51 protein-coding genes and 1 pseudogene (1 of these 52 only partly in view) are annotated in these 55329 nt (G+C 68.7%); 26 read left to right on the top strand and 26 right to left on the bottom strand.

Annotated elements, in window-relative coordinates; translation table 11 throughout:
* Positions 1-176: 176 nt before the first annotated feature.
* Positions 177-1832 (bottom strand): cytochrome-c oxidase, cbb3-type subunit I, encoded by a 1656-nt coding sequence (gene ccoN / locus BLW27_RS05985; RefSeq protein ID WP_089880844.1) that lies wholly within the window; start codon positions 1830-1832, stop codon positions 177-179.
* 342 nt (positions 1833-2174) lie between these two features.
* Between ccoN and BLW27_RS05990 the strand changes: the two genes are divergently transcribed.
* Positions 2175-3155, top strand: coding sequence for an LLM class flavin-dependent oxidoreductase (locus BLW27_RS05990; RefSeq protein ID WP_089880847.1), 981 nt, complete (start codon positions 2175-2177; stop codon positions 3153-3155).
* Positions 3156-3158: 3 nt separating this feature from the next.
* Here BLW27_RS05990 and def (BLW27_RS05995) read toward each other — a convergent pair.
* From def (BLW27_RS05995) to def (BLW27_RS06005), 3 genes and pseudogenes are all read right to left on the bottom strand, one after another.
* A pseudogene (def, locus tag BLW27_RS05995) lies at positions 3159-3661 on the bottom strand (peptide deformylase).
* Positions 3662-3665: 4 nt separating this feature from the next.
* Entirely contained in the window at positions 3666-4166 is a 501-nt protein-coding gene (gene def / locus BLW27_RS06000; RefSeq protein ID WP_089880851.1) for a peptide deformylase, read from the bottom strand.
* On the bottom strand, positions 4163-4681 hold the full coding sequence (gene def / locus BLW27_RS06005; RefSeq protein WP_089880854.1) for a peptide deformylase: 519 nt from the start codon (positions 4679-4681) through the stop codon (positions 4163-4165). The genes def (BLW27_RS06000) and def (BLW27_RS06005) overlap by 4 nt, the downstream gene beginning before the upstream one ends.
* A gap of 102 nt (positions 4682-4783) precedes the next feature.
* On the opposite strand from def (BLW27_RS06005), the gene BLW27_RS06010 reads away from it, so the two are divergent.
* From BLW27_RS06010 to BLW27_RS06020, 3 genes are all read left to right on the top strand, one after another.
* Positions 4784-5959: a MalY/PatB family protein gene (locus BLW27_RS06010; RefSeq protein ID WP_089880858.1), complete on the top strand. Its 1176-nt coding sequence runs from the start codon at positions 4784-4786 to the stop codon at positions 5957-5959.
* 10 nt (positions 5960-5969) lie between these two features.
* Positions 5970-6875, top strand: coding sequence for a methionyl-tRNA formyltransferase (gene fmt, locus BLW27_RS06015; RefSeq protein ID WP_089880861.1), 906 nt, complete (start codon positions 5970-5972; stop codon positions 6873-6875).
* Positions 6876-6973: 98 nt separating this feature from the next.
* Positions 6974-7963, top strand: a complete 990-nt coding sequence (locus BLW27_RS06020; protein WP_089880865.1) for a glutathione S-transferase family protein — start codon at positions 6974-6976, stop codon at positions 7961-7963.
* Between the two features lie 21 nt (positions 7964-7984).
* On the opposite strand, the gene BLW27_RS06025 is transcribed toward BLW27_RS06020, so the two are convergent.
* Complete coding sequence (locus BLW27_RS06025; protein WP_089880868.1) at positions 7985-8362, bottom strand: response regulator; 378 nt, start codon at positions 8360-8362, stop codon at positions 7985-7987.
* 221 nt (positions 8363-8583) lie between these two features.
* Here BLW27_RS06025 and BLW27_RS06030 point away from each other — a divergent pair, with 221 nt between their 5' ends.
* The gene (locus BLW27_RS06030; protein ID WP_089880871.1) at positions 8584-9765 is read left to right on the top strand and encodes a lytic murein transglycosylase; all 1182 of its coding nucleotides are present in this window, start codon (positions 8584-8586) and stop codon (positions 9763-9765) included.
* 111 nt (positions 9766-9876) lie between these two features.
* Here the strand turns inward: BLW27_RS06030 and ade are convergent, their stop codons facing one another.
* Positions 9877-11577 carry an adenine deaminase gene (gene ade, locus BLW27_RS06035; protein WP_089880874.1) on the bottom strand — a complete coding sequence of 567 codons (1701 nt, stop codon included), beginning with the start codon at positions 11575-11577 and terminating at the stop codon, positions 9877-9879.
* A gap of 138 nt (positions 11578-11715) precedes the next feature.
* On the opposite strand from ade, the gene choX reads away from it, so the two are divergent.
* The 3 genes from choX to choV all read left to right on the top strand — a co-directional run bounded on the left by choX (position 11716) and on the right by choV (position 14642).
* Positions 11716-12642: a choline ABC transporter substrate-binding protein gene (gene choX / locus BLW27_RS06040; protein WP_089880877.1), complete on the top strand. Its 927-nt coding sequence runs from the start codon at positions 11716-11718 to the stop codon at positions 12640-12642.
* A 144-nt stretch (positions 12643-12786) separates the two neighbouring features.
* Entirely contained in the window at positions 12787-13620 is an 834-nt protein-coding gene (gene choW, locus BLW27_RS06045) for a choline ABC transporter permease subunit (protein WP_089880881.1), read from the top strand.
* Positions 13617-14642, top strand: coding sequence for a choline ABC transporter ATP-binding protein (gene choV / locus BLW27_RS06050; protein ID WP_089880884.1), 1026 nt, complete (start codon positions 13617-13619; stop codon positions 14640-14642). Before choW ends, choV begins: the two co-directional genes overlap by 4 nt.
* A gap of 41 nt (positions 14643-14683) precedes the next feature.
* Here the strand turns inward: choV and BLW27_RS06055 are convergent, their stop codons facing one another.
* Both BLW27_RS06055 and BLW27_RS06060 read right to left on the bottom strand, forming a co-directional pair.
* Positions 14684-15298: an enoyl-CoA hydratase/isomerase family protein gene (locus tag BLW27_RS06055; RefSeq protein ID WP_089880887.1), complete on the bottom strand. Its 615-nt coding sequence runs from the start codon at positions 15296-15298 to the stop codon at positions 14684-14686.
* Entirely contained in the window at positions 15295-16044 is a 750-nt protein-coding gene (locus tag BLW27_RS06060) for an SDR family oxidoreductase (protein ID WP_089881878.1), read from the bottom strand. The genes BLW27_RS06055 and BLW27_RS06060 overlap by 4 nt, the downstream gene beginning before the upstream one ends.
* Positions 16045-16168: 124 nt before the next feature.
* On the opposite strand from BLW27_RS06060, the gene BLW27_RS06065 reads away from it, so the two are divergent.
* A complete protein-coding gene (locus BLW27_RS06065) occupies positions 16169-17704 on the top strand; it encodes a DUF2125 domain-containing protein (protein WP_177177837.1) in 1536 nt (511 codons plus the stop codon).
* A 48-nt stretch (positions 17705-17752) separates the two neighbouring features.
* On the opposite strand, the gene BLW27_RS06070 is transcribed toward BLW27_RS06065, so the two are convergent.
* Positions 17753-18505 (bottom strand): SDR family NAD(P)-dependent oxidoreductase, encoded by a 753-nt coding sequence (locus BLW27_RS06070; RefSeq protein ID WP_089880894.1) that lies wholly within the window; start codon positions 18503-18505, stop codon positions 17753-17755.
* A 62-nt stretch (positions 18506-18567) separates the two neighbouring features.
* Positions 18568-19815, bottom strand: a complete 1248-nt coding sequence (locus BLW27_RS06075) for a UbiH/UbiF/VisC/COQ6 family ubiquinone biosynthesis hydroxylase (RefSeq protein WP_089880897.1) — start codon at positions 19813-19815, stop codon at positions 18568-18570.
* A gap of 43 nt (positions 19816-19858) precedes the next feature.
* On the opposite strand from BLW27_RS06075, the gene BLW27_RS06080 reads away from it, so the two are divergent.
* The 3 genes from BLW27_RS06080 (at position 19859) to BLW27_RS06090 (ending at position 25448) form a co-directional block, all read left to right on the top strand.
* Positions 19859-21190, top strand: coding sequence for an amidase (locus BLW27_RS06080; RefSeq protein ID WP_089880901.1), 1332 nt, complete (start codon positions 19859-19861; stop codon positions 21188-21190).
* 180 nt (positions 21191-21370) lie between these two features.
* Positions 21371-22552 carry an aminotransferase class I/II-fold pyridoxal phosphate-dependent enzyme gene (locus BLW27_RS06085; protein ID WP_089880905.1) on the top strand — a complete coding sequence of 394 codons (1182 nt, stop codon included), beginning with the start codon at positions 21371-21373 and terminating at the stop codon, positions 22550-22552.
* Positions 22553-22580: 28 nt separating this feature from the next.
* Positions 22581-25448: a DNA translocase FtsK gene (locus tag BLW27_RS06090; RefSeq protein ID WP_089880908.1), complete on the top strand. Its 2868-nt coding sequence runs from the start codon at positions 22581-22583 to the stop codon at positions 25446-25448.
* Positions 25449-25548: 100 nt separating this feature from the next.
* On the opposite strand, the gene hspQ is transcribed toward BLW27_RS06090, so the two are convergent.
* Positions 25549-25875, bottom strand: a complete 327-nt coding sequence (hspQ, locus tag BLW27_RS06095; protein ID WP_089880910.1) for a heat shock protein HspQ — start codon at positions 25873-25875, stop codon at positions 25549-25551.
* A gap of 223 nt (positions 25876-26098) precedes the next feature.
* Between hspQ and BLW27_RS06100 the strand changes: the two genes are divergently transcribed.
* Positions 26099-26689 carry a transglycosylase SLT domain-containing protein gene (locus BLW27_RS06100; RefSeq protein WP_089880913.1) on the top strand — a complete coding sequence of 197 codons (591 nt, stop codon included), beginning with the start codon at positions 26099-26101 and terminating at the stop codon, positions 26687-26689.
* A 3-nt stretch (positions 26690-26692) separates the two neighbouring features.
* On the opposite strand, the gene BLW27_RS06105 is transcribed toward BLW27_RS06100, so the two are convergent.
* From BLW27_RS06105 to BLW27_RS06135, 7 genes are all read right to left on the bottom strand, one after another.
* The gene (locus tag BLW27_RS06105; RefSeq protein ID WP_089880917.1) at positions 26693-27274 is read right to left on the bottom strand and encodes a LolA family protein; all 582 of its coding nucleotides are present in this window, start codon (positions 27272-27274) and stop codon (positions 26693-26695) included.
* A gap of 227 nt (positions 27275-27501) precedes the next feature.
* Positions 27502-28533, bottom strand: coding sequence for a threonine aldolase family protein (locus BLW27_RS06110; RefSeq protein ID WP_089880921.1), 1032 nt, complete (start codon positions 28531-28533; stop codon positions 27502-27504).
* 13 nt (positions 28534-28546) lie between these two features.
* Complete coding sequence (locus tag BLW27_RS06115; protein ID WP_281242722.1) at positions 28547-28999, bottom strand: YcgN family cysteine cluster protein; 453 nt, start codon at positions 28997-28999, stop codon at positions 28547-28549.
* The gene (locus tag BLW27_RS06120; protein ID WP_089880925.1) at positions 28996-29928 is read right to left on the bottom strand and encodes a bifunctional riboflavin kinase/FAD synthetase; all 933 of its coding nucleotides are present in this window, start codon (positions 29926-29928) and stop codon (positions 28996-28998) included. The genes BLW27_RS06115 and BLW27_RS06120 overlap by 4 nt, the downstream gene beginning before the upstream one ends.
* Positions 29929-30006: 78 nt before the next feature.
* Positions 30007-30660 (bottom strand): YggS family pyridoxal phosphate-dependent enzyme, encoded by a 654-nt coding sequence (locus BLW27_RS06125; protein ID WP_089880928.1) that lies wholly within the window; start codon positions 30658-30660, stop codon positions 30007-30009.
* Positions 30651-32135 (bottom strand): tetratricopeptide repeat-containing sulfotransferase family protein, encoded by a 1485-nt coding sequence (locus BLW27_RS06130; protein ID WP_089880931.1) that lies wholly within the window; start codon positions 32133-32135, stop codon positions 30651-30653. The genes BLW27_RS06125 and BLW27_RS06130 overlap by 10 nt, the downstream gene beginning before the upstream one ends.
* Before the next feature lie 100 nt (positions 32136-32235).
* Entirely contained in the window at positions 32236-33249 is a 1014-nt protein-coding gene (locus BLW27_RS06135; protein ID WP_089880933.1) for a porin, read from the bottom strand.
* A 332-nt stretch (positions 33250-33581) separates the two neighbouring features.
* Between BLW27_RS06135 and BLW27_RS06140 the strand changes: the two genes are divergently transcribed.
* Positions 33582-34019, top strand: coding sequence for a DUF3576 domain-containing protein (locus BLW27_RS06140; protein ID WP_089881882.1), 438 nt, complete (start codon positions 33582-33584; stop codon positions 34017-34019).
* A gap of 92 nt (positions 34020-34111) precedes the next feature.
* Here BLW27_RS06140 and BLW27_RS06145 read toward each other — a convergent pair whose 3' ends face one another.
* Positions 34112-35371, bottom strand: a complete 1260-nt coding sequence (locus tag BLW27_RS06145; RefSeq protein WP_089881883.1) for a glycosyltransferase — start codon at positions 35369-35371, stop codon at positions 34112-34114.
* A gap of 170 nt (positions 35372-35541) precedes the next feature.
* Here BLW27_RS06145 and leuS point away from each other — a divergent pair, with 170 nt between their 5' ends.
* From leuS to BLW27_RS06185, 8 genes are all read left to right on the top strand, one after another.
* Positions 35542-38130, top strand: coding sequence for a leucine--tRNA ligase (leuS, locus tag BLW27_RS06150; RefSeq protein ID WP_089880936.1), 2589 nt, complete (start codon positions 35542-35544; stop codon positions 38128-38130).
* Positions 38131-38200: 70 nt separating this feature from the next.
* Positions 38201-38674, top strand: coding sequence for an LPS assembly lipoprotein LptE (gene lptE / locus BLW27_RS06155; protein WP_089880941.1), 474 nt, complete (start codon positions 38201-38203; stop codon positions 38672-38674).
* A gap of 19 nt (positions 38675-38693) precedes the next feature.
* Entirely contained in the window at positions 38694-39719 is a 1026-nt protein-coding gene (holA, locus tag BLW27_RS06160) for a DNA polymerase III subunit delta (protein ID WP_089880944.1), read from the top strand.
* Positions 39720-39803: 84 nt separating this feature from the next.
* A complete protein-coding gene (gene proC, locus BLW27_RS06165; RefSeq protein ID WP_089880947.1) occupies positions 39804-40619 on the top strand; it encodes a pyrroline-5-carboxylate reductase in 816 nt (271 codons plus the stop codon).
* Positions 40612-40962 carry a tRNA-binding protein gene (locus BLW27_RS06170; protein WP_089880949.1) on the top strand — a complete coding sequence of 117 codons (351 nt, stop codon included), beginning with the start codon at positions 40612-40614 and terminating at the stop codon, positions 40960-40962. Before proC ends, BLW27_RS06170 begins: the two co-directional genes overlap by 8 nt.
* Before the next feature lie 29 nt (positions 40963-40991).
* Positions 40992-41942: a 2-hydroxyacid dehydrogenase gene (locus tag BLW27_RS06175; protein WP_089880952.1), complete on the top strand. Its 951-nt coding sequence runs from the start codon at positions 40992-40994 to the stop codon at positions 41940-41942.
* Positions 41943-42043: 101 nt separating this feature from the next.
* A complete protein-coding gene (locus tag BLW27_RS06180) occupies positions 42044-43162 on the top strand; it encodes a beta-ketoacyl-ACP synthase III (protein WP_089881885.1) in 1119 nt (372 codons plus the stop codon).
* Positions 43163-43233: 71 nt separating this feature from the next.
* Complete coding sequence (locus BLW27_RS06185) at positions 43234-43515, top strand: sll1863 family stress response protein (protein WP_089880955.1); 282 nt, start codon at positions 43234-43236, stop codon at positions 43513-43515.
* 9 nt (positions 43516-43524) lie between these two features.
* On the opposite strand, the gene BLW27_RS06190 is transcribed toward BLW27_RS06185, so the two are convergent.
* The 4 genes from BLW27_RS06190 to BLW27_RS06205 are packed head-to-tail and all read right to left on the bottom strand — an operon-like array spanning position 43525 to position 47998.
* Positions 43525-44124, bottom strand: a complete 600-nt coding sequence (locus BLW27_RS06190) for a thymidine kinase (protein ID WP_089880958.1) — start codon at positions 44122-44124, stop codon at positions 43525-43527.
* A gap of 40 nt (positions 44125-44164) precedes the next feature.
* Positions 44165-45061, bottom strand: a complete 897-nt coding sequence (locus tag BLW27_RS06195) for a hypothetical protein (protein WP_143042212.1) — start codon at positions 45059-45061, stop codon at positions 44165-44167.
* Positions 45048-46433 (bottom strand): 30S ribosomal protein S12 methylthiotransferase RimO, encoded by a 1386-nt coding sequence (gene rimO / locus BLW27_RS06200; protein ID WP_089880965.1) that lies wholly within the window; start codon positions 46431-46433, stop codon positions 45048-45050. The genes BLW27_RS06195 and rimO overlap by 14 nt, the downstream gene beginning before the upstream one ends.
* Positions 46434-46483: 50 nt before the next feature.
* Positions 46484-47998 carry a sodium-dependent transporter gene (locus tag BLW27_RS06205; RefSeq protein ID WP_089880968.1) on the bottom strand — a complete coding sequence of 505 codons (1515 nt, stop codon included), beginning with the start codon at positions 47996-47998 and terminating at the stop codon, positions 46484-46486.
* Positions 47999-48282: 284 nt separating this feature from the next.
* Between BLW27_RS06205 and BLW27_RS06210 the strand changes: the two genes are divergently transcribed.
* Genes BLW27_RS06210 through BLW27_RS06220 form a run of 3 tightly spaced genes read left to right on the top strand, consistent with a single transcriptional unit; the run spans position 48283 to position 51718 of the window.
* Positions 48283-49227 (top strand): ABC transporter permease, encoded by a 945-nt coding sequence (locus BLW27_RS06210; RefSeq protein WP_089880971.1) that lies wholly within the window; start codon positions 48283-48285, stop codon positions 49225-49227.
* The gene (locus tag BLW27_RS06215; RefSeq protein WP_089880974.1) at positions 49224-50039 is read left to right on the top strand and encodes an ABC transporter permease; all 816 of its coding nucleotides are present in this window, start codon (positions 49224-49226) and stop codon (positions 50037-50039) included. Before BLW27_RS06210 ends, BLW27_RS06215 begins: the two co-directional genes overlap by 4 nt.
* Positions 50036-51718, top strand: coding sequence for an ABC transporter ATP-binding protein (locus BLW27_RS06220; RefSeq protein WP_089880977.1), 1683 nt, complete (start codon positions 50036-50038; stop codon positions 51716-51718). The genes BLW27_RS06215 and BLW27_RS06220 overlap by 4 nt, the downstream gene beginning before the upstream one ends.
* Positions 51719-51778: 60 nt before the next feature.
* On the opposite strand, the gene BLW27_RS06225 is transcribed toward BLW27_RS06220, so the two are convergent.
* The 3 genes from BLW27_RS06225 to BLW27_RS06235 all read right to left on the bottom strand — a co-directional run bounded on the left by BLW27_RS06225 (position 51779) and on the right by BLW27_RS06235 (position 54643).
* On the bottom strand, positions 51779-52279 hold the full coding sequence (locus tag BLW27_RS06225; RefSeq protein WP_089880980.1) for a type III secretion system chaperone family protein: 501 nt from the start codon (positions 52277-52279) through the stop codon (positions 51779-51781).
* Positions 52280-52496: 217 nt separating this feature from the next.
* The gene (locus BLW27_RS06230; RefSeq protein ID WP_089880983.1) at positions 52497-53045 is read right to left on the bottom strand and encodes a DUF3859 domain-containing protein; all 549 of its coding nucleotides are present in this window, start codon (positions 53043-53045) and stop codon (positions 52497-52499) included.
* Entirely contained in the window at positions 53045-54643 is a 1599-nt protein-coding gene (locus BLW27_RS06235) for a phosphoenolpyruvate carboxykinase (RefSeq protein ID WP_089880986.1), read from the bottom strand. The genes BLW27_RS06230 and BLW27_RS06235 overlap by 1 nt, the downstream gene beginning before the upstream one ends.
* 341 nt (positions 54644-54984) lie before the next feature.
* Between BLW27_RS06235 and BLW27_RS06240 the strand changes: the two genes are divergently transcribed.
* A protein-coding gene (locus tag BLW27_RS06240; protein ID WP_089880989.1) for a response regulator transcription factor crosses the window boundary here: on the top strand, positions 54985-55329 show its 5' portion. It continues 357 nt past the right edge of the window; only the first 345 of its 702 coding nucleotides appear in the window; its start codon is at positions 54985-54987; its stop codon lies off the right edge, out of view.

Below are 55329 nucleotides of genomic sequence, written 5' to 3' on the forward strand. Positions count from 1 at the left end.
TCCTCGACCGTCTCGTCGATGGTGAACAGCGGCGCGATCTCGACCGCGCCGCCGATGCTGCCGGCGACGATGATCGCGCCGGCCAGGCCCAGCGAATAGCGCTCGAGCTTGTATTGGCCGGCAAAGAGCCCGTGGAAGAACTTGCGGAACGGGGCGAGGAGGGTTCTGAACATCGCTTATTCCCCCGGAACCGCGGCATCGCCGGCCGCGCCGTCGGCCGACACGGGATGATCCTGAACCATCGTGGTTCCGGGCGCCTGCCGGATCGTCATCCACAGGTTGTAACAGCCCAGCGCCGTGCCCACGAAGAACATCGTCCCACCGACCGCGCGGGCCACGTAGTAGGGGTTCATCGCCAGAACGGTGGTGATGAACGGGTATTGCAGCGTGCCGGCGTCGGTGTAGGTGCGCCACATCAGGCCCTGCAGGATGCCCGAGTTCCACATCGCCAGCACGTAGACCACCGTGCCCAGCACGGCGAGCCAGAAGTGCCACTCGATCAGCCTGTTGGACCACATCCGCTCGACCCGCCAGATCACCGGGACGGCGGCGTAGACCACGCCGAAGATCAGGATCGCGTTCCAGCCCAGTGCGCCGGCATGGACGTGGGCGACGGTCCAGTCGGTGTAATGCGACAGCGCGTTGACGCCGCGGATCGCCAGGAACGAGCCTTCGAAGGTGGTCAGGCCGTAGAAGATCGCCGCCACCATCATGAAGCGCAGCGTCGCGTCGTCGCGCACCTTGTGCCACGCGCCGTTCAACGTCAGCAGCGCGTTCGCGGCCGTGGCCCAGGACGGCACCAGAAGCATCACCGAGAAGGTCATGCCCAGCGTCTGCACCCAGTGCGGCAGGGCGGTGTAGTGCAGGTGGTGCGAGCCCGCCCAGACGTAGAAGAACACGATGCCCCAGAAGGACAGGATCGACAGCCGGTAGGAATAGATCGGCCGCTCGGCCCGCTTGGGCAGGTAGTAGTAGAGCATCCCCAGGAAGCCCGCGGTCAGGAAGAAGGCGACCGCGTTGTGGCCGTACCACCACTGCATCATCGCGTCCTGCACGCCCGACCAGACGATGTAGCTGCGCGAGCCCGTCCACGACACCGGGAGCGCCACGTTGTTGAAGATGTGCAGGATGGCCACGATCAGGATGAAGGCCATGTAGTACCAGTTCGCCACGTAGATGTGCGGCTCGTTCCGGCGTGCGAGGGTGCGCATGTAGAGCACGAAATACGTGATCCAGACGACGACCAGCCACAGGTCGGCGTACCACTCGGCCTCGGCGTACTCCTTCGACTGGTTGATGCCCATCAGGTAGCCGCTGACCGCGAGGATCACGAAAAGCTGGTAGCCGAACAGCACGAACCACGGGCTGAACTGCCCGGCCAGCCGCGCCCGGCTGGTGCGCTGCATGACGTGGAAGGACGTGGCGATCAGCGCGGTGCCGCCGAAGCCGAAGATCACGCCGGTGGTGTGCGCGGGGCGCAGGCGGCCGAAGCTGGCCCAGGGCGCGTCGAAGGTCAGGTCGGGCCAGGCCAGCAGGTAGGCAACCCACAGGCCGAAAAACATCCCTATGATGGCCCATACCATCGCCAGGATGATCCCGACCTTGATCGGGTCGTCGTAATAGCTGCGGTGGGCATCGGGCGACGGCTGCGGATCGTCGAGGTGCTGCAGCACCAGAACGAAGAGAGCCGCGCAGAACAGCAGCACGATGACGCCGTGCGACGCGAAGGCCTCGTCCGCCCCTGTGGCGGCCATCAGCAGGCCGACCAGCCCGCCGATGCCCAGCAGGATAAGCGCCGCCTGACGCTCGCCCACGGTCAGATTGGCAATCATAAATTCCCCCGAACCGCCTGTGCTTTGCAATTCAGCTTGGCAGATCGCGGCCCGGTTGTGAACCGGGCGCGGAAATGATCTCGCCCCGCGCTCGAAACCGCGTGTTGCGGCGGCGTTCGCCGGCGGCGCATCTTGCATCCGGGCCCGTGGCGCCGCCGGGAACGGTGGTTGATGTGCCGCGTCGCAGGCCCGATGTAAGGGACGAAACGGCGTCGACGCGGCGAGGGCCGGCAGCAACCGAAGAGCGTGCTTCCCGCACGGCGGCGCTTGCCGGGATCTCGGCGCAGCTCGGCCGGGTGGCCGCTGCCCGCGGCGACGCGAACGAACAGGACGGATGGAACAATGGCATCTCTATCGATTCTCGAGCTGGGCAGGGTACGGCAGGGCAGCGACCGGCGCACCGCGCTGGACGAGGCGCGCGCGCTGGCCCGCCACGCCGAAGGCCTGGGCTACCAGCGGTTCTGGGTCGCCGAGCATCACAACATGCCCACCGTCACCACGGCCGCGACCGCGCTGGTGATCCAGCATATCGCCGCGGGAACGACTTCGATCCGTGTCGGCGCGGGCGGCATCATGCTGCCCAACCACGCGCCGTACATCATCGCCGAGCAGTTCGGCACGCTGGCCACCCTGTTTCCGGGGCGCATCGACCTGGGGCTGGGGCGGGCGCCGGGCACCGACCAGATGACCTTGCAGGCGCTGCGTCGCGATCCGCGGAACGCGCACAATTTCCCGCAGGACGTGCTCGAGCTGCAGGCCTACCTGCGCCCTGTCCAGCCCGGCCAGGCGATCGAGGCCGTTCCCGGCTCGGGCACTAACGTGCCGCTGTGGATTCTGGGGTCGAGCACCTTCGGCGCGCAGCTGGCCGCCGAGTTGGGCCTGCCCTACGGGTTCGCCTCGCATTTCGCGCCGCAGGCGCTGGACGTGGCGCTGGAAATATACCGCGAGCGGTTCAAGCCGTCCGAGCAACTGGACGCACCGCACGCGCTGGTGGGCGTGAACGTGATCGCAGCCGACACGGACGAGGAGGCGCGCCGGCTGGCGACCTCGCAGCAGATGTCCTTCGTGGGCATGGTGCGCGGCAAGCGCGAGCTGATGCAGCCGCCGATCGACGACATAGACAGCTATTGGACCCCGCACGAGAAGGCGCAGGCGTCGCAGATGCTGGCCTGCAGCGTCGTTGGCAGCCCGGAAACGGTGCGCGCGGGCCTGCGCGACCTGGTGGACAGGACGCAGGCGGACGAGCTGATGATCGTGTCGGACGTGTTCGACCCGGAGAAGCGGCGGAGATCCTTCGAGATCATCGTCGACGTCGCGTCCTGAACCTCAGTCGGCGCGCGCGGCCTTCTTCGCCCGGCGCAGCAGCATGTCACGCTTCACCTTTCCCAGCCGGTCGAAATACATCCGGCCGTCCAGGTGGTCGATCTGGTGCTGCACGCTGGTCGCCCACAACCCGACGAAGTCCTTCTCGACCTCGGCGCCGTGTTCGTCGAGATAGGTGACCGTCACGGCGCCGGGCCGCTCGATCACCGCCGACACGCCCGGCAGGTTGGGCGAGGCTTCCTCGTGGCTGCGGGGCTGCACGCTGGCATGCAGCACGTGCGGATTGGCCATGCGGATCGCCTGGCCGCGCGTGTCGGACGCATCGACCACGGCCAGCCGCAGCGCCACGCCGATCTGCGGTGCGGCAAGGCCGACACCCGGCATCGCCTCCATCGTGTCGATCATGTCGTCCCAGATCGCGCGGATCTCGTCGGTGATCGTATGAACCGGCGTGGCTGGCGTGCGCAGGCGCCTGTCGGGCCGGGGATGCAGCGTCGGACGGTCATGGCCCTACCGGCGCGCGGATTCGTATTCCGACAGCAGCCCGTCGCGCGCCTGCGGCGACAGGTGGTCGAAATGCATCCGCCCGTCGAGATGATCCATCTCGTGAAGGGCGACGCGCGCCTCGGCACCCGTCAGGGCGACGCGCTGGTTCTGCCCGTTCTCGTCGGCATAGCCGATATTCACGCTCGTGGGGCGCGACACGCGCGCCTCGACGCCGGGTACGGACAGGCAGCCTTCGGCGCCGGTGGCCTGCGTGTCGGCGGTCGACAAGATGTGCGGATTGATACAGGCGCGCGGCGTGGGCGTGCCGTCCTTCCAGCCCGCATCCATCACGAAGACGCGCTTCAGCGCTCCGACCTGAGGACCGGCAAGACCGCGGCCCGGCGCATCGTACATCGTGTCGAACATGTCGGCGATCAGCGCGCGCAGGTCCTCGTCGTCCTTCACCGGAGCGCAGGGTTGCGACAGACGCGGGTCGGGCCACAGGAGGATCGGCAGAATGCTCATGCGCGGGCCATTTCCTTCTTCAGCTTGACCATCTTGCGGGTGATCATCTGGCGCTTCATCGGCTTGAGGTAGTCGATGAACAGCTTGCCGTCGAGGTGGTCGATCTCGTGCTGGACGCAGGTCGCCCACAGCCCGCCGAAGCCCTCGCGCTGCAGATTTCCGTTCCGGTCCAGCCACTCGACTTCGACCTCGGCGGGGCGTTCGACATCGGCGTACTGCTCGGGGATCGACAGGCAGCCTTCCTCGTAGACGTTGCGCTCGTCGGAAGCGGACAGGATGCGCGGGTTGACCATGACCAGCGGGCGCGGCTCGGCCGCGCCGTCCTTGACGCAATCCAGCACGATCATGCGGGTCATCATGCCCACCTGCGGCGCGGCCAGCCCGATGCCCGGCGCGTCGTACATGGTTTCCAGCATGTCGTCGGCCAGCACGCGCAGGTCGTCCGTCACGTCGCTCACGGGCGGGCAGACCTTCTTGAGCCGCGGATCGGGGTGGATGAGAATGGGCCTGATCATGCGGTGTCACTTAGGCGAAGCCATGCGCCCGCGCAAGTTCGCGGGCTTGCACCTGACGGTCAGCCGGTTAGCCTGCGCGCGCAGGCAGCGCACGAGGACCCCATGAGCCCCTTCGACGAAGAAATCGACCGCCACGGCACGCATTCCATGAAGTGGGACATGATGGAGCCGATCTACGGCGTGCCCGCCGATGACGGGTTGTCGATGTGGGTCGCGGACATGGATTTCCGCCCGCCCGATTGCGTGCAGGACGCGCTGGAGCGGATGGTCGCGCACGGCGTCTACGGCTATTTCGGCGACGACGCCGCCTACAAGGACGCGATCCGCTGGTGGATGGCCGAGCGCCACGGCTGGAAGGTCGAGGCCGACTGGATCCTGACCACCAACGGGCTGGTCAACGGCACCGGGCTGTGCGTCGACGCGTTCACGGAGCCCGGTGATGGCGTGGTGCTGATGACGCCGGTCTACCACGCCTTCGCGCGCGTCATCGAGGCGGCGGGCCGGCAGGTGATTGAATGCCCGCTGGCGCTGGAGGACGGCCGCTACGCGATGGATTTCGACGCGTGGGAGACGATGCTGCCCGAGAGCGCGAAGATGCTGATCCTGTGTTCGCCGCACAACCCCGGTGGCCGGGTCTGGAGTGCGGACGAGTTGCGCGGCGTCGCCGAGTTCTGCCGCCGCCACGACATGATCCTGGTCTCGGACGAGATCCACCACGACCTGGTGATGCCGGGCCGCAGCCATGTGCCGATGCCGCTTGCCGCGCCTGACATTACCGACCGGCTGGTGATGATGACCGCCACGACCAAGACCTTCAACATCGCCGGCGCGCATGTGGGCAACGTGATCATTCCCGACGAGGCCCTGCGCAAACGGTTCGCTCGGCGCATGATGGCGCTGGGCATCTCGCCAAACGCGTTCGGGCTGCACATGGCCGGCGCCGCCTATTCGCCCGAGGGCGCGGCCTGGGTCGACGACCTGTGCACCTATCTTGACGGCAATCGGAAGGTCTTCGACGCAGCGATCGATTCCGTGCCGGGGCTGCGGTCGATGCCGCTCGAGGCGACTTATCTGGCATGGGTCGATTTCTCGGGCACCGGGATGGAACCGCAGGAATTCACCCGCCGCGTCGAGCGTGACGCGCGAATCGCGGTCAACCACGGCGAGACCTTCGGCAAGGGCGGCGAAAGCTTCCTTCGGTTCAATCTCGCCACCCCGCGCGCCAAGGTCGAGGAGGCGGCGCGTCGCGTCCAGAACGCCTTCAGGGACCTGCAATAGGGCCGCCGCCATGCGCGTGATCTTCATGGGCAGCCCGGATTTCTCGGTCCCGGTGCTCGATGCGCTGGTCGAGGCGGGGCACCACATCGCCTGCGTCTATTGCCAGCCGCCCCGTCCGGCCGGGCGCGGCAAGAAGGAGCGGCCGACCCCCGTGCAGGCGCAAGCCGAGGCGCTTGGGCTTCCGGTTCGCCACCCCCGGTCGCTGAAAGGCATCGGCGAACAGGCCGAATTCATCGCGCTGGAGGCAGACGTGGCAGTGGTCGTGGCCTACGGGCTGATCCTGCCGCAGGCGGTTCTGGACGCGCCGCGCCACGGCTGCCTGAACATCCACGCCTCGCTGCTGCCGCGCTGGCGCGGGGCGGCGCCGATCCATCGCGCGGTAATGGCCGGCGACGCGGAAACCGGAATCTGCATCATGCGGATGGAGGCTGGGCTGGACACCGGCCCGGTCCTGCTGCGCGAGGCGACGCCGATTACCGAGGCCGACACCACCGGCGCGCTGCACGACCGCCTGTCGCAGATGGGCGCTCGGCTGATCGTCGACGCGCTGGACCGGCTGGAGAACCTGCACCCCGAACCGCAGCCGGACGAGGGCGTGCTTTACGCGGACAAGATCGACAAGGCCGAGGCCGCGATCGACTGGACATGCCCCGCGACCCGGATCGCCCGCCAGATCCGCGGATTGTCGCCCTTTCCCGGCGCGTGGACCACGCATGGCGTGACTCGGATCAAGCTTCTCGACGCCCGCGCGGTCGAGGGGCAGGGCGCGCCGGGCACAGTGCTCGACGGCCTGACCGTCGCCTGCGACGATGGCGCCGTCCGGGTGCTGCGCGCGCAGCGCGCCGGCAAGGGTCCCCAGGACGCGGAAACCTTTCTTCTGGGCTACCCGTTAACGGCCGGAGAGAAGCTGGGCTGACCTCACGTGCAGGAATGCACATGAGCCGCGCGACCGGCGGCATTTTCTGCATCCACGCAGAAGGCTATGTCAGGTCCAGCAAGCGCAGGAGGCACCCAATGGGCCAGCTCATCGACGGCATCTGGCACGACCAGTGGTACGACACCAAGTCGACCGGCGGCAAATTCGTCCGCTCGACCTCGAAATTCCGCAACTGGATCACCGCCGACGGCGCGCCGGGCCCCACGGGCGAGGGCGGGTTCGAGGCCGAGCCGGGCCGCTACCATCTTTACGTGGCGCTCGCCTGCCCTTGGGCGCACCGCACGCTGGTCTTCCGCGCGCTCAAGGGGCTGGAGGACATGATCGACGTCAGCGTCGTGCATCCCGACATGCTGGGCGACGGCTGGACCTTCGCGACCGACTACCCCGGCGCCACGGGCGACCGGCTGTACGACCTGCCGTTCCTGCGCGACATCTACACCAAGGCCGATCCGCAGGTCTCGGGCCGGGTCACGGTGCCGGTGCTGTGGGACAAGCAGCGCGAGACCATCGTCAGCAACGAAAGCGCCGAGATCATCCGCATGTTCAACGGCGCCTTCGACCACCTGACCGGGAACAGGGCCGACTACTGGCCAAAAGCGCTGCGCGACGCGATCGAGCCGGTGAACGTTCGGATCTACGACACGGTGAACAACGGCGTCTACAAGGCCGGTTTCGCCACATCGCAAAAGGCATACGACGAGGCGGTGGTCCCGCTGTTCGACACGCTCGACTGGATCGAGGACCGGCTGGCCACCCGGCGCTACCTAATGGGCGATACGCTGGCCGAGGCCGACTGGCGCCTGTTCACCACGCTGATCCGGTTCGACAAGGTCTATCACGGGCACTTCAAGTGCAACCGCGCGCGGATCGTCGACTACCCGAACATGTGGGGATACCTGCGCGAACTCTACCAGCGGCCGGGCGTGGCCGGGACGGTGAACTTCGACCATATCGTCCGGCACTACCACTACAGCCACGAGACGGTGAACCCGCACCGCATCATCCCCATCGGCCCCGAGCTTGACCTCAACGCACCGCACGGGCGCGAGAGGCTGCGGGCGGCCTGACTTTTCAGGCTGCCGCGAGGGTCAGGTGGGCGCGCCGTGGCGCTGGCCGTAATGATCGACCATCGCCGCAAGGTCTTCGGGCTCGGTGCCGCTGGGCAGGAAAGCGCAGGCATTCGCGCTCATCCGGAAGATCGAGCCATCCGAAAAGAAGCTCGAGCTCGTGACGAAGATGACCCGCGCCTCCGGCCGGCGCACCGCGGCGTAGTCGGAAACCGACATGGCGCCACCGTCGTCGAGTTCGAGGTCCAGCACGATCACGCGCACGTCGCAGACGCTGATGACGTCGATCGCCTGTTCGCCGGTTTGGGCGATGCGTACCTCGAATCCCATGCGTTCCATGTGGCGGCGCCACAGATCCGCCAGCCTGCGGTCACTCTCGGCAATCAGAACCGTGTGCATCGTACCCCCCGCCCGACTGCACTGCGCTTCAGGCAAGCCTGCAAGACGCTGCGCTGTGACCGGACCAACATAGTCGGATTTGCTTCATGTTCGTGAACAAATGATTAAGCCACCGCCCCACGGGCCGGAATAGCGGCGGGGTTCCGCCGGCGTCGGCTTGCAACGGAATGCCCGGTTGATACGGTGCGCCGACGCCAGACTTAATCCTGATCGGAGATGCCATGCGGTACCTGACTTGCGCCTTCGCGGCGATGACGATGATGGTCAACGGCGCGAACGCGCAGTCCGTTCCCTGCGGAGGGGAATTCGATACCTTCGTCAGCGAACTCCGGGCCGAGGCCGAGCGCCAAGGTTTCGCGCCGCAGGTCGCGGCCGATTTTCTTTCCGGCGTCAGGCAGGACCCGGACGTGCTGGCGGCCGACCGCAGACAGGGCATCTTTCAGGATCCGTTCATCACCTTCTCGCGCAAGCTGATCAGCCAGTCGCGGCTGGATCGGGGTCGCGAGATGGCCGACCGCTACGATGCGGTCTTCGACGAGATCGAGCGCCGCTACGGAATCTCGCGCGGCGTGCTGCTGGCCTTCTGGGCGTTCGAGACCGATTTCGGCGCGGTGCAGGGCGACTACAACACGCTGAACGCGCTGGTCACGATGGCGCATGATTGCCGCCGCCCCGAGATATTCCGCCCGCAGATCTTTGCCGCGCTGGCGCTTCACGAACGCGGCGATTTCGATCCCGATACCACGACCGGCGCCTGGGCGGGCGAGATCGGGCAGGTTCAGATGCTGCCGAAGGACATCCTCGAAAACGGGCAGGACGCGGACGGCGACGGGCGCGTCACGCTCAAGACCTCGGCCCCCGACGCGCTCATGTCGGGCGCGGCGATGCTGTCCGACCTCGGGTGGCGTCACGGCGAGCCTTGGCTGCAGGAAGTCGTCCTTCCCGAGGATTTCAACTGGTACGACACCGGCGTGCATACCACCAAGACGGTGGCCGAGTGGGAGCGGTTGGGCGTGCGCGCGCGCAACGGGCGGCTGGATGACGGACGGCTGGAGGCCTCGATCGTCATTCCGCAAGGCAGGAACGGGCCGGCCTTCATCGCCTATCCGAACTTCAAGGTGTTCTTCGAGTGGAACGAAAGCTTCACCTACGTGCTGACCGCCGCCTACTTCGCCACGCGACTCGAGGGGGCGCCGGTCTACGACGCGGGGGACCCGGCGCCGGGCCTGTCTGGCGAGCAGATGAAGGCGTTGCAGAGCAAGCTGGCCGACCGCGGCTACGACGTGGGCGGGATCGATGGCATCCTCGGCGCCGGTACCCGCAACTCGGTGCGCGAGGTGCAGCGCGAGCTGGGCCTGCCGGCCGACGCATGGCCGACGCCGGACCTGCTGAACCGTCTTTGACGCGGCGGTTTCCAAAAGGAGCGCCTGCGGCGCGCAGATGCCTCGTCGCCCGCCTCCGGCAGGCGGCTCAGGCGCGCCCGGCCGCAGGCGCAGCGCGCCGCACGGCCCGGGTCACCCGCCGCCGATGATCTCGAACCGGGTCACGTCGACCATGCCGCGGTCGGTGATCTTCAGCGCGGGGATCACCGGCAGGGCCAGGAAGGCGAGCTGAAGGAACGGCTCGTCCAGCGTCACCCCCAGCGATCGGGCGGCGGCGCGCAGGTCGACGAGCGCGTCGCGCACAACCTCGAACGGCTCGAGGCTCATAAGGCCCGCGACCGGCAGGGCAAGCTCGGCCAGCACCGTTCCGTCGCGCACCACGACGAAGCCGCCCTCGATCTGGCCCAGCCGGGTCGCGGCCAGCGCCATGTCGGCGTAGTCGACGCCGACGCAGGCGATATTGTGGTGGTCGTGGCAGACGGTCGAGGCGATGGCGCCCGCCTTCAGGCCGAAGCCTCGCACGAAGCCGCAGGCGATGTTGCCGTTCTTCCCGTGCCGCTCGATCACGGCGATGCGAGCGAGGTCGCGCGCCGAGTCCGGGCGCTTGTCACCGTCCTCGATGGCGATGTCCTCGTGTAGGTGGTCCGTCAGGATCTGGCCGGGTCGGATGCCGATCACGTCGGTCTGGGTCCGGTTGCCGGCGGCGCGGAAGGTCTCGGCCGTCACCGTGGGTGCATGAACGGAGGAGCGCGCGACCGGCTCCACGTGCCCGCGCGCGGCGAAGGCCGCTTCGTCGACCACGCGCCCGCCGGCGATGACCAGCTGCGCGTCGCACTCGTCCAGGCTGCCGAGCGCGACGATGTCGGCGCGCAACCCCGGCGCGATCAGCCCGCGATCCTTCAGGCCGAAGGCCTCGGCCGCGGACAGGCTCGCCGCGCGGTAGGCAGCCAGCGGCGGCGTGCCCAGCGCGATTAGCGTGCGGATCATGTAGTCGAGATGCCCGTGCTCGGCGATGTCGAGCGGGTTCCGGTCGTCGGTGCAGAGCGCCATGTAGGGCGCGGTCGTGTCGGTCAGCAGCGGGGCGAGCGCGTGCATGTCCTTGCTGACCGAACCTTCGCGGATCATCACGCGCATACCTTTCTGCAGCTTCTCGCGGGCCTCGGCCTCGGAGGTCGCCTCGTGCTCGGTTCGTATCCCGGCGGCGATGTAGGCGTTGAGGTCGCGCCCCGACAGAAGCGGCGCGTGGCCGTCGATGTGGCCGCCCTCGAACAGCCGCAGCTTGGCCATGGCGCCGGGATCGCGGTGGATCACGCCGGGGTAGTTCATGAACTCGGCCAGCCCCAGCCCCGACGGATCGTCCATCAGGCCGGCCAGGTCCTCGGCCGACAGGGCCGCGCCGGCGGTCTCCATGTCCGTCGACGGCACGCAGGACGACAGCTGCACCCTGATGTCCATCAGCGTGTGCGCGGCCGCCCGCTGGAAGTAGCGGATGCCTTCGGCGCCCACGACGTTTGCGATCTCGTGCGGGTCGCAGATCGCGGTGGTGACGCCGCGCGGAGTGACGCAGCGGTCGAATTCGAACGGGGTGATCAGCGACGATTCGATGTGCAAATGCGTGTCGATGAAACCCGGCACCAGCACCAGCCCGGTCACGTCGATCACCTGCGCGGCCTCGTACGAATCGCAGGTGCCGACGATGCGATCGCCGGCGATGGCGACGTCGCCGTCCAGCATGGCGCCGGTCATCAGGTCGAACACCCGCCCGCCGCGCAGCACGATGTCGGCGGGCGCCTCTCCGCGCGCCAGCGCAATGCGTTTCTCCAAGGAGTCCATAAGCTTTGCCCCGTCCTGTGTGGCGCGCAGCATGGCACGGCGCGCCGCCCGCCGCGAGGGGGCGCACGGGCTTTGGTTGCAAAAGGGCCCGCAGGGGCAATAGTTACCCCAACCATAACCGACACGGGAGACGACACGATGCTGCGACTGACCACTTCCGCCTGCGCGCTGGGCCTGTCCGCGACCGCCGCAATGGCCGATTGCGAGACCATCACCTTCGCCGACGTGGGCTGGACCGACATCACCGCGACGACCGCCACGACGACGCTGGTGCTCGAGGCGCTGGGCTACGACACCGAGACCAAGGTGCTGTCTGTGCCGGTGACCTACACCTCGCTCGCCGCGGGCGACATCGACGTGTTCCTGGGCAACTGGATGCCCACGATGGAGGCCGACATCGCCCCCTACACCGAGGCCGGCACCGTCGACACCGTGCGCGCGAACCTCGAGGGCGCGAAATACACGCTGGCCACCAACGCCGCCGGCGCCGAGCTGGGCATCGAAAGCTTCGAGGACATCTCGGAGCACGCCGAGGCGCTGGACGAGACCATCTACGGCATCGAGCCGGGCAATGACGGCAACCGACTGATCCTCGACATGATCGAGGCCGACGCCTTCGGTCTGGGCGATTTCGACATCCGCGAAAGCTCTGAACAGGGGATGCTGGCGCAGGTCGGACGCGCCTCGAACCGCGACGAGCCGATCGTGTTCCTCGCGTGGGAGCCGCACCCGATGAACGCGAATTACGACCTGACCTACCTGACCGGCGGCGACGACTGGTTCGGCCCGGACCTGGGCGGTGCGACGGTCTACACCAACACCTCGGCCGGCTTCGTCGAGGAGTGCCCCAACGTCGGCCAGCTGCTGCAGAACCTCGAATTCAGCCTCGAGATGGAGAACCAGATCATGGCGTCGATCCTCGACGACGGCATGGAGCCCCGGGCCGCGGCGCGGGACTGGCTGGCGGACAACCAAGGCGTGCTGGAAACCTGGCTCGACGGCGTGACCGCGAAGGATGGCGGCGACGCGATGCAAGCGGTCACTTCCGCGATCAAGAGCGAGTGACGACAAACCCGTCAACAGCGAACGCGCCCCGGCGGGCGCGATAACGCCTGCGGCGCGGCCTTGCGGGGCCGCGCCTTCGTTTGGCGCCTTGCGGCCGCGCCCGCGACGGGCTTGCCCGCAGCAGAATGAAAGGTCCTTGCCCGCATGAACTGGCTGACGGACAACAAGATACCCGTGGACGACGTGGCCGAGGCGGTCTTCGGCTGGCTGCAGATCAACGCGGCTTGGTTCTTCGACGGGCTCGCGGTTGCAATGGAATGGCTGATCGAGGCCGTGCTGTGGCTGCTGCAGACGCCGCACCCGCTGATCGTGGTGGCGATCCTGACGGCGGCAGTCTGGGCGTTGCACCGGTCGTGGAAAGTGCCGGCCTTCGTGGCCGTGGGCTTTCTGTTCATCCTCAACCAGGGCTACTGGGAAGAGACGACGGAAAGCCTGACGCTGGTGCTGGCAGCCTGCGTGGTCTGCATGGGCCTGGGTGTCCCCATCGGCATCGCCGCCGCGCACCGGCCGCGCCTCTACGCATGGTTGCGCCCGGTGCTGGACCTGATGCAGACGCTGCCGACCTTCGTCTACCTGATCCCGGCGATCGTCTTCTTCGGCATCGGCATGGTGCCCGGCCTGATCGCCACGGTGATCTTCGTGGTCCCGGCGCCGATCCGCCTGACGCATCTGGGCATCGCGTCCACACCCACCGCGCTGGTCGAGGCGGCGGATGCCTTTGGTGCGACGCCGCGCCAGAAGCTGTGGAAGGTCGAGCTTCCATCGGCCCTGCCGCAGATCATGGCGGGGCTGAACCAGACGATCATGCTGTCGCTGTCGATGGTGGTGATCGCGGCGCTGGTGGGCGCCGACGGCCTAGGCGTGCCCGTGGTGCGCGCGCTCAACCGGGTGGATACGGGCCTCGGGTTCGAGGCCGGGCTGATCATCGTCGTGGTGGCGATCATGCTGGACCGTGCGCTGAGGGTGGACCTGAAATGAGCGAGCGCAACACAGTCGTCGCCTTCGACAACGTCTCGATCGTGTTCGGGGACGATCCGCAAAAGGCGTTGCCGCTGGCCGACGATGGGCAGCAGCGAGGCGAGATCCAGGAAACCACCGGACAGGTGCTGGGTGTGCACGACGCCAGCATCGACGTGAAGGCGGGCGAGATCCTGGTGCTGATGGGTCTGTCGGGCTCGGGCAAGTCGACGCTGCTGCGCGCGGTCAACGGGCTGAACCCGGTGGCACGTGGTTCGGTCCGCGTCAGCGACGGCGAAAGCATGATCGACGTCACGACCTGCGACGCCAAGACCCTGCGCGACCTGCGCCAGCGCCGCGTCGCGATGGTGTTCCAGCAATTCGGGCTGCTGCCCTGGCGCAGCGTGGCCGAGAACGTGGGCCTGGGCCTGGAGCTCGCGGGCGAGCCGGCGGCGAAGCGGCGCGAGATCGTCACGCGCCAGCTGGAGCTGGTGGGCCTGGACGCTTGGGCCGACCACCGGGTGGCCGAGCTTTCGGGCGGGATGCAGCAGCGCGTGGGCTTGGCCCGCGCCTTCGCCACCGACGCGCCGATCCTTCTGATGGACGAGCCCTTCAGCGCACTCGACCCGCTGATCCGGTCGCGGTTGCAGGACGAACTGCTGGAGCTGCAGCGCGACCTGCAGCGCACCATCATCTTCGTCAGTCACGATCTCGACGAGGCGTTCAAGATCGGCAACCGCATCGCCATCATGGAAGGCGGGCGCATCGTGCAGCTCGGCACCCCGCGCGAGATCTTCTCGAACCCGGCATCCGAGTACGTCGCCGATTTCGTCGCCAACATGAACCCGTTGGGCGTGCTGACCGCGCGCGACGTGATGAAGCCGGCCGCCGGCGGTTCCGCCAGCGAAGAGACGATCGACGTCGAGACACCCATCCGGGACATCCTGCCGCTTCTGCGCAACGGTCCGTTGACGGTGACCGAAGACGGCGCCCCGCTGGGCAGCGTCAGCGCGGAAAGCGTCGTGGCTCGGTTGTCGGCGTAACCGCCTAACCGCCGTGCCCGCAAGGGGCGGCGCCTTGTCCCTCAGGTCAGGCGTCGGTGGATCAGTGCCTTGATCGCCTGCGCGTGGGCGCCGTCGGCGCGCAGCACGTCGGCGGCAAGGCCGCGCGCGGCGTCCAGCACGTCACCCTCGACGATACGGTCGATCAGGCCCCAGAACAGCGCCTCGTCGGTGGCGATCTTCTGGCCGGCCATCAGGATCATCTTGGCCCGCGCCGACCCGACGAGCGCGGCCAAGCGGGCAGGGTCGGAAGGTTGCGGCAGGTAGCCGAGCTTCATGACCGGGTAGAACAGCTTTGCCCCGGGAACGGCGATCCGCAGGTCGCAGGCCAGCGCCATGCCCATCGCGCCGCCCGCCACCGTGCCGTTGAGCGCGCAGATCGTCAGCGCGGGATGGCGGACGATGGCGCCAGAGAGCCGCTCCCACAGGGGCGTCTTCGCCAGCCCGGCCTTCGCGGCCTCCAGGTCGGCCCCGGCCGAGAAGACCTTGCCCGTCCCGGTCAGCACGAGCGCGCGGACGCCCTGCGCCGCCTCGGCGGCCTCGCACAGCGCGCGCAGCATGTCTTCGGTCAGCGCATTGGCCTTGTCCGGACGGTCGATGCGGATGACGCGCAGCGCGTCGCCTTCGACGTGGATCATCCCAGGCCGATCCGGGCGCGCAGATCGTCGTCGCGCAGCGACACCTCGTCGCCCAGGTAATCGTCGGCATCCGTGCCGCACATCCAGACCAGCGCGCGGGCCGGCCAGTCGGGCGGAATATGCGCCGACCAGTCCAGCCGGCTGATCTCGTTGATGCCGCTGGCTTTGATGTCGCGCTGCATCTGCGTCGCCACGGTGCCGGGTGACAGCGACAGCGCACGGATGCCGGCCGCGCGGTATTCGAGGTCCAGCATCCGCGTCAGCATGAAGGCCCCGGCCTTGGACGCACAATAGGCCGACCATGCCTCGGTCGGGCGGTGCGCCGCGCCCGAGCCGATGGTCAGGATCGTGCCGCCGCCCGCGTTCAGCATCATCGGAAGCGCCGCGCGCATGCCGTTGAAGACACCCTTCAGGTTGATGTCGATGACGTCGCCCCAGCGGTCGGGGTCGATCTCGGCCATGCGGCCGATCGGTTCGATCGCGCCGGCGTTGTTGACCAGGATGTCCAGCCCGCCATGCGCCGCAACGCAGGTCTGCACCGCCTTCTCGACTTCCCAGTAGCGGGTGACGTCGCAGGGAATTGCGACCGCACTCTGCCCGATCTCGCCCGCGAGTTCCGCCGTCGCGTCGGCCGAGCGTGCGACCAGTGCCACCTTGGCGCCCGCCTGCGCGAAGGCGCGCGCGGTCTCGGCGCCGATGCCGCGGCTGGCCCCGGTGATCAGCGCCGTCTTGCCCGTCAGATCCATCGAAAAATCCCTTCAAGCCCGCGCCGCGGTGGTAACGCGGGCAGGGTCCGGAATCCAGTCCCTTGACCGGCCCGCCATGCGCCACGACACTGCACCAAACTCGGATCGGAACGGGAGACTCGCGATGAGCAGGCTTGCAGGAGGAACGGCGCTGGCGCTTTGTGCGCTGGCCACATCCGCACTGGCAGATGTCACACCGCAGCAGGTCTGGGACGACCTGGCGCGCTACATGCGCGATTTCGGCTATACAGTTCAGGCGGATCAAAGCTCCAGCGGCGACACGCTGACGGTCTCGAATGTCACGCTGAGCATGGAGTTCGACAGCGGCGACGGCCCGGAAGGAGAAGCCGGCGGCGGCACGGTGGCCGTGCGCATGGACGAGATCGTGCTGCGCGATCGCGGCGACGGCTCGGTCGCTGTCGAGTTTCCGGCCTCGATGCCCATCGACATGGCCTTCAACGACGGCGAGGACGTTGTCGAGTTGACGGTCGACTACACTCACGACGGGCTGGAAATGGTGGTTTCGGGCGTGCCCGACGCCCTCGTCTACGACTACACCGCCGACAGCCTCAAGCTGGAGATGACCGATCTGCGCGTCGCCGGCGACGCGATCGGGCGCGACATGGGGCGTCTGTCCGTCGACATGGGACAGGTCAGCGGCCAGAGCACGATTACGCGCACCGAGGCGCTGACCTCGGCTGCGCAGGATATGACGCTGGGCGAGGTGCGCTACGACTTGGCCTTCGACGATCCCGAAGACGATACTGCGGGCGAATACTCGGGCACCCTTACGGGCGTCGAAATCACGGGGACCAGCGACATCCCCCGCGGCGTGAATCTCGAGGACATGGCCGCCGCGATCGCGGCTGGCTTCGGTGGCACGGCGCGGCTGTCGCACGACGGCTCCGAGAACCGCTTCTCGGTCACGGAAGAGGGCGCCGAGACAACCGGACAGACCGGATCGGACGAGGGCGCGTTCGAGTTCGAGATATCCGGCGACCGGATGCGCTATTCGGCGACGACCAGGGGCGGCCGCATCGCGCTGGCCGGCGACGAGATGCCGTTGCCGGTGACCGCCTCGCTGGGCGAGATGGAATTCTCGATGAGCGTGCCGATGCAACCCTCCGAGACGCCGCAGGACGCCTCGCTGACCCTGAACCTGAACGAACTGAGCGTGTCCGAGGTGATCTGGAACGCCTTCGACCCGTCGGGCCGCCTGCCGCGCACGCCGGCCAGCTTCGTGCTGGACATCGGCGCGCAGGTCACGCCCCGCGTCAGCCTGTTCGACGCGGACGCGATCGAGGCCCTCGACGAACAGCCGCCGGGCGAGCTCAACACGGTGACGCTCCGCGACCTCACGCTGCAGGCCGGCGGCGGCGAGTTGACCGGCGTGGGCGCGTTCACCTTCGACAACGACGACCTGGAAACCTTCAACGGCATGCCGCGTCCGGAAGGCACGCTCGAACTGACCGTGTCGGGCGCGAACGCGCTGATCGACAATCTGATTGCCATGGGCCTGATGACCGACGAGGACGCGATGGGTGCGCGCATGATGCTGTCGATGTTCACCGTGCCGGGATCCGAGCCGGACACCGCGACCTCGACGATCCAGATCAACGAGCGCGGTCACATCTCGGCCAACGGGCAGCGCATCCAGTAGGCGCCGCCCACCGTTCATGCGAATGGCGGCCGGCCGCGATGCGGCCGGTCAGTCGCGCAGCGCGGGCAGGCCAACGCCCGTCGATTCGAACCCGCCATCGGCGGCCAGGATCTGGCCGGTGACGTAGGACGCCTTTTCCGACAGCAGGAAGGCGACGACCTCGGCGATCTCGCGTTCCGTGCCGTAGCGGTTCAGCGGGATAGCGTCGTGATAGGCGTCGATGATCTCCTGCGTGTGCACGGCCATCGCCAGCTTGGTCCGGACGGGGCCGGGGCAGACGCAGTTCACGCGGATGCCGTATTCGCCAAGCTCGGCGGCGTGCTGCCTGCTCAGGTGAACGACGCCGGCCTTTGACGTGCCGTAGGCCACGCGCAGGGTCGAGGCGCGCAACCCGCTGATCGAGGCGATGTTGACCACCGCACCGCATGTCTCCTTCAGCGCGGGAAGGGCCGCCTGCGTGCACAGGAACGGCCCGTCGAGATTGGTCGACATAATCTCGCGCCAGGTCTCGAAGCTGGTCTGCTCGACCGGGGCGAAATTCGCAACACCGGCATTGTTGACCAGCCCGTCCAGCCGCCCGGCCCAGCCGGTCGTGCGGTCCACCATGCGGCGCACGTCGTCGGGGTCGGAGACGTCCACCGTGATCGCCAGCACGCCGTCGCGGGCGGCGGCTGCGTCTTCGAGTTCCTCGGTATCGATGTCGGCCATGGCGATGCGCCAGCCCATTTCCAGCAGGACGTCCGTCGTGGCCAGCCCGATGCCGCGCGCGGCACCCGTCACGATCGCGCATTTCCCCTGCATGCCGGTACTCCTGCCGTGGTGTCTCTCAAGACGTGGCACAGCCGGCGACGCCGGGGAAGGGGTCAGCCGCGCATCAGGTCGGGAAGGTCACCGGAAAGCCCCGCCGCCTCGCGGATGAAGGCGCGGCGCATGCCGGGCACGGCGTTCAGCGCCGCCATGCCCAGGTCGCGGCCGGCACGCAGCAGCGCGTTGTCGTTCGAGAACAGCCGGTTGAACGTGTCAGTGGCCAGCGCAAGCGTCGCGGTATCGAAGCGTCGCCACCCCTGGTAACGGGCCAGCACCGGCGCGCTGGCGATATCCTCGCCCCGCCGGCGGGCGTGGTCCAGCACGTGCGCCAGCGCGGCCACGTCGCGCAGTCCCGCGTTCAGGCCCTGGCCCGCGATCGGGTGCACCCCGTGCGCCGCATCGCCCACCAGCGCCAGGCGCGGCGCCACAAAGGCGTTCGCCAGGCTCAGGCCCAGCGGGTAGGTGTAGCGCTTGCCCGCCAGCGCAATGTCGCCCAGGAAATTGCCGAAGCGCGGGCGCAGCACGGTCAGGTAATCCTCGTCGCTCAGCGCGTCGATGGCGCGGGCCTGGGCGTCCGCCTCGGTCCACACGATCGAGGACCGGTCGCCCGGCAGGGGCAGGATCGCCAGCGGCCCCGACGGCAGGAAAAGTTGGTGCGCGATGCCGCCATGCGGTTTCTCGTGCCCGATGGCGCAGACCAGCGCGCGCTGGCGGTAGGTCCAGCCGGTGCGCTTGATGCCGGCGCGGGTCGCGGTGCCGCTTTGTCGCCCGTCGGCGCCGATCAGCAGCAGCCCGGACAAACGGTGGCCGTCCTGAAGCGTCACCGTCACGCCACGCGGGCTCGCATCCTGAGCGGTGACGCGGGCCTTGGACAGCGGGGTGATGCGCGGCTCGGCATCCATCGCGTCCAGCAAAGCGCGCCGCAGGAACCGGTCCTCGAGCATGTGGCCCATCGGGCCTTCCTCGATCTCGGCGCTGGCGAAATCCATCCCCAGAAAGACCGAGGCGTCGCCCACGCGGCCGTCGCTGACGCGGATGCCGTTCATCGGCTGGGCGTCGTCGGCCAGCCCCTCCCACAGGCCCAGCGCGCGCAGCAGGCGCACCGATCCGTTCGCCAGCGCGTAGGACCGGCCGTCGAAGTCCGGCGTCGCGCAGGTGTCGCGCGGCAGCGCGTCGATAACGGTGCTGGTCAGCCCGGCGCGCGCGGCGGCCAGCGCCAGGGTGGCGCCGTTCAGCCCGCCGCCGATGATGAGAAGATCGGTGTCCATCCCTCGACATATGGGCGCGGGGGCGGGATTGTCCATCCGCGATCCCGCCGCTACCGTGCCGCGAAAACCGGAGGGGCCGATGATCGACTGGACCAAATGCAGCGCCGCGACGCTGGGGCGCGGCATCGCCGCGGGAGACATCGACCCGGTCGACCTCACGGGCCATTTCCTCGACGCGATCGCGGCAAGCCCGGTGGCCGATCGCATATATGCGCGCACGACGCCCGGCCGCGCCATGTCCGAGGCCCGCGCCGCGCGCGCCCGCGCGCAGGATGGCCGCAGGTTGTCGCCGCTGGACGGCGTTCCGATCAACTGGAAGGACCTGTTCGACACCGCCGGCATCGCGACCGAGGCAGGCTCGGCCATGCTGTCGGGGCGCGTCCCCGAGACCGACGCGCCGGTGATGCGCACCGCGACGGCTATGGGCACGGTGTGCCTGGGCAAGACGCACATGTCCGAACTCGCCTTTTCCGGGCTGGGGCTGAACCCGGTCACGGCCACGCCGCCCTGCATCAACGACGGCGGCGCGGTGCCCGGCGGCTCGTCCTCGGGCGCGGCCGCGTCGGTGGCGTTCGGGTTGGCCGCGGCGGCGGTGGGCAGCGACACCGGCGGCTCGGTCCGCATCCCCGCGGCGTGGAACGACCTCGTCGGCCTCAAGACCACGCATGGGCGGATCAGCCTCGACGGCGTGGTGCCGCTGGCCGCGTGGTTCGACACGGTCGGGCCGCTGACCCGCAGCGTCGAGGATGCCGCCCTGATGCTGGGCGTGCTGGAGGGGCGTCCAGCACCCGACCTGACCGCACCGGCCTCGCTGAAGGGCCGCCGTTTCGCCGTGCTACGCACCATCGTCACCGACGACCTGCGCGACGAACCCGCCCGCGCGCACGAGGATGCGCTTAAGCGGCTCGAGATCGCCGGCTCCACGCTGGTCGAGTTCGACGCGCCCGAGATCGAGGGGCCGATGGGCGATTCGGCCATTCTCTACACCACCGAGGCCTGGGCGCACTGGCGCCACCTGATCGAGGAGAAGGGCGACGCGATGTTCGGCCCTATCCGCGATCGCTTCGCGTCGGGCCAGGTCCATTCCGGTGCCGATTACGCCGTCGCGTGGCAGGGGATGCTGGCCGCGCGTCGGATCTGGGCCGAACGCACCGCGGGCTTCGACGCGGTGCTGGCGCCCACCGCAGCCAACATACCGCCGCAGGTCGACCGGCTGATGGAGCAGGGCGATTACTACGTGACCGAGAACCTGCTGACCCTGCGCAACACCCGCGTCGGCAACCTGATGGGCGTCTGCGGGATCACGCTGCCCACCGGGCATCCCAGCTGCGGGCTGATGATGCTGGGCCGCGCCATGGGCGAGGACCGCCTGCTGCGGGTCGCCGCCGCGGCCGAGCGCGCGCTGGCATAGGGGGTGTGGCGGGCACGCAGTCGCCAAGCGCAGCGCCGCCGCGCGTTAAGGATTTCGAATCCCTGAGGCTTTCGCGCCACAGACCGGCCCCGCGGCTGTTGCATTCTGGACAGCACGCCCCCGGATTCCGTATCCTGAGGGGAAACGGGGCGCCAACGACCCCGGAACCCGAGGCAATCGATGCAGTACCCTGACCGGTTCTCGAACCTGCCGGACTATGCGTTCCCGCGTCTGCGGGCGCTTCTCGACGCGCATGCGCCGGGTGGCCCGGTGCGTCACATGACCATCGGAGAGCCGCGGCACGCCTTTCCGCCCTGGATCACCGACGTCATCGCCCGCCACGCGGACGAGTTCGGCCGCTACCCGCCCAACGACGGCACGCCCGAACTGCGCGGCGCCATCGGCGACTGGCTGGCGCGGCGCTACGGCGTGCGCGTCGATCCCGAGACGCAGGTCACGGCGCTGAACGGCACGCGCGAAGGGCTGTACAACGCGGCGATGGCGCTGTGCCCCGAGACGAAGGGCGGCGCCGTGCCCACGGTGCTGATGCCCAACCCGTTCTACCAGGTCTACATGATCGCGGCACTGTCCGTCGCGGCCGAGCCGGTCTTCGTCCCCGCCACCGACGCGACCGGTCACCTGCCGGATTTCGCCGCGCTTCCCGGCGACGTGCTGGACCGTACCGCGCTGTGCTACATCTGCTCGCCCGCCAACCCGCAGGGCGCCGTGGCCGACGAAGGCTACTGGTCCGACCTGCTGGCGCTGGCCGAGAAACACGATTTCCGCATCCTCGCCGACGAGTGCTATTCCGAGATCTGGCGCGATGCGCCGCCGCCGGGCGCGCTTCAGCTGGCCGCCGCCACCGGCGCCGATCCGGAACGCGTCGTCGCCTTCCACTCGCTGTCGAAGCGGTCGAACCTGCCGGGCCTGCGCTCTGGCTTCGCCGCTGGCGGGCCGCAGACGATCGCGCGCATGAAGCAGTTGCGCAATTATTCCGGCGCACCCCTGCCGCTGCCGCTGCAGCGGGTGGCCGAGGCGCTCTGGGCCGACGAGGCGCATGTCGAGGAAAGCCGCGCGCAATACGTGCGGAAGTTCGCGATCGCCGACCGGGTGCTGGGCAACGTGCCGGGCTACCGGGCTCCGCAGGCGGGATTCTTCCTGTGGCTGCCGGTCGAGGATGGCGAGGAAGCGGCGCTGCGCCTGTGGCGCGAAACCGGCGTGCGGGTCCTGCCGGGCGCCTACCTGACGCGCGACACAGGCAAGGCCAGCCCCGGAGCGGGCTACATCCGCGTCGCACTGGTGGCGCCCGAGGACGAGACGGAACAGGCCCTGACCGCGATCAGGGACTGCCTTTACGGCTGACGAAAAGATCAACGCGAAGAGGCACGTCATGGCATATCAGACACGGGGCCGCGATCCCCTGTTCGACACCGACACCGCGGCGACGCTGGAACGCCGGGGCCGAGAGCTGTGCGGGATCGTGCTGCTGGGGCTGGGGCTGCTGGCCGGCGCGATGATCGCGTCCTATGCGCCGGACGATCCAAGCTGGCTGTCGGCGACCGACGCGCCGGTGCAGAACTGGACCGGGCGTCCGGGTGCGGCGATCGCGGCACCGCTGTTCATGATCATCGGCTGGGGCGCCTGGGCCTTTGCCGCCGTGCCGCTGGTCTGGGGCCTGCGCCTTGTCGCGCACCAGGGCGAAGGGCGGCTGATCGGCCGGATCGTCTTCGCGCCGATCTGGGTCGCGCTGTGCTCGGTCTATGCCTCGGGGCTGGCTGCGGGCGAAAGCTGGACCCACAGCTTCGGGCTGGGCGGGCTCTTCGGCGACATGATGATGGGGTCGATCCTGACCGCGCTGCCGGTGGCGCCGGGGCTGGGCCTGAAGCTGATGCAGGCCGTCGCGGGGCTTGCCATCGTGGGCTTCGGCGCCTTCGTGCTGGGCTTCACCCGGACCGAGCTGCGCTCGATCGCGCACTTCCTGGCGCTGGGCGTGGTGATGTCCTACGCCACGCTGATGCGCTTGCTGGGTGTCGGTGCCGCCGGCGCCGTCGCCGGTGCGCAGCGCCTGCACGCGGCGCAGGCCGACCGCCGCGCCCGCCGGGGCGAACCCGGGCGTGGCGCCGCCTACGACCCGCGCGACGCCTATGGCAACGACGACGCGCCCGAACCCGAGCCGCGCAGCGGCTTCCTGTCGCGCATGCCCGGCCTAGTCCGCCGACCCGCATTGGCCGACGAGATGCCCGAGCCCGAGCTGATCGAGCGCGACATGGACGACGTCGAGATCGACGAGCCGGGCGAGGAGCGCGTGCGCGCGCGCATCTCGGACGCGATCCGCACGCGGCTGAACGGCGTGACCCGCGGCACGATGCGCCCGGATCCCAGCAAGCCGCTGACCGGCGGGCGCGGGCGCGGCCCGCAGCCCCTGATCGTATCGCCGCGGGTGGTGGCCGAGCCGCCGCTGACCGCGGGCGCCGTGCCGCCTCCGCCGCCGCCCGCCGAGGGAAACGCGACCTGGACCGACGATGCGGCCTGGGACGCCATGCCGGACGAGTACGCCGATCCCTACGGCGACGAGGACGAGGCCGAGCTTCTGACCGACGACCGGCCCGCGCCGGTCTCGCCGCGCCGTCCGGTGACGCTCGACCGGAAGGTCGTCCAGCAGCCTGCGCGCACGCCGATCCAGCCCTCGCGTCGGGCGCAGGAAGAGGCGCAGCCGAGCCTGCAATTCGACGACGGCTCCACCGCGTTCGAACTGCCGCCGCTGTCGCTGCTGATGAACCCCGAGAAGATCGAGCGCCACATACTGTCCGACGAGGCGCTCGAGGAAAACGCGCGGATGCTGGAAACCGTGCTGGACGATTACGGCGTGAAGGGCGAGATCGTCAGCGTCCGGCCCGGCCCGGTCGTCACCATGTACGAACTCGAACCCGCGCCGGGCCTCAAGGCGTCCCGCGTGATCGGGCTGGCCGACGACATCGCGCGCAGCATGTCGGCGCTGTCGGCGCGCGTGTCCACCGTTCCGGGCCGCAGCGTGATCGGCATCGAACTGCCGAACGAGAAGCGCGAGATGGTCGGCTTCCGCGAGATCCTGGCCTCCCGCGACTACGGCGACGGCAAGCACGGCCTGCCGCTGGCGCTGGGCAAGAACATCGGCGGAGAGCCGATGGTCGCGAACCTCGCCAAGATGCCCCACCTTCTGATCGCGGGCACCACCGGTTCGGGCAAGTCGGTGGCGATCAACACGATGATCCTGTCGCTGCTATACAAGCTGACGCCGGACGAGCTGCGGCTGGTGATGATCGACCCCAAGATGCTGGAACTCAGCGTCTACGACGGCATCCCGCACCTGCTGTCGCCCGTTGTTACCGACCCAAAGAAGGCCGTCGTCGCCCTGAAATGGGTCGTGGGCGAGATGGAGGACCGCTATCGCAAGATGTCGAAGATGGGCGTCCGCAACATCGACGGCTACAATTCCCGCGTCGCCGATGCGCTGGGCCGGGGTGAGATGTTCAGCCGCACGGTTCAGACGGGCTTCGACGACGAGACCGGCGAACCAGTGTTCGAGACGGAGGAGTTCGAGCCCAAGAAGATGCCCTACATCGTCGTGATCGTCGACGAGATGGCCGACCTCATGATGGTCGCCGGAAAGGAGATCGAGGCCTGCATCCAGCGCCTCGCGCAGATGGCGCGGGCCTCGGGCATCCACCTGATCATGGCGACGCAGCGCCCGTCGGTGGACGTGATCACCGGCACGATCAAGGCGAACTTCCCGACGCGCATCAGCTTCCAGGTAACGTCGAAGATCGATTCGCGCACCATCCTGGGCGAGATGGGGGCCGAGCAGCTTCTGGGCATGGGCGACATGCTCTACATGGCCGGCGGCGCGCGCATCACCCGCTGCCACGGGCCCTTCGTCAGCGACGAAGAGGTCGAGGAAATCGTGAACCACCTCAAGTCCTTCGGCGCGCCGGACTACGTCGGCGGCGTGGTCGAGGGCCCGGACGACGACAAGTCGTCGGACATCGACGCGGTGCTGGGGCTGAACACCGGCGGGAATACCGGCGGTGAGGACGCGCTCTACGACCAGGCGGTGGCGATCGTCATCAAGGACCGCAAGTGCTCGACCTCGTACATCCAGCGCAAGCTGGGCATCGGCTACAACAAGGCGGCGCGCCTGGTCGAGCAGATGGAGGACCAGAGCGTGGTCAGCTCTGCCAACCACGTCGGCAAACGCGAAATCTTGGTGCCCGAGCAATAGGCGCGAAAAAAGCGGGGGACGTCGGACGTCCCCCGCTTCCGCAGAACGCTTCCGGCGCTGTCAGACGCCCCGGCCACGCGGGCGCGACACGCGCAGGCGTTCAGTTCAGCTGGAAGTGAAGCTCGTAGCTGCCGTCGACGAAGGCGCCGAACAGGTCGGGGATGTCGGGGTGATCCACCGGCTCGCCCGAATAGTCGGCGACCAGGTTCTGTTCCGACACGTAGGCCACGTAGAAGCTTTGCTCGTTCTCGGCCAGCAGGTGGTAGAACGGCTGCTCCTTGGCCGGCCGCGCCTCTTCGGGAATGGATTCGTACCATTCGTCGGTATTCGCGAATTCGGGGTCCACGTCGAAGACCACCCCCCGGAAGGGATGCTTGCGGTGGCGCACCACCTGGCCCAGATTGTATTTCGCGCGCTGTTTATGCATGTCGTGCCTCTGCAACTAATCTAGTCCTCTTCACATCAAGTGTCCAATCGATCGCTGGAAATGGCGGGAAACACACTGTGATCCAGCGTCATACAGTGCTTGCCATACGCATTGCCGGCGGCGCCCCGCCGAAAACGTGATCGCTCCCACGCCCTTGGCCATTTCGCCGCAGTCTCACATCGTCTATGCTTTCAGAAAAAAGACGACCAGAGCATGAGGCAACATGAGCAGATGGCTTCGCGCGTTGGTGATCGTCCTTCTGGCGGCGTCCTGTGGCGGCGGCGGATCGGGGGTGGCACCGCGCAATCTCGATGACGCGTGTGCCATCCTGGGCGAACGCCCGGGATATTACCGCGCCTTCCGCAACGCCGAGCGACGCTGGGGCGTTCCCGTCCCGGTCCAGATGGCGACGATCTACCAGGAAAGCAAGTTCATCTCGGACGCGCGCACGCCGCTGCGCTACACGCTGGGGGTCATCCCCGTGGGCCGGCAAAGCTCGGCCTTCGGCTACAGCCAGGCGCTCGACGGCACATGGGACGAGTATGTCCAGCAGCAAGGCAGCCGCCGGGCGCGCCGGGACGACATCCGCGACGCGACCGACTTCATGGGCTGGTACATGACCGCCTCGACGCGCGAACTCGGCATCCCGCTGACGGATGCGCGGCGCCAGTATCTGGCCTACCACGAGGGCCGCGGCGGCTATCGCAGCGGTTCGTACAATGCCAAGAGCTGGCTGCTGCGCGTGGCCGACGAGGTCGGCCGCCGCGCTGTCGTCTACGACGTGCAGTTGCAGAACTGCCGCCACGCGCGCTGATCGCTAGTTCACCCGCTGGGGGTCGAACACGCTGTTGGGGATGTTGGCGGTCTTGCGCAGGCCGCCCAGGGCGACGGTGGTGGTGCCGTTGCCGTCCTCGATCACCCACTGGCGCAACTCGACCGGGTTGTCGGTGAACTTCAGCCGGATCCGGCCGTATTCGGGCCGCTGGGGATCCTGCGCCGTGACGATGGTCGCGGTGCCGTCGTATTCGTGGCCGACGACCATGCCCGCGCGGGTCAGGTCGACGTTGCGGTCCAGAATGATGGACAGCGGGGTCTGGCTCAGCGGGTAGGTGTTCGGCTGCCCGCCAGCCTTGCGGTCCATCACGTAGACCGCCCCGGCCGAGGCCAGCACCAGCGCCTGTTCCGGCGGATCGTAGTCGAAGCGCACCTTGCCCGGGCGCTTGATCGCGAGATCGCCGGTCGAGATCGTGCCGTCGCCGTTGATCTGGGTGAATTCCGCCTCGGCCGATTTGATCGAGTTCAGATAGGCCGAAATCTCGCCCAGCGAGAGCTGGTCGGCGCGCGCCGCGCCCGTCAAGGCAAGCACGGAGGCGATGGCGGTCAGGATGAGTCGCTGCATGAATGGTCCTTCCTGCGGGTTCGGCGCTGTCTTGGCACGGCGATTGCGGTCATGCGATAACAGCGCCTTTCAGTCGGATATCGGTACCCTGTTACACGCGATCAAGCCCGGCGCGTCCGCGCGGGTTCCCTGACGCGGCAGGAAGACCGCGCCGCCGCACCTTCGTTGCGGAAAAATAACCGCGGCAACGCTCCGCAGGCGTGGGGCGCAGAGACCCGACCGCCGCGTCACATATGCCGCTTCAGCGCCGCCAGCAGCGCGTCGACGGCGCCTTGGCCGGTCGACCAGTCGCAGACGAAGCGCCCGGGGATCAGCCCGTCCTCTTCGTCGAAGGTATGATAGACCGCGCCCTCGGCGTGCAGCGCGTCATGCAGGCGGGCCGGCAGGTGCGCGAACAGCATGTTGGCGTGGGTGTCGTTCTCGATCTTCACGCCCTGCGCCTCCAACCCGGCGCGCAGCATGTCGCAGGCGGCGTTGGCGCGCTTGGCCAGCTCGTGCCACAGGTCGCCCTCGAGGTAGGCCTTCATCTGCGCCGCCAGCATCCGGTGCTTGGAAAACAGGTGCCCGCCGCGCTTGCGTCGCTCGGCGAAGCCGCGCGCCAGGCCCGGGTCGAAGAAGATTACCGCCTCGGCGCCCAGCAACCCGTTCTTGGTGCCGCCGAACACCGCCACGTCGACGCCGGCCTTCCACGACATCTCGGCCGGGGTGCAGCCCAGCTTGACGCAGGCATTGGCGAAGCGCGCGCCGTCCAGGTGGACCGGCAGGCCAGCCTCCTTGGCGACGGCGGACAGGCTCGCGATCTCGTCGATCGACAGGACATTGCCGCCCTCGGTCACGCTGGTGATCGACACCGCGCCGCCGACCGGACCGTGGATGCCGTTCGCCTTCGACGCCGCGATCGCGGCGCGTAGCGTCTCCGGCGTCATCCGGTCGCCGTGCGGCACCGGCCACAGCTTAGCCCCGCCGGTGTAGAATTCCGGCGCGTTGCATTCGTCGACATGGATATGCGCATGCTCGGCGCAGAAGATCGACCGGTAGGGCTCGCACAGGCAGGCCAGCGCAAGGCTGTTCGCCGCCGTGCCCGTGGGCACTAGGAACACGTCTGCCTCGGGCGCCTCGAAAAGGGCGCGCAGCTTGTCCCTGACCTCGGCCGACAGGGCGTCGTTGCCGTAGCCCATCGCGTAGCCGTCATTGGCCTCGGCCAGCGCCTCGAGCACGGATGCGTGGGCCGGGCCGCTGTTGTCGGATGCGAAATGCATGGGGGGCGTCCTCTCAATCGTCGATGATGTGATCTTCCCAGTCCTCGTCCGCCACCTCGAACTCGGACACCGTGCGGTGCTGCATGCTGATGCCGGCCTCGTGCACGCTGTCGGTGCGCCCCGAGATCAGCGGGTGCCACGGCTCCAGCGGGCGGCCCTGCCATAGCCGCTTGTAGCCGCAGGTGTCGGGCAGCCAATAGGCATGATCGCCGATGTTGCGGGGCGTCATAACGATGCATTCCGGTACGAACTGGTGGCGGATCGGGTATTGCGAACACCGGCAGGTGGAATCGTCGAACAGCCGGCAGGCCACCCGGGTCAGCGCGACCTCACCCGTGTCCTCGTCCTCGAGCTTGTTGAGGCAGCACTTGCCGCAGCCATCGCACAGCGCCTCCCACTCGGCGCGGTTCATCTGGTCCAGCCGCTTGCGCTCCCAGAAGCGCGGGGAGAGCGTGCCGTCGCTCACAGCGCCTCCAGCAGGGTGCGGGCGCGGGCGCAGTCGGCGTCCATCTGCGTGATCAGGGTACCGACCCCGTCGAACCGCGCCTCGGGGCGCAGGAACTCGACCAGCGCGACCGACAGCGTGGCATCGTACAGGTCGCCGGCGAAGTCGAACAGGTAGGTCTCGATGTTGGGGCGGTTCTCGCCGAACATCGGCCGCACTCCGACCGAGGCCGCGCCGCGATAGCTGCCCGCGTGCGGGCCGTCGCGCACGTCGACCAGCACCGCGTAGACGCCGAAGCGCGGCGGATGCAGACCGTCGATGCTCATGTTCGCGGTGGGATAGCCCAACTCGCGCCCGCGCCGTTCCCCGCCCAGCACCGGTCCCTCGATCCGGTGCCAGTGGCCCAGCAGCGTTGCGGCGTCGCGCGGGCGGCCTTCGGTCAGTGCGGCGCGGATCGCGGTCGACGATACCTGTTCGTCGCCGTTGTGCAGCAGCGGCGCCACGGTCACGCCGAACCCCATCTCGGCGCCGAAGGCGGTCAGCGCCTCGGCGTCTCCCGCGCGGCCCTTGCCGAAGCGGAAGTCGCCACCCACCACGGCATGGCGCAGGCCCAGCCCGTCGCGCAGCACGCGGGCGGCGAAGTCGCGCGGGCTCAGTGCGGCCAGGTCGGCATCGAACGGGATCTCGTATAGCCGCTCGACCCCCAGCTTCGCCAGCCTGGAGGCGCGCGCCTCGCGGCCCATCAGGCGGAAGGGGGCCGAGTCGGGCGCGAAGAACTGGCGGGGATGCGGCTCGAATGTGACCACGCCCAGCGGCGCGTCGGGGCACGCCTTGCGCGCCAGTCCGATCACCGCCTGGTGGCCCCGGTGCACGCCGTCGAAATTGCCGATCGCGGCGCTGGCGCCACGATCCTCGGGGGGTACTTCGCGATGATCCCGACAGATGCGCATGGGCGCGGCTTAGCGGCCCGTGGGGGCGCATGCAAGCGCGGGCAGGGGCAGGCCGCGCGCGACGCGGCGGCGCACCGGTCAGCCGTAGTCGCGCTCGCCGAAGATGGCCGAGCCGACGCGCACATGGGTCGCACCAAGGGCGATCGCTTCCTCGAAATCGGCGCTCATGCCCATCGACAGGCCGGCCAGTCCGTTGCGCGCGGCAACCTTCGCCAGCAGCGCGAAATGCAGGCTCGGCGTCTCGTCGACAGGCGGAATGCACATCAGTCCGCGCACCGGAAGGTCCAGATCGCGGCACTCGGCGATGAAGGCGTCGGCCTGGTCGGGCAGCACGCCGGCCTTCTGGTCCTCTTCGCCGGTGTTGACCTGGACGAACAGGTCGGGGCAGTGGCCGATCTCCTGCGCGATGCGGGCGATCGTGTTGGCGATCTTCGGCCGGTCGACCGAGTGGATCGCGTCGAACAGCTCCATCGCCTGCCGGGTCTTGTTCGATTGCAATGGCCCGACCAGGTGCAGCTTGATCCCGTCGAAGCGTGCGCGGAAATCCGGCCACTTGCCGGCGGCCTCCTGGACCTTGTTCTCGCCAAAGACGCGGTGACCCTGCTCCAGCACCGCCTCGACGCGGTCCAGCGGCTGGACCTTGGACACGGCGACCAGCGTGACCTCGGACGGGTCGCGGCCGGCCTCGGCGCAGGCCCGTGCTACGCGGTCGGTGATGTCGGTCAGTCCCATGGTTGGTCTCCCCAGGCGTCAATGAAGGGCTGCATCTCGGATTCGTACTTGCGCCAGGCCTGCCGGCGCCCGGCATGGATGGGCTGACGCACCTGTGCCACGCTCAGGGTGCGCACGCTGCCCGATCCCGCCGCCGGGTCCAGGCACGCATCCTCCCACTCGAGCCCGGCCGCCGCGACCAGCGCGCGGGTCTGCGCTTCGGGATCGGCGACGAGATCCTCGTACCGGATCTCGTGCAGGGCCTCGGGCATCCGTGCGCGCCAGTGGGCGATCGCTGCGCGGAAGGCCTTGATCGCGTCGGCGATGTCCGTCAGCGCGTTGGCGTAGCGGTGCTGGCCCAGGCGGAACTGGTTTCGATAGATCGACAGCGCGATGTCGCGCGGGTCGCGGTGCACCACGATGATCCGCGCGCCGGGCATGCCGCGCCGGATCAGGCCCAGGATCTGCTCGGTCATCATCGCCTTGTCGGTCACCACGCCCGACGCGGCGCCGGTGTCGCGCGTCGCCAGCCGCGCCCAGTCGGCGGCCCAGTCGACCAGCGCGTCGTCGGGAATGTCGGCCAGCGGCGTCATCGCCTCGGGCGGGCCGAAGCGCAGGCGCGCGCGGCGCAGCGCGTGCCCCATCTCGCCCCCTGCGGTGGCGCCGCTGTGACGCGCGATGATCCGTTCCACCAGCGTGGTCCCGGACCGCGGCATCCCGACGATGAAGACCGGGCGCGGCTGCATCCGCGGCCCGCGCGGCGTCAGGTCGGCCCCCTCCTGCGCGGCCAGTGTCGCGGCGGCCTGCTGCGCGCGGGCCTCGGAATCGTCGGGCGCCAGCCGCGCCTGCGCGGCGTTGGCCGCGTCGAGATAGGCAAAGACGCGGCGCGGCTCGTCCAGTTGCTCCATCGCCGTGGCCAGCGCGAAGCCGAGGTTCATCCGCCCGGTATCGTTCAGCCGCTTGTCCTTCCACAGCGCCAGCATCTGGCGCAGGACCGGGTCGTTGCGCGTCACGCGGTGCGCGGTCATCAGCATGCGGTAGAGGTCGGTATCGGCCGGGCTGCGCCTGAGCAGCTTGATGAGCGCGCGCTCGGCGGCGTCGAACTCGCCCAGCGATTGCTGCAGGTGCGCCTTCTCGGCGCGCAGCTTCACCGATTTCGGATCGCAGGCGATGGCGGCGTCGCAGGCGCTCAGCGCCTCGTCGGTCAGGCCGAAATGCCGCAGCCGTGCCGCGAGCGTCGACCATGCGCGCGGATCGTCGGGCAGCAGCCGGGTCACTTCGCGCAGTTCCGACAGGCAGGCGTCGCGGTCCCCTTGGTCGAAGGCGTTGGTCGACAGGTGGATGCGCGCCTCGGCGAAGCCGGGATTGGCATCCCGCAGCGCGCGCCAGGCTTGCGCGGCCTCGTCCAGCCGGCCCTGCGCCTGAAGCGCGCGGGCCTGCGCGATGGTCCCGTTCCTGTCGATCGGTCGCGTGCCGTTCGTGCTGTCTGCAGGCATCTTGCGCCCCTGTCTGTCCGCGATGTGCTTACGAAAGGGGGGCACAAAAGAAAAGAGCGGGCGCAAGGCCCGCTCTTCCCCTAGCCAATGGCTGGTGTCCTTAGAAGGACATTGCCAGACCCAGCGAGTAGTTGTCGCCGGTTTCGTCGACGCCGCCAGCGTCAACGTCGCTTTCGGCGTAGCCGGCCTGCACGACGAGACCGCCGCCGAGGTCGTAGTTCATCGACACTGCGTAGCCGCTGGTTTCGTCGCCGTCGACGCCGTTGACGTCGTCATAGACACCGTAGTTCACGCCGAGCGACAGGGCGTTCATGGTGTATGCCACGCCGATCGCCGAGTGAGTCATGGTCTCGTCCCAGTTCTCCTGGTTGTACTCGGAGTAGTTCAGGACGACCTGGATGCCGGCATCGGTGGTGGCCGACAGGCTTGCACCGGTGACGCTGTAGTCGCCGTCCGAGCCCGGAACCAGGACGTTGCGGAACGAATTGTTGTCGATCTCGGTCTGCTGGTGACCGATGCCGAAGCCCAGGTTCACGCCGGCCAGGTCGGCAGCATACGAGAAGCCGATGCCGTAGACCGCTGCGTCTTCGCCGGTGTCGTCGATCTCGACCGACACGTGGCCGGTGAAGGCGTCGTACGAATACGAGAAGCGTGCGATCTGCCCATCATAGAAGCCGTCGAGGCCCGCATTGCCGTTGTAGCCGGCATGCGCGGTCTCGGTGTCGTCGATGGTGCCGACCAGGCCGACTTCGGTCATTGCCGCGTCGAACGCGCCGTCGGTGTCGCCCATGTCGAGGCGTGCACCGCCGAAGGCCAGGAACCAGGTCGCGCCGTCATCGTCGGTTCCGTGCGGACCGGGGGCTTCGTCGAGCTGGACCGACGCGCCGAAGGTCAGGCCGTTGTCGGCTTCGCCGGTCATGGTGAAGGTGACTTCGACGTCGGTCCACAGCTGGTCGACGTTGTCGTTGTCGTAGCCCAGGATCGGGTCGGCCGCGTCATAGCGGTCGCCGCCAACAATACCGACTTCCGCGGTGCCCGAGACTTCGACGCCCTGAGCGGACGCGATGCCTGCGGAGGCAACCAGTGCAGTGGTCGCAAACAGGATCTTTTTCATGGTTTCCCTCATGTGTTCTAAGGCACGTACCAAACCGGGTTGCCCGTCTTGATGAGGGTTCTATGCGCCCTGCGGACGCGGCTTCGCAACCCTTGGACAAACCGTGTCGGCAACGAGCCGTTTTGTGATGCGCAATTGCCACAAGGTCGCCAATCGCGCGGTGCGGCGCCGGCAACGGGGTCCGCACGGGCCCGGATAACAACCGCTTGTCGCGCGGCGCCTCTCTCTGTAGGAAGATTCAGGGTTCAATGGCGATCGGGGGCCAAATGCGGCGCATGCGAAACGCTTTCGGCATCGGAATTGCGGCGGCTCTGCTGCTGTCGGGATGCGGAATGTTCACCGGAGACCGGTCGCGCGCGCCGGTCGACACGCCGCCGGCCGACGAGATCATGGACGATATCGTCTATGAAGATTACGGCCCGCCCAGCTCGACCATCTGGGACCTGTTCCGCGAACGCGGCGACCAGGGGCAGGTGGGGGCGGTCAACCGCTACATCTGGAATGCCGCGCTGCAGACGCTGGATTTCCTGCCGGTGCAGTCGATCGATCCGTTCACCGGGGTCATCGTCACCGGCTTCGGCACCCCTCCGGGCGGCGGGCAGGCCTATCGCGCGACGATCCACGTCGACGATCCGGCGCTGGACGCGCGCTCGCTGAACGTGGCGCTGCAGACGCGGTGGGGACCCGTGGCGCCCGAGACCGTGCGCGCGATCGAGGATGCGATCCTGACCCGCGCCCGCCAGCTGCGCCAGCAGGACAGCCGGCTCTAGCGGGGCGCGGCGGGGCATGGGGGGCACCGCCCCCGGCCCGCCGCCGAGATGCTCGCGACAGGAAGAATCGGCGCGCGTGAAGCCGTGCGGGCTCAGTCCCGCGGCGGGCGCGGGTCGAGCGTTTCCAGGTGCTCGACCCAGGCCATCTGCGCCGGCAGGCACACCGTTTCCAGGTCGTAGTGCTTCAGCACGTGCTGCCGCGCCGCCCGGCCCAGCCGCGCGCGCCTGTCGGGATCGTCCAGCAATTCGCCAAGGCGCGCGACCAGCGTCTCGCGGTCGAAGAAGTCCGTCAGCACGCCGGTCTCGCCGTCGGAGATCGCCTCGCGTACCGGGGCGGTGTCGCTGGCGAGGATCGCGCATTCGGCGGCCATCGCCTCGAGCAGCGACCACGACAGCACGAAGGGGTAGGTCAGGTAGACGTGGACGCTGCTGGCCTGCAGCATCGACAGGTAGCGGTCGTAGGGCACGCGGCCCAGGAAGTGCACGCGCGCCATGTCCGCTTCTGGGATGCGGGGACGCACCTCATCGAGGAAGATCTGCTTCCACGTCTGCCCCTTCGGCGGCGCCGAGCCGTAGCTCGTCCCCTCGGCGCCGATCAGCACCACGTGGGCGCGGGGGCGTGTGCGCAGGATCTCGGGGAGGGCTCGCATGAAGACGTGGTAGCCGCGATAGGGCTCGAGGTTGCGGTTGATGAAGGTCACGACCTCGTCGTCGGGGGTCAGCGTCACGGTGTCCGTCACCGGCAGGCGCGCGCCCGGATCCGGACGCACCACGCCCGTGTCCACGCCGTCATGCGCCACGGTGATCCGCTCGCGCACCGGGTCCGGATAGGTGCCCGCCTGGAAATGCGTCGGCGACAGGCCGGCATCCATGACCTCGGCGTGCAGCCGGTTGTTGAGGTTCTTCAGCCGCAGCCGCAGCGCGTCGGTGGCCGGGTCGCGGGGCGGGAACTCCGGGTCGAAGGTGGTGAAGTCCGGCGTGCTCAGGTGGTAGAGCTCGCAATAGAGCCCCAGTCGCGCCTCCGGCCAGACATCCTTGAGGAACAGGCTCTCGCCCCAGCCGTGATGCGCGCAGATGACATCCGGCGCGTAGCCCTGCGCCTTCAGCGCGGCCGCCGCCGCGTGGCAGGAATGGCCGCGCAGGACCTTGGTTTCGAAATCCGCAAGCCACGGATGGATCTCGCGGGTGCTGGCGCCGCGGATGGCGTAGGGCAGGATGCGCACGCCGTGCCAGGTCTGTGCCTCCTTCACCCGGCAGGTCAGCGCCGTCACCCGGTGCCCCGCCCGCGCCAGCGCCGGGGCGAGGTGCTTGAACTGCCCGGGGAAGTTCTGGTGGATCAGCAGGATGTCCATGCGGCCGGGCCCGTTGCGTCGCGTCACGCCCTTGTGGCACGCGCTCGGCGCGCCGCCAATGCCGCCGGCCGCGCGCGGGAATTTCCGCAGCCCCCGCGCCACAGGCTGGACCCCGCGCCCGCATCCGCCTATCACCCGGCGGCACGCACCGCCCGCCAAAGGATACCCGCATGTCGCGCTACGACCCCGCCTCGATCGAGCCGAAATGGCAGGCCGCCTGGGAGCAGGCCGGAACCTTCCGCGCCGAGATCGTGCCCGACCGGCCGAAATACTACGTGCTCGAGATGTTCCCCTATCCCTCGGGGCGCATCCATATCGGTCACGTGCGCAACTACACGATGGGCGACGTCATCGCGCGCCACCGCAAGGCCAACGGCTTCAACGTGCTGCACCCGATGGGCTTCGACGCCTTCGGCATGCCGGCCGAGAACGCCGCGATGGCTTCGGGCGGGCACCCGAAGGACTGGACCTACGGCAACATCGACACGATGGTCGGCCAGATGAAGCCGCTGGGCTTCGGCCTCGACTGGTCGCGCATGTTCGCCACCTGCGACGAGGACTATTACGGCCAGCAGCAGGCGCTGTTCCTCGACTTCCTCGAGAAAGGCCTGGTCTACCGCAAGAACGCGGTTGTCAACTGGGACCCGGTCGACATGACGGTGCTTGCGAACGAGCAGGTGATCGACGGCAAGGGCTGGCGTTCGGGCGCGCCGGTCGAGCGGCGGGAACTCACGCAGTGGTTCTTCCGCATCTCGGACTATTCCGAGGAATTGCTGTCCGCGCTCGACGCGCTCGACGACTGGCCGGCCAAGGTCAAGCTGATGCAGGCCAACTGGATCGGCAAGTCGCGCGGGCTCCAGATGGCCTTCGGCCTGATCGACGGACCCGAAGGCCACGACCGCGTCGACATCTACACCACCCGCCCCGACACGCTGACGGGCGCCAGCTTCGTCGGCATCTCGCCCGACCACCCGCTGGCCCGCCGGCTGGAGAAGGACGACGTCGAGCTGGCCGAGTTCAACGCCGAATGCCGCCGCATGGGCACCTCCGAGGAAGAGATGGAGAAGGCCGAGAAGCGCGGCTACGACACCGGGCTGCGGGTGCGCCACCCCTTCGACACCGCGTGGGAGCTGCCGGTCTTCGTGGCCAACTTCATCCTGATGGATTACGGAACCGGCGCGATCTTCGGCTGCCCCGCGCACGACCAGCGCGACCTGGACTTCGCGCGCAAGTACGACCTGCCGGTGAGATCCGTCTTCGTCCCAGCCATGGGCGAGGAAGGCACCTTCATCCTGCCCGAGGACGGCGGCCCCGCCTACGTGCCCCCCAAGCCCGAAACCGTGCGCTACGTCGCCGGGTTCGCCGGCGAAGAGGCCCAGACCGGCGACGCGGCGATCGACGCCGCCATCGACTTCTGCGAGGAGAACGCCGTCGGGCAGGGCGTGACCAAGTTCCGCCTGCGCGACTGGGGCCTGTCGCGCCAGCGCTACTGGGGCTGCCCGATCCCGGTGGTGCATTGCGACACCTGCGGCGTCGTCCCCGAGAAGAAGGAAAACCTGCCCGTCGCCCTCCCCTACGACGAGGACGGCAAGCCCATCGACTTCTCGATCCCGGGCAATCCGCTCGACCGGCACCCGACGTGGCGCGACTGCGCCTGCCCCGCCTGCGGCGCCCCCGCGCGGCGCGAGACCGACACGATGGACACCTTCGTCGATTCGTCGTGGTACTACGCCCGCTTCACCGCGCCGGACGCCGGCACGCCAACCGACCTGAAGGCCGCCGAATACTGGATGAACGTCGACCAGTATATCGGCGGGATCGAACACGCGATCCTGCACCTGCTCTATTCGCGCTTCTTCGCCCGCGCGATGCAGATGACCGGCCACCTGCCCGACAAGTGCATTGAACCGTTCGACGCGTTGTTCACGCAAGGAATGGTCACGCACGCGATCTACCAGACCCGCGACCCTCAGGGCCGCCCGGTCTACCACTACCCCGAGGACGTGACCCTGCGCGAGGGCCGCGGCTATCTCGCCGACGGCACCGAGGTCGAGATCATCCCCTCGGCCAAGATGTCGAAGTCCAAGAACAACGTGGTCGACCCGGTGGCGATCATCGGCACCTACGGCGCCGACACCGCGCGCTGGTTCGTGCTGTCCGACAGCCCGCCCGAGCGCGACGTGGAATGGACCGCCGCCGGCGCCGAGGCCGCCCACAAGCACCTGTCGCGGGTGCACCGCATGGCATCGGAAATCGCCGGCTCCGACGCGCCCGAGACCGCCGAGGACGAACCGCTTCTGCGCGAGATGCACAAGGCGATCCGTGACGTTTCGCTGGGGGTCGAATCCTTCGGCTTCAACGCAGCCATCGCGCGGCTCTACGCCTTCACCAACGCGCTGGGCAAATCCCGAGCGGGCGCCGGCGTGAAACGGCAGGCGGCGCGCGCGCTGGCGCAGCTGATGGCGCCGATGACCCCCCACCTGGCCGAGGAGATGTGGCAGTTGCTGGGCGGAGAGGGCCTCGTGGCCGACGCGCCCTGGCCCGTGGCCGACGAGTCCATGCTGGTCGAGGACACCGTCACCCTGCCGATCCAGGTCAACGGCAAGCGCCGGGGCGAGATCACCGTGCCGAACGACGCGCCCAAGGAAGAGGTTGAAAAGGCCGTCCTCGCGCACGAAGCTGTGGTGCGCGCGCTGGAGGGCGGCGCGCCCAAAAAGCTGATCGTGGTGCCGGGGCGGATCGTGAATGTGGTCGTGTAGCGAACGGAAGAACGGGACGGCGGGCAGGGCGGCAGGCGGACGCTTCGGCCGACGCGCTTTCTGCCTGGGAATGGGCTCCGGCGCAGCCGCCCTGTCGCTGGCGGGCTGCGGCTTCGCGCCGGTCTACGGCGCGGGCGGCGCCGGCGGCAAGCTGCTGGGCGAGGTCGCCTTGCCCGAACCCGCCGGCCCGATCGGCTACGTCTTCAACCGCCGGTTCGAGGAACGGCTTGGCCGCGCCGGGCCGGATGCGTCTTACGCCTTACGCCTGGCCCTCGCCACCGACGAAGAGGCGCTGGGCGGCACCTCGGCCGGCGCCACCACGCGCTACCGCCTGGCGGGCGAGGTGCGCTTCACGCTGGTCGACGCGGTGACCGAGCGCATCCTGGTCAGCGACGCGACGCAGGCCTTCACCGGCTATTCCGCCACCGGCTCGACCGTGGCGACGCTGGCGGCCAGACGAGACGCCGAGCAACGGCTCGCAGTGCTGCTGGCCGACCAGATGGTCGACCTGCTGCTTCTGACCGCGCCGGAACTGCCCCGGTGACGGCCCGGCCGAGCACGCCATGAAACTCTCCGCCCGCGACGCCGCCGCCTTCTTCCGCGCGCCCGACCGCGACGCCGCCGGCCTGCTGATCTTCGGCGAGGACACGATGCGCGTCGCGCTGCGCCGGCAAGAGGTGGTCGCCCACCTGATCGGCCCCGAGGGCGAGGCCGAGATGCGTCTGGCCCGCATGACCGGCGCCGACCTGCGCAAGGACGGCGCGGCGCTGCTGGACGCGATCAAGGCGCAGGGCTTCTTTCCCGGCCCGCGCGTGGCATTGGTCGAAGAGGCGACCGACGGGCTGGCGCCGCTCTTCGCCACCGCGCTGGCCGAGTGGCGCCCGGGCGACGCATTCATCGTCGCGACCGCGGGCTCGCTGACCGCGAAGTCCGCGCTGCGCAAGGCGTTCGAGGGCCACAGGGCCGCCTATGCCGCCGGCATCTACGACGACCCGATGGGCCGGGCCGAGATCGAGGACGCGCTGAAGCAGGCCGGCCTGCGCGACGTGCCCCGCGACCCGATGTCCGCGCTGGAATCGCTGGCGCGCACGCTGGGCCCTGGCGATTTCCGCCAGACGCTCGAGAAGGTCGCGCTCTACAAGCTGGGCGACGACACGCCCCTGACCGCCGACGAGGTGGCGCTGATGGCCCCCGGCTCGACCGAGGCCGATATCGACGAGATCTTTCACGTGCTGGCCGAGGGGCGCACCGGCGACATCGCGCCGGTGATGCGGACCTTGTGGGCGCAGGGTGTCGCGCCCGTGACGCTGATGATCTTCGGGATGCGGCATTTCCGGACGCTCTATGCGCTCGCCAGCGCGCCGGGCGGCCCGAACCAGGGCATCGGCCGCCTGCGCCCGCCGGTCTTCGGCCCCCGCCGCGACCGGCTGCTGAGGCAATCGTCGAAATGGTCCGCCGAGCGGCTCGAGGCCGCGCTGGCCGCGCTGATGGATACCGACCTTGCCCTGCGCAGCGCCGGCCAGCGCGCGCCGGCCGGCGCGCTGGTCGAGCGCGTCTTCGTCCGGCTGGCGCATCTCGCCAACCGGTAGAGTCGCGGCGCGGGCGGAGTGATTGCCCCCGGGCGCGGCCTTTCGTAACGTCGCTCCAAGGACCGGCAGGGGAGGGGAGACGGCATGCAGAATTCGGAGCTGGCGCAACGCGGCCTGGTGTTGATGGGATGCGGCAAGATGGGCTCGGCCATGCTGGAAGGCTGGCTGGCGCGCGGTCTTCCGTCCTCGTCGGTGTGGATCAGCGACCCCAACCCCTCGGACTGGGTGAAGGCGCAGGGCACGCATCTCAATGCGCCGCTGCCGCCCGATCCGGCCGTGGTGATCGTCGCCGTCAAGCCGCAGAAGATGGTCGAGGCGCTGCCCGCGCTGCGGGCGCTGGGCAACGGCGACACGCTGTTCGTCTCGGTCGCCGCCGGCACCACGATCGCCACGCTCGAGGCCGCGCTGGGCGAGCGCAGCCCGATCGTCCGCGCCATGCCCAACACGCCCGCCGCGATCGGGCAGGGGATCACCGCGATCGTCGGCAACGCGCATGTGTCCGGGGCGCAGATGGACGCGGCCGAGGCGCTGCTGTCGGCGGTGGGCGACGTCGTGCGGCTCGAGACCGAGGCGCAGATCGACGCGGTCACCGGCGTCAGCGGGTCCGGGCCGGCCTACGTCTTCCACCTGATCGAATGCATGGCCGCCGCCGCCGAGGCGGAGGGGCTGTCGCCGGAACTGGCGCTGCAACTGGCCCGCGCGACCGTGGCGGGCGCCGGTGCCTTGGCGGTGCGGACCGGCGAGGACCCGGCACAGCTTCGGCGAAACGTGACTTCGCCCAACGGCACGACGCAGGCCGGGCTGGACGTGCTGATGGACACCGATACCGGCCTGCCGCCGCTGATCCGACGCACTGTGGCCGCGGCCTCGGCCCGCTCGCGCGAGCTGGCCCGTGGCTGACGCGGCACCGCAGATCACGTCCGACGACTTCCTGTCCGTCGACATCCGCGCCGGCACCGTCACGCGCGCCGAGCCGTTCCCCGAGGCGCGCAAGCCCGCGATCAGGCTGTGGATCGATTTCGGCCCCGAGCTGGGCGAGAAGAAGAGTTCGGCCCAGATCACCGAGCATTACACGCCCGAGGCGCTGGTCGGCCGGCAGGTGCTGGCCGTCGTGAACTTCCCGCCCCGCCAGATCGGCCCCGTCCGGTCCGAGGTGTTGGTGCTGGGCATACACGACGACAGCGGCGCCGTGGTGCTGGCCGTGCCCGACAAGCCCGCGCCGGACGGTGCCCGGCTGTGTTGAAACTCCGCCGCTCCGCAAAGGACACGTCCATGAAGCTCCTGATCGCCCGTCCGCTGCCCGAGCTCGTCGTCGCCACCGCGCAAAGCCGCTTCGACGTGACCGTGCGCGACAAGACCACGCCGATGGACCGCGACGAGATGATCGCCGCCCTGCGCGACCACGACGCGGTGATCCCGACGCTGGGCGACGCCTTCTCGGCCGGGATATTCGCCGCGGCGGGCGACATCCGCTGCCGGCTGCTGGCGAATTTCGGCGTGGGCTACAACCACATCGACGTGGCCGCCGCGCGGGACGCGGGCGTCGCGGTGACCAACACGCCGGGCACCGTGACCGACGCCACCGCCGACATCGCGCTGACGCTGATGCTGATGTCGACCCGCCGCGCCGCCGAGGGCGAGCGGATGGTGCGCGCCGGCCAGTGGAAGGGCTGGCACCCGACGCAGATGTTGGGGATGCACCTGACCGGAAAGCGGCTGGGAATCGTCGGCATGGGCCGGATCGGGCAGGCCATCGCCAAGCGCTGCCATTTCGGCTTCGGCATGTCCGTGGGCTACGTCGCGCGATCGGACAAGGAGTTGGAGTTTCCCGCCAGGCGCCACGCCGACGCGGCCGCGCTGGCGGCGGCATCCGACGTGCTGGCGATCGCCGTGCCGGGCGGGGCCGAGACGCGGCACCTGGTCGACGCAAAGGTGCTCGCCGCGATGCCGTCGCACGCCCACCTGGTCAACATCGCCCGCGGCGACGTGATCGACGAATCCGCGCTGATCGACGCGCTCGAGGCAGGGCGCATCGGTGGCGCGGGCCTCGACGTCTACGAAAAAGAGCCCGAGGTTCCCGACCGCCTGCGCGCACTCGACAATGCGGTGCTGCTGCCGCACCTCGGCACCGCCGCGCTGGAAGTGCGCGAGGCGATGGGCCTGATGGCGGTCGAGAACGCCATCGCCCTGCTCGACGGCAAGGACCTGCCCAACCCGGTCTGAACCGCGCGAAACCCTGCGTCACGCGCGCGCCCGTGAACGGCGCGCCGCTTGACCGCGCGCGTCGCAACGGTTTCCTTGCGCGCCAGTCCTTGGAGAAAGCCATGCACCAGCCCGCCATCACCGGACACGGGGTCTTCACCCCGCACCAGACGATCACCAACGACGAGTTGGTCGTGGCCTTCAACGCCTATGCCGACCGCTGGAACGAGGAACACGCCGCCGCCATCGCCGCCGGCGAGGTCGAGCCGATGGCCCATTCCAGCGCCGAGTTCATCACCTCGGCCAGCGGGATCGAGCAGCGCTACGTGCTGGACAAGGCCGGCATCCTCGACCCGGCGCGCATGTATCCCAGGCTGCAGCCGCGCGCCGACGACGAGCCGTCGATCATGGCCGAGATCGGGCTCGATGCCGCGCGGAAGGCGCTGGCGCGCGCGGGGCGCGAGGGGGCCGAGATCGACCTTGTGATCTGCGCCGCGTCGAATCACGAACGCGCCTATCCGGCGATGGCGATCGAGATCCAGAACCTGCTGGGCGCGCGGGGCTTCGCCTTCGACATGAACGTGGCATGCTCCTCGGCCACGTTCGGCATCCAGGCGGCCGCCGACATGGTGCGCACCGGCAGCGTGCGCCGCGCGCTGGTGGTGAACCCGGAAATCTGCTCGGGCCACCTGGAATGGCGCGACCGCGACTGTCACTTCATCTTCGGCGACGTGGCCACCGCCGTGGTGATCGAACGCGCAGACGAGGCGCAGGGCGATCACTTCGTCATCCACGGCAGCCGCTGCGCGACCGAATTCAGCAACAACATCCGCAACAACGACGGCTTCCTGCGCCGCGCCCACGACCAGATGGAGGACCGGCGCGACATGCAGTTCATGCAGAACGGCCGCAAGGTCTTCAAGGAGGTGCTGCCGATGGTGTCGGCCCACATCCTGTCCAACATGGAGGAGAACGGCTGGCGCGCGGACGACCTCAAGCGCCTGTGGCTGCACCAGGCCAACAAGACGATGAACGACTTCATCGGCCGCAAGGTGCTGGGACGTGTTCCCGACGCCGATGAACAACCCAACATCCTGCAGGACTATGCCAACACCTCGTCGGCCGGCTCGATCATCGCCTTCTCGCAGAACTGCGAGGACCTGTCGCCGGGGGACCGCGGCGTGATCTGTTCCTTCGGCGCGGGCTATTCCGTGGGATCCGTGCTGGTCGAGCGCGCCTAGCCCTCTGCTCTTTGCCGGTGGCGCGATTCGTGGCACGCTGCCTCCTGAAGGCCAACGAACAGGAGGCATGCATGGATCGCGACGCAATGGTGGAACAGGCCAAGAAGCAGCTCGACGACTGGAACGCCCAGATCGACCGTCTGCAGGCCCAGATGGCCAAGCAGAACGAGGAAGTCCGCGCGAAGCAGGAGGAAAGCCTGCGCGAGATGCAGGCCAACCGCGACCGGGCGGAAAAGCGCATCGACGAGCTCAACGAGGCCGGCAAGGCCGCGTGGGACGACGTCAGCGCGGCGCTCGAGCGGGCGTGGAAGGACCTTTCGGAAAGCTTCGACAAGGCGCGCAAGCGGTTCTGATGGATCGGGCTAGCCGGGGCGCGCGGCGGGCCGGTCGCCCATCGCCTCGCGCCAGTGGCGGCGGCACAGGCTGACATAGGTCTCGTTGCCGCCGATCTGCACCTGCGCGCCCTCGCGCATCGGGCGGCCTGTCGCGTCCTGCCGCACGACCATGGTCGCCATACGCCCGCAATGGCAGATCGTGCGCACCTCGCGCATCACGTCGGCCAGCGCCAGCAGCGCGGCCGAGCCCGGAAACAGCTGCCCGCGGAAATCGACGCGCAGCCCGTAGGCCATGACCGGCAGGTCCAGGTCGTCCACCACGCGGGCCAGTTGCCAGACCTGGGCCTCGGTCAGGAACTGCGCCTCGTCGAGGAACGCGCAGGCGATCGTCCCTTTCGCCATCCGCGCTTCGATCAGCGCGAACAGGTCGGTGTCCGAGGCGAAGGTGTCGGCCTCCTGGCCCACCCCGATCCGCGACGCGATGCGCCCCCGCCCCGCGCGGTCGTCCAGCGCGGCGGTCAGCAGGTAGGTCTCCATCCCGCGTTCGTTGTAGTTGTGCGACGCCTGCAGCAGCAGCGTCGACTTGCCGGCGTTCATCGTCGAGTAGTGGAAATGCAGCTTGGCCATGCGCTGCCTCTTGCCGCAGAACGCGCGCGCTTTGCAAACGCTAAACGGCGGCTCCGCCGCCGGGCGCCGATGCGGTCCAGCGATCGCCGAACACGGTGCGCGCCGCTTCCGTCAACGCCGTCTTCTGTGCCGGCGTCGCCTGGGCCACGCAGAGGTCGGCGACCTTTTCGAACGCCGCGCGGCGCGCATCCGCATCCTTCGCGCGCGTTGCGTCCTCGAGCGCGCGAAGGCGCAGGATCGTGTTGCAATGCGACCCGAAGGCCGCCCGCTCCTCGACCTCGTCCAGCTTCGACGGTGCCCTGAATCGCGAGAAGACCCACCAGTGGACGGGGTTGTTGATCTCGATGCTGTACGACACCAGCCGCCGCATCAGGTCATGGATGCGGTCCACCGCCTCGGGCCGGGCCAGCGCCACCAGTCCCGCGGCCTTGACCGTGTTGCTGGTGCTGTTGAACAGGTAGGGCGTCATCCGCCGAAGGTTCAGCGTCTCGACCTCGTGCATCACCCAGTCGCCCAGGCGCGTCGCATGGCGCGCGCCGGTCAGCAGGTCGAGGTTCAGCGCCACGTTCTGCGCCGAGAACACCAGGTGCGTGCGATCGCGGCGCAGCCCGTAGGCGATCGGCATCGCCCGGATCTGCGCCTCGGCATCGAGCAGCCGGTCGAGCCAGTGATGCGCGTCCTCGACCAGAACCTCCTCGCACACCTTGTGCGATCCGGCGATCAGGGCATAGAGCCGGTCGAAATCGGTCAGGGCTGGTTCGTCGCGCAGCGCATCCAGAAGGTTGATCTGCTCGCGCAGGCCTGCGGGCCTGCGGTTCTTCTTGTAGATCAAGGTCCGCGCACCGTCGCGCCGCGCCCGCGCCGGCAGCCGGCCAAGATGCGCAAGGCAGGTCGCGGCATCCATCGCCCGGAAATCCTGACGCTCAGCCTTGGCCATGAAGCCGCCCCCACAGGTCGTATTCGCCCGCCTCGTCGACCTCGACCGTGACGATGTCACCGGGCTCCAGCCCCTCGGCGCCCTCGTCGATGAACAGGTTGCCGTCGATCTCGGGGGCATCCGCCCGTGTGCGGGTGGTGGCGATGCCGTCCTCGTCCACGTCGTCGACGATCACCTGCTGCAGCGTGCCCACCTTCGCGGCCAGCTTCGCCTCCGAGATCGCCTGCGCCTTCTCCATGAACCGGTCCCAGCGCTCCTGCTTGACCGCCGCGTCGACGTGGTCGGGCAGCGCGTTCGACCGGGCGCCGGCGACGTCCTCGTACTGGAAGCAGCCCACGCGATCCAGCTTCGCCTCGTCCAGCCAGTCCAGCAGGGTCTGGAACTCGTCCTCGGTCTCGCCCGGATAGCCCACGATGAAGGTCGAGCGCAGGGCGATGTCCGGGCACTCGGCCCGCCAGGCGGCGATCTCGTCCAGCGTGCGCTCGGCCGCGGCGGGGCGCGCCATGCGCTTCAGCGTGTCGGGATGCGCGTGCTGGAACGGGATGTCGAGATAGGGCAGGATGCCCGACTCCATCCCCCGCGCCATCATCGGGATCAGGTCGCGCACATGCGGGTAGGGATAGACGTAGTGCATCCGCACCCACGCCCCTAAGGTGCCCAGATCGCGCGCGAGATCGAGGAAGGGAAACTTCGTCGCGCGGTCCTTCCAGTCGGTGCCGTAGGCCGATGTATCCTGCGAGATCACCAGCAGCTCGCGCACCCCGGCCTCGGCCAGCTTTTCCGCCTCGCGCATCACCGCCGTGTGCGGACGGCTGACCAGCTTCCCGCGCATGTCGGGGATGATGCAGAACTTGCACTTGTGGTTACAGCCTTCGGCTATCTTGAGGTAGCTGTAATGCCGCGGCGTCAGGCTGACGTTCTGCGCCGGCAGCAGGTCCACGAACGGATCGGGCTTGGGCGGGACGGCCATGTGCACCGCGTCCAGCACCTGTTCGTACTGGTGCGGCCCGGTCACGGCCAGCACCTTGGGATGCGCACCGGTGATGTAGTCGGGCTCGGCCCCGAGACAGCCGGTGACGATCACGCGGCCGTTCTCGGCCAGCGCCTCGCCGATGGCGTCCAGGCTTTCGGCCTTGGCGCTGTCGAGGAACCCGCAGGTGTTCACGATCACCGCATCGGCGCCGGAATAATCCGCCGAGATGCCGTACCCCTCGGCCCGCAGGCGGGTCAGGATGCGTTCGCTGTCGACCAGCGCCTTGGGACAGCCAAGGCTGACCATGCCGATTGTGGGCTGGCCGGGGCGGCGCGTCTCGGTCAGCCGCGCGCGCGACAGGTCGGGGCGAAGATCGGGGGGATTCTGCATGGCGGGCATATAGACACATCCCGGCGCCCGCGAAAGGGCGTCGTCGCATCCCCGTACGCTCAGCCGTCCCCGGTCACCAGCCCGACGCCGAACAGCACCGCCAGCGCGATCGGCGCGATCCGCACCAGCCAGCCCAGCGTCAGCGCCGCACGGTCCCGCAGCCCGAACTGGCGGCTCAGCCGGTCCGGGGAAAACCGCCAGCCCAGAACCGCAGATGACACGATCCCCATGACGATCGTGCCGTTGGACCCCACGATCCGGTCGACCGCGTCCAGCACCGGCCTGTCGCCGATCGTCCATTCCGGCGCCGCGTAGGACAGCGCCGAAGGCACCCCCAGCGCCACGATCGCGGCGATGCCGATCAAGACGCCAGAGACCTGCCCGATGCGCCGCCACTGCTCGCGCAGCGCGGCGGTCACCACCTTGGCCCCGCCCAGGCAGGACGACAGCGCGGCAAGGAACAGCAACCAGAAGAACACCGGCGCGAGGAACGCGCCCCCGCCCATCTGCTCGAACGCGCGCGGCAGCGTCTCGAACGCCAGCTCGGACCCGGCACCGGGGTCCAGCCCGGCGGCAAAGACCAGCGGGAAGATCGCAAGCCCCGCAAGGATCGCGACGCTGGAATTGATCGCCGCGATCACGGCGACGGATCGCGGCACGTTCACCCGCAGCGGCAGGTAGCTGCCATAGGTGATCAGGTAGCCCTGTCCGATGGTCAGTGAAAAGAAGGCCTGCCCGAAGGCGGATCGCCAGACCTCGGCATCGGTCAGGCGGGACGGATCGGGCGAGAACAGGAACGACAGCGCCTCGGTGGCCGCGCCGTTGCTCAGGCCGTAGATCGCGATGCCGACAAGCGCCAGCAGCAGCACCGGCATCAGGAATTGCGCCGCGCGCTCGATGCCGGACAGCCCGAAAGCCAGGATCGCGGCCACCAGCGCCCCCACGGCACACAGCCACCAGACCGAGGCATAGCCGGCCGTGAAATCCTCGAAACCGGGGGCGGGGCCCAGCGTCGCCTCGACCGCGAAGCCCAGCGTCCAGCCGGTGATGACGAAGTAGTAGCTGTCGATCACCAGCGTCAGCAGGACGATGGCCACGCCCACCGGCACGAAGCGGCGCCCGAGGCTGCGGAAGCTGGCGATGACCGAGCCGTGGGCCGCGCGCCCGACGGCGATTTCCAGCGCCGCAAAGGGGATCGCGAAGGCGATGACCGCCACGGCGTAGGCAAGCAGGAACACGCCGCCGCCATTCTCGCCGACCAGCGTCGGAAACCGCCACAGGTTGCCCAGCCCCACGCCCGCGGCCGCGGTGGACAGGATGAACATCCGCTCGGACGACCACAGCGCGTAGGGCTGTTCGGCGCGTTCGGCGGCCTCGCGCGAGACATCCGTCAGTCCCGCCGCGGCCTGCCCGCTTTCCTCTCGCGGGTGGCGGGTGAGTTCGCGCTTCCCGGCGGCGGGCCGGCCGTTGTCGTCGGGCGTGTCCGCGGCGGGATTATCGCCGGACGTGTCGCCGTCCTTCCGCGCCCGCGCCGCGTCGCGCCGGTCGTCTTCGTCCTGCGCTCGCCTGCTCATGCGGCCTCGCGTCTCGTCTCAGGGTTTCTTGCAAGCACGAGACGGAACGAGAGGGCGGCGGGCCCGGTTCCCCCACGCGTCGACAGCGCACAGGGCCGGGACCGCTGCGGGTCCGGTCGCCCGCCGCCTGCGCCAGGTAGAGGCCAAAGGTTGACAGAGTCTGAATCGGTCTCCGCAAGCCATTGATTTCTCTGGGGCTCGATCGTGTCCCACCGTGGGACACCCTTTCCGGCGGGCAATTTTTGCCGCTGGACCCCGGCGTGGCGCGACCCTACCGTGCCGCCATGCTGGCCTACGCCGTCAAACGCCTGATCTCGCTCGCGATCAGCCTTCTGGTCGCCTCGGCGGTCATTTTCGCCGTGGTTGAGATCGCCCCCGGCGACCCGGCCCGGTTCATGCTGGGGATCAACGCCCAGCCCGACACCGTCGCCGCCCTGCGGGCCGAGCTTGGCCTCGACGTGCCGAAATGGCAGCGATACCTGAACTGGCTGGGCGGCATGATCACGGGTGATTTCGGCACCTCCTACACCTACCGCACGCCCGTCGCGCAGATGGTCGCCGACCGGCTCTGGGTCTCGCTTCCCCTGGCGCTCTACGCGCTGACCCTGTCGACCGCGATCGCATTCCCCGCCGCCCTGATCGCCGCCGCCCGCCGCGGCCGCGGCCCCGACGTGGCGGTGATGGGCGCGACCCAGCTGGGCGTGGCGGTGCCGAACTTTTGGTTCGCCATGCTCCTCGTGCTGCTCTTCGCCATCAACCTCGGCTGGTTCAGCGCGGGCGGCTTTCCGGGGTGGTCCGATCCCTTGGCCGCGCTCAAGGCGCTGACCCTGCCGGCGATCGCGCTGGCCCTGCCGCAGGCGGCAATCCTCGCACGGGTCATGCGGTCGTCCCTGATCGACGTGCTGGGCGAGGATTTCATCCGCACCGCGCGCGCCAAGGGGCTGAGCATGCGCCAGGCCCTGTGGCGCCACGGGGTCCGTAACGCGCTGATCCCGGTGCTGACCATCCTCGGCCTGCAATTCGCCTTCCTGCTGGCCGGCGCGATCATCATAGAGCAGGTGTTCTACCTGCCTGGCCTAGGGCGGCTGATCTTCCAGGCGATCACGCAGCGCGATCTCGTGGTGGTCGAATCCGTGGTCATGCTGCTGGTCTTCGCGGTCATCATGGTGAACTTCGCCGTAGACCTGGCCTATGCCGCCGTCGATCCCCGCCTGAGGCGCCGGGCATGAGCCGTGCGCTGATTGCCGGGGCCGCGCTGACCGCGCTGTTCGTCCTTGCGGCCGCGCTGTCCTTCGCCTGGACGCCCGGCGACGTCGCCGCGATGAACATCGCCGAACGCCTGCAGCCACCCTCGGCCGAGCACTGGCTGGGTACCGACCATTTCGGCCGCGACATGCTCAGCATGATCATGATCGGCGCGCGCACTTCGATCGCGGTGGCGCTGGTGGCGGTGGGCATCGGCATGGGCCTTGGCGTGCCGCTGGGCCTCGCCGCCGCCGCCAATCGCGGCGGCTGGCTGGACGAGGTCATCTCGCGCGGGTCGGACCTCGTCTTCGCCTTTCCGTCCCTGGTCATCGCCATCCTGATCACCGCGATCTTCGGGCCGGGTGCCGTCAACGCGATCCTCGCCATCGGCATCTTCAACATCCCCGTCTTCGCCCGCCTGACCCGCGGCGCCGCCATGGCGCTTTGGAGTCGCGAGTTCATCATGGCCGCCCGCGTGGCCGGCAAGCGCGGCCCCCGCATCAGCGTCGAGCATGTCCTGCCCAACTTGGCGAACCTGCTGATCGTGCAGGGCACGATCCAGTTCAGCCTCGGCATCCTGGCCGAGGCCGGGCTAAGCTACGTCGGCCTGGGCGCGCAGCCGCCGATCCCCAGCTGGGGCCGGATGCTGGCCGACGCGCAGACCATGGTCAGCCTCGCTCCGCACGTGGCGATCATCCCGGGCCTGGCAATCGTGCTGATGGTGCTGGGCCTGAACCTGCTGGGCGACGGGCTGCGCGACCGGCTCGACCCCCGGCTGAACGCGGTGCGGGCATGACCCGGCTCGCTTCTTCATTCTGGCGCAAATCCCCCGGGGCGCGCGAGGGGCAGCGCCGATCCCCCCCGTCACCCGACACGGGCGCGGCCCTTCTGGAACTCGACGACCTGTCGGTCGCCATCGCCGGCAAGCCCGTCCTGCGGAAGGTCCGGCTTGCCATCGCACCGGGCGAGATTGTCGCCCTGACCGGCGAATCCGGCTCGGGCAAGTCGATGACCGCGCTGGCGGCGATGGGTCTGTTGCCCCCCGGCGCCCGGACCGAAGGCGCCATCAGGCTGGCAGGTCGCGATCTGATCACGCTGGGCGATCGCGCGCTGTGCGCCGTGCGAGGTGCGGAGATCGGCATGATCTTCCAAGAGCCGATGACCGCGCTGAACCCGGTGCAGCGCATCGGCGACCAGGTGGCCGAGACGATCCGCATTCATGCGCCACGCACCCCGCGCGCCGAGGTCCTTTCGCAGGCGGCACGAACGCTTGCCCGCGTCGGCCTGCCCGCAGAGCGCGTTCCGCCCACGCGCTACCCGCACGAACTCTCGGGCGGGCAGCGCCAGCGCGTGGGCATTGCCATGGCCATCGCCCTGCGCCCCCGCATGCTGATCGCGGACGAGCCGACGACGGCGCTGGACGTCACCACACAGGCGCGCATCCTCGGGCTGCTGCGCCGGCTGGTCCAGGAAGACGGCATGGCGCTGATGATGATCACCCACGACCTTGCCGTGGTCGCCGACATGGCCGACCGCATCGCCGTGATGAACGAGGGGCGGATCGTCGAGGAGGCGCCCACCACGCGCCTGTTCCGCGAGATGCGCCACCCCTATACCCGCGCGCTGTTCGAGGCGTCGCGCCACCGCGCGAGCCTGCCGCCGCGCCCGGCCGGAGAGCCGCTTCTGCAGGTCCACGATGCATATCGCAGCTATGCCCTGCCGCGCACCCGCCTGCTGGGCTCAGCACCCCGGCACGAGGCCGTGCGCGGCGTCAGCTTCGACATCGGGTTGGGCGAACGCGTGGGGCTGGTCGGGGAATCCGGCTGCGGCAAGTCCACGCTGACCCGCGCGATCCTGGGGCTCGAGCCGCTTCAACGCGGTTCGATCACGCTGGACGGACGCGACGTGGCAACCGATCCGGCGGCGCGGCGCCGCATGCAGGTGGTGTTCCAGGACCCCTATGGCAGTTTCAACCCGCGCCACCGCGTGCGCCGCCTGATCACCGAGCCGTTCCACCTGCTTGACGATCCCCCGAAGGGCGCCGCGCGCGACGATGCCGTGGCCGAGGCGCTGGAGGCGGTCGGCCTCGACCCGTCGGTCGCCGACCGCACGATCCACGCCTTCTCGGGCGGTCAGCGCCAGCGTCTGGCCATTGCACGGGCGCTGATCATACGGCCAGACCTGCTGATCTTCGACGAGGCGGTCTCGGCGCTGGATGTGCGCGTGCGGGCGCGGATCCTCGACCTAGTGGCCGACCTGAGCACGCGGTTCGGGTTGGCCTACCTGTTCATCAGCCACGACCTCAGCGTCGTTCGCGGCATCACCGACCGCGTCATGGTCATGCAGGCCGGCGAGATCGTCGAGCGTGGACCCACGGACGCGGTCTTCGATGCGCCGCGGCATGCCTACACGCAGACGCTGATGGCCGCCGCGCCACGGCTGCCCGAGATCGGGCAAGACGAACCGGTGGCCTGAGCCGCGCCCGAAACGCAAACGGCGCCCGATGGGGCGCCGTCATGATGAAGAACTTTCTTTCTAGGCGCGACCGTAGGCCTCGGCGATGGCGATCTGAAGCGCCTGGTCCGGCGTCTTGTCGGTCCAGCACATCAGCTGGAAGGCGGGGTAGTACCGCTCGGCGTTGGCGACGGCGAGGGTGATCATGCGGTCGATCTGGTCGGCCGAGGCGACGGTGTCGCGCGACAGCAGCAGACCGTACTTGAACACCATCAGCTGTTCCTTGCCCCAGTAGCTGAAGCTGCCGGCCCAGCACTGGTCGTTGATCGCGTTCAGGCCCTCGTGCAGCACCCCCATGCGGTCCAGCGGCGGCTCCATCTCGAAGGTGCAGACGATGCGCAGCATGTCGTCGTGATCCGACCAGGCGAGCGTGATCGAATAGGTGCGCCACTGGCCCTCGACGGCCATGGCGATCTGGTCTTCGCCGATGCGGTCGAATTCCCAGTCGTGATGCTCGGCCAGGTGTTCGACGATGTCGATCGGGTGCAGGTCTTCGCTTGCGAAATGCTCGGACAGGGCCATGCCGCTACCTCGTTGGTTGGTGCGCGGGGTTCTTTGCGCCCCAGCGCTCGGTGCCTGTTCAAGGGCCAGCGGGCGGTGCCCCGACCCTTACCACATATGGTGCCTGTGTCGCTCAGGGGCTGTAAAGCGAAATAACGGTGACACCCGCAATAAGTTGTGGACGACCCGGGCGTCATCGCAGGATGTGGGTAGGCTCGATTGGCGGACGATCAGTCGCTCACGAGGTGAACTCGGCCGCGAAGCACGTCTCGGCCACCGCCGGCGCGGCGGACAGGTCCGTCACCGCGAAAAGCTGCACGGCCAACACGGTTCCGTCGGCGGCGAGGATCCGGAAGGTCCACTCGCCTTTCACCGCCTCGTAGGGGTATTCGAACGTGAACAGGTTCAGTGAGGGATCGCCGGGCACGTAGTCCCATCCCTGCTGCGTGATGCCCTGCACCCCCATCGGCGGGTGCGTCACCTCGACTCGCGCGGCCCAAAGCGCGGGAGCCGTGCCGCCGGTGCGGATGCCGAAGCTGATGCCCGGCTCAGCCGGCACGACGTTGGTCAGCACGTCGAAGGTCCGCCCCTGCGGCACCACGTTGACCACGCCGCTTTCGGTGTCGGGCGCGATCCGTTGGCCTTCGGTTTCGATCTGGCAGATCACGCCGTAGCCGTCGAAGGTCAGGCCGTATTCGACGTCGCCCTGCGCTTGCAAGACGACGTCGCCGCCCGCGGCGGAAACCGGGGCGGCGAGCGTCAGGGCAAGGGCGAGGATTGCGCGCATCAGCCGAGCGCGGCGGCCTTCACGTCCTCGTCGATGTAGGGGATGTACTGCGCGAAGTTGTCGGCGAACATCTGAACCAGCTTCTCGGCCTGCGCATCGTAGGCGGCCTTGTCCTCCCACGTCTTGCGCGGGTCCAGCAGCAGGTCGGGCACGCCCTCGACCGACATCGGCACCTCGAACCCGAAATTCACGTCCTTGCGGTACTCGGCGTCGTTCAGCTCGCCGCTGAGCGCGGCGGTCAGCAGGGCGCGCGTCGCCTTGATCGGCATCCGCTGGCCGGTGCCGTAGGCGCCGCCGGTCCAGCCGGTGTTGACCAGCCAGCAGGTGGCGCCGTGCTTGGCGATCTTGTCGCGCAGCAGGTTGCCGTAGACCTCGGGGCGGCGGGGCATGAACGGCGCGCCGAAGCAGGTCGAGAAGGTCGGCTGCGGTTCGGTCACGCCGCGCTCGGTCCCCGCGACCTTGGCGGTGAAGCCCGACAGGAAGTGGTACATCGCCTGCGCCGGCGTCAGACGCGCGATCGGCGGCAGCACTCCGAAGGCGTCGCAGGTCAGCATGATGATGTTCTTCGGATGCCCGCCCAGCGCCGTCTTGGACGCGTTGGAGATATAGTGCAGCGGATAGGCGCAGCGCATGTTGGCGGTCAGGCTGTCGTCGTCGAAGTCGAGGTCGAAGGTCTCCTCGTCGAAGACCATGTTCTCGATCACGGTGCCGAACTTCTCGGTCGTTGCGTAGATCTCGGGCTCGGCCTCGGCCGATAGGTTGATCGTCTTGGCATAGCAGCCGCCCTCGAAGTTGAACGTGCCGCGGTCGGACCAGCCGTGTTCGTCGTCGCCGATCAGCGTACGTTCCGGATCGGCCGACAGGGTGGTCTTGCCGGTACCCGACAGGCCGAAGAAGACGGCCGTGTCGACCGGGTTGCCGGTGGCGTGGTTGGCCGAGCAGTGCATCGGCATGATGCCCTTTTCCGGCAGGATGTAGTTCAGCAGCGTGAAGACGGACTTCTTGTTCTCGCCCGCGTACTCGGTGTTGGCGATCAGGATCATCTTCTTGTCGAAGTTCATCGAGATCACGGTCTCGGAGCGGCAATCGTGCTTTTCCGGAATTGCCTTGAAGCTGGGGCAGTTGATGATCGTCCAGTCGGCGACGAAGCTGTCCAGGTCCTCGCGGTCGGGGCGGCGCAGCATGTGGCGGATGAACAGGTTGTGCCAGGCGAGTTCCGTGATGACGCGCACGTCGATGGCGTTGGCCGGGTCGGCGCCGCCGATCAGGTCCTGCACGAAATAGTCGCGGCCCTTCATGTGCTCGAGCATGTCGGCCAGCAGCGCGTCGAAGCCCTCGGGGCTTTGGGCGGCATTGTTTTCCCACCAGATGTCGTTCTCGACGCTGGGGGTCCTGACCACGTGCTTGTCCTGCGGCGAACGACCGGTGAACTTGCCGGTAGTGACCAGGAACGCTCCGCCCTTGCCCAGCCGGCCTTCGCCGTGGGTCAGCGCCTGCTCGATCAGCGCCGGTTCCATCAGGTTGTAGTGGACTGTGCCCAGCCCCGTGATGCCCTGATCCTCGAGCCGGAAATTCGGGTTCACCCGTCCTGATGTCATGATACCGTTCCCTCCGCCGCGCCGGACTGGCGCGCTAAAGCCACAGACGTGGCGTCGCTTGCACGAAAGCAGCGCTGCAGGCTGCCCAAGGGTTCCTTAGCATGGGGTTTTCCGGGGTGAACAGGACGCAAACACCCGGTTAGCGCAATCAGCCGCGGTTTAGCGTTAGCATCCTTCGCGGCCTGACATCGGGTGAGGCATTTTAGTCATTCGTTGGGGAAATTGCGTCAACCCTATGGCGGACGAGGGGTCTGATTCGGCGTTTTGCGTTGTTGTAAAGAGAAAATGGCCGCATACTGGCGAAAAAGTTATTGGCAACGAGAGCAGAATAGGAAAAACCCATGTCCAAGATCGCCCTGGTGGACGACGACAGGAACATCCTGACATCCGTGTCCATCACGCTCGAGGCCGAAGGCTTCGAGGTCGAAACCTATCATGACGGGCAGGCCGCGCTTGATGCATTCAACAAACGGATGCCCGACATGGCGGTCTTCGACATCAAGATGCCCCGCATGGACGGCATGGACCTGCTGCAGCGCGTGCGGCAGAAGTCGCAGATGCCGGTGATCTTCCTGACGTCGAAGGACGACGAGATCGACGAGGTGCTGGGCCTGCGCATGGGCGCCGACGATTACGTGAAGAAGCCCTTCTCGCAGCGCCTGCTGGTCGAGCGGATCCGTGCCCTG

It is taken from the genome of Citreimonas salinaria (assembly GCF_900107235.1).
In the GTDB taxonomy this organism is placed as follows: domain Bacteria; phylum Pseudomonadota; class Alphaproteobacteria; order Rhodobacterales; family Rhodobacteraceae; genus Citreimonas; species Citreimonas salinaria.

What these genes read in the sequence shown, in the direction of transcription:
- ccoN (WP_089880844.1), bottom strand. Translation starts at nt 1,832, where the DNA reads ATGATTGCCAATCTGACCGTGGGCGAGCGTCAGGCGGCGCTTATCCTG.
- BLW27_RS05990 (WP_089880847.1), top strand. Translation starts at nt 2,175, where the DNA reads ATGGCATCTCTATCGATTCTCGAGCTGGGCAGGGTACGGCAGGGCAGC.
- def (WP_089880851.1), bottom strand. Translation starts at nt 4,166, where the DNA reads ATGAGCATTCTGCCGATCCTCCTGTGGCCCGACCCGCGTCTGTCGCAA.
- def (WP_089880854.1), bottom strand. Translation starts at nt 4,681, where the DNA reads ATGATCAGGCCCATTCTCATCCACCCCGATCCGCGGCTCAAGAAGGTC.
- BLW27_RS06010 (WP_089880858.1), top strand. Translation starts at nt 4,784, where the DNA reads ATGAGCCCCTTCGACGAAGAAATCGACCGCCACGGCACGCATTCCATG.
- fmt (WP_089880861.1), top strand. Translation starts at nt 5,970, where the DNA reads ATGCGCGTGATCTTCATGGGCAGCCCGGATTTCTCGGTCCCGGTGCTC.
- BLW27_RS06020 (WP_089880865.1), top strand. Translation starts at nt 6,974, where the DNA reads ATGGGCCAGCTCATCGACGGCATCTGGCACGACCAGTGGTACGACACC.
- BLW27_RS06025 (WP_089880868.1), bottom strand. Translation starts at nt 8,362, where the DNA reads ATGCACACGGTTCTGATTGCCGAGAGTGACCGCAGGCTGGCGGATCTG.
- BLW27_RS06030 (WP_089880871.1), top strand. Translation starts at nt 8,584, where the DNA reads ATGCGGTACCTGACTTGCGCCTTCGCGGCGATGACGATGATGGTCAAC.
- ade (WP_089880874.1), bottom strand. Translation starts at nt 11,577, where the DNA reads ATGGACTCCTTGGAGAAACGCATTGCGCTGGCGCGCGGAGAGGCGCCC.
- choX (WP_089880877.1), top strand. Translation starts at nt 11,716, where the DNA reads ATGCTGCGACTGACCACTTCCGCCTGCGCGCTGGGCCTGTCCGCGACC.
- choW (WP_089880881.1), top strand. Translation starts at nt 12,787, where the DNA reads ATGAACTGGCTGACGGACAACAAGATACCCGTGGACGACGTGGCCGAG.
- choV (WP_089880884.1), top strand. Translation starts at nt 13,617, where the DNA reads ATGAGCGAGCGCAACACAGTCGTCGCCTTCGACAACGTCTCGATCGTG.
- BLW27_RS06055 (WP_089880887.1), bottom strand. Translation starts at nt 15,298, where the DNA reads ATGATCCACGTCGAAGGCGACGCGCTGCGCGTCATCCGCATCGACCGT.
- BLW27_RS06060 (WP_089881878.1), bottom strand. Translation starts at nt 16,044, where the DNA reads ATGGATCTGACGGGCAAGACGGCGCTGATCACCGGGGCCAGCCGCGGC.
- BLW27_RS06065 (WP_177177837.1), top strand. Translation starts at nt 16,169, where the DNA reads ATGAGCAGGCTTGCAGGAGGAACGGCGCTGGCGCTTTGTGCGCTGGCC.
- BLW27_RS06070 (WP_089880894.1), bottom strand. Translation starts at nt 18,505, where the DNA reads ATGCAGGGGAAATGCGCGATCGTGACGGGTGCCGCGCGCGGCATCGGG.
- BLW27_RS06075 (WP_089880897.1), bottom strand. Translation starts at nt 19,815, where the DNA reads ATGGACAATCCCGCCCCCGCGCCCATATGTCGAGGGATGGACACCGAT.
- BLW27_RS06080 (WP_089880901.1), top strand. Translation starts at nt 19,859, where the DNA reads ATGATCGACTGGACCAAATGCAGCGCCGCGACGCTGGGGCGCGGCATC.
- BLW27_RS06085 (WP_089880905.1), top strand. Translation starts at nt 21,371, where the DNA reads ATGCAGTACCCTGACCGGTTCTCGAACCTGCCGGACTATGCGTTCCCG.
- BLW27_RS06090 (WP_089880908.1), top strand. Translation starts at nt 22,581, where the DNA reads ATGGCATATCAGACACGGGGCCGCGATCCCCTGTTCGACACCGACACC.
- hspQ (WP_089880910.1), bottom strand. Translation starts at nt 25,875, where the DNA reads ATGCATAAACAGCGCGCGAAATACAATCTGGGCCAGGTGGTGCGCCAC.
- BLW27_RS06100 (WP_089880913.1), top strand. Translation starts at nt 26,099, where the DNA reads ATGAGCAGATGGCTTCGCGCGTTGGTGATCGTCCTTCTGGCGGCGTCC.
- BLW27_RS06105 (WP_089880917.1), bottom strand. Translation starts at nt 27,274, where the DNA reads ATGCAGCGACTCATCCTGACCGCCATCGCCTCCGTGCTTGCCTTGACG.
- BLW27_RS06110 (WP_089880921.1), bottom strand. Translation starts at nt 28,533, where the DNA reads ATGCATTTCGCATCCGACAACAGCGGCCCGGCCCACGCATCCGTGCTC.
- BLW27_RS06120 (WP_089880925.1), bottom strand. Translation starts at nt 29,928, where the DNA reads ATGCGCATCTGTCGGGATCATCGCGAAGTACCCCCCGAGGATCGTGGC.
- BLW27_RS06125 (WP_089880928.1), bottom strand. Translation starts at nt 30,660, where the DNA reads ATGGGACTGACCGACATCACCGACCGCGTAGCACGGGCCTGCGCCGAG.
- BLW27_RS06130 (WP_089880931.1), bottom strand. Translation starts at nt 32,135, where the DNA reads ATGCCTGCAGACAGCACGAACGGCACGCGACCGATCGACAGGAACGGG.
- BLW27_RS06135 (WP_089880933.1), bottom strand. Translation starts at nt 33,249, where the DNA reads ATGAAAAAGATCCTGTTTGCGACCACTGCACTGGTTGCCTCCGCAGGC.
- BLW27_RS06140 (WP_089881882.1), top strand. Translation starts at nt 33,582, where the DNA reads ATGTTCACCGGAGACCGGTCGCGCGCGCCGGTCGACACGCCGCCGGCC.
- BLW27_RS06145 (WP_089881883.1), bottom strand. Translation starts at nt 35,371, where the DNA reads ATGGACATCCTGCTGATCCACCAGAACTTCCCCGGGCAGTTCAAGCAC.
- leuS (WP_089880936.1), top strand. Translation starts at nt 35,542, where the DNA reads ATGTCGCGCTACGACCCCGCCTCGATCGAGCCGAAATGGCAGGCCGCC.
- lptE (WP_089880941.1), top strand. Translation starts at nt 38,201, where the DNA reads ATGGGCTCCGGCGCAGCCGCCCTGTCGCTGGCGGGCTGCGGCTTCGCG.
- holA (WP_089880944.1), top strand. Translation starts at nt 38,694, where the DNA reads ATGAAACTCTCCGCCCGCGACGCCGCCGCCTTCTTCCGCGCGCCCGAC.
- proC (WP_089880947.1), top strand. Translation starts at nt 39,804, where the DNA reads ATGCAGAATTCGGAGCTGGCGCAACGCGGCCTGGTGTTGATGGGATGC.
- BLW27_RS06175 (WP_089880952.1), top strand. Translation starts at nt 40,992, where the DNA reads ATGAAGCTCCTGATCGCCCGTCCGCTGCCCGAGCTCGTCGTCGCCACC.
- BLW27_RS06180 (WP_089881885.1), top strand. Translation starts at nt 42,044, where the DNA reads ATGCACCAGCCCGCCATCACCGGACACGGGGTCTTCACCCCGCACCAG.
- BLW27_RS06185 (WP_089880955.1), top strand. Translation starts at nt 43,234, where the DNA reads ATGGATCGCGACGCAATGGTGGAACAGGCCAAGAAGCAGCTCGACGAC.
- BLW27_RS06190 (WP_089880958.1), bottom strand. Translation starts at nt 44,124, where the DNA reads ATGGCCAAGCTGCATTTCCACTACTCGACGATGAACGCCGGCAAGTCG.
- BLW27_RS06195 (WP_143042212.1), bottom strand. Translation starts at nt 45,061, where the DNA reads ATGGCCAAGGCTGAGCGTCAGGATTTCCGGGCGATGGATGCCGCGACC.
- rimO (WP_089880965.1), bottom strand. Translation starts at nt 46,433, where the DNA reads ATGCCCGCCATGCAGAATCCCCCCGATCTTCGCCCCGACCTGTCGCGC.
- BLW27_RS06205 (WP_089880968.1), bottom strand. Translation starts at nt 47,998, where the DNA reads ATGAGCAGGCGAGCGCAGGACGAAGACGACCGGCGCGACGCGGCGCGG.
- BLW27_RS06210 (WP_089880971.1), top strand. Translation starts at nt 48,283, where the DNA reads ATGCTGGCCTACGCCGTCAAACGCCTGATCTCGCTCGCGATCAGCCTT.
- BLW27_RS06215 (WP_089880974.1), top strand. Translation starts at nt 49,224, where the DNA reads ATGAGCCGTGCGCTGATTGCCGGGGCCGCGCTGACCGCGCTGTTCGTC.
- BLW27_RS06220 (WP_089880977.1), top strand. Translation starts at nt 50,036, where the DNA reads ATGACCCGGCTCGCTTCTTCATTCTGGCGCAAATCCCCCGGGGCGCGC.
- BLW27_RS06225 (WP_089880980.1), bottom strand. Translation starts at nt 52,279, where the DNA reads ATGGCCCTGTCCGAGCATTTCGCAAGCGAAGACCTGCACCCGATCGAC.
- BLW27_RS06230 (WP_089880983.1), bottom strand. Translation starts at nt 53,045, where the DNA reads ATGCGCGCAATCCTCGCCCTTGCCCTGACGCTCGCCGCCCCGGTTTCC.
- BLW27_RS06235 (WP_089880986.1), bottom strand. Translation starts at nt 54,643, where the DNA reads ATGACATCAGGACGGGTGAACCCGAATTTCCGGCTCGAGGATCAGGGC.